The following is a 57,671-nucleotide window of genomic DNA, read 5'->3' as shown; positions in this document are numbered from 1 at the left end:
TATGCAGAGACAGCTATTACTTTGTGTTCAGCATTTGTTTCTTTTAAAGATTCCCTTATTGCTAGATACACATCTGGGTTGTTTATATCCATACAACATATTAATCCAATAGCTATCAAAGGAGTTTTGTAAATACATGGTTGAAAGATAGTTTGTGATGGACAGTTTCGCCCGTCTGATTCAACTTTGTCGTAGTGAAATAATGCCTTTCCATCTTTTAAAAGCTTCATTCTACTAAATCCATCAACTTCTTCGGCGTATATTTCAATTCCTTTATGAAGCAATGGTCCTTCGTAGTATTCTGGATAGATTCTAATTTCCATGTTCACTTAACAACTTAATAAATACTTCAATAACTGATACCATCAAACATATACCGTCTCTTCGACGTATATTTCAGATGAATTATTTGGAAGCTATATTGAAAGCTTTATAACGTCAACATTTTGGTTGGTTTGGCATAAGATTCATTTTTATTACTTTTATTGTTAGCAAATACGCCTTAAACAGAAAGCTGTAAACTGGAGCTTTAACTGTAATATTCTTCTAGTTTTTAGCTTTACTTATATGGTTATTTTTATTGTCTTCGAAGGGACTTTGACTTTTAGGAAGAGAGTATTTTTTATTTATCATCTTTTAAAAAATTTAACTTAGAATGTTACTTAACAATCTTTGCAATGCGCTTATTGGGGCTACGGTAAATTTTTCGAGTTCAATTTTTTTAGGTTTGCCGTTTGTTTGTTTTAGTTTTTTATTTAAAATTTGTAAGTCTTCAGTGGTTAATACTAGGCTGGCTTCGTTAGGTTGATGGTGGTTACCCAGTTTATATATTTTACCGTTTTTGGATATTTCTATGTGCGAGCCCAAAAGTAACGATGTAGGGTTTTGTTGGGTGAAGTAGGCCAACCGTTGAATGCTGTTACTGTATGCTTGCCAATCTTTTATGTAAATTTTTCCGGGATAGAGTGTATCGCCGGTTAAAAGCCATTGGGTATTTTTATCGTAAATGGCGATGGATTCTTTATGGTGGCCGGGTGTTGGTATTATTGTGAGTTCGCGATTACCTAAATTGAAGGTTGAGGTGTCGTTAGGCCAGTTTGATAAATTAAAGTAGTTTTTGAATTCTTCGTTGTTTGGGGTAATTACGTGAAAACGCGAGTCGGACGCAAATTGCTTATCACCGGATATATGATCTAAATGGCCGTGAGAGTGAGCAACAATTACAGGCAATTCAGCAATTTTAGGCTGATTGATTATTTGTTGGATGGTGCTATACAGCGGAATTTTCGCCGCATCGGATGTAGTACCGGTATCTACAAGCAATATGGATTGCTCACCAATCAACACATAAATAAACGGTGCCTCGTAGCTTAAACATTTGTTTTCACGCAAAATATAGGTAGATGGGTTGTACTCAAGTACTTCAATTGCTGGGTCTGTATTTGTTTTGCATTTCTCGGAACCGTGTATCCAACCATAATTTTGAAGTAAATCATCGGCGTAACAAAACTTGGTAACAATTAACCCCAATACCAACACCAGTGCAGAAAAATAATAACCCGCCCTTTTGGCCTTCATAAAACGCCCCACGTTAGTAAAAAATTAACTATTGGAACCTCTGATTAACTCATCCATGATTTAATCAGAGGACAGAAATTGAAAATACGATTTCCAATTTCTTCACAATTTCAATCACTTATAGCTCTTGAAATTGGCGACACATCCTTGTGTCGCCGGAAACTCTAGGTTAATCAGAGTTTCCTATTGAATACTTGAATGGCTATTTAGACTAAAGAAAGGTTTAAAACGTTTATGGGAGCCGATGGCTAATTAACTTATAGGATCAGCCAATCTATTTAGGAAAATTTCAATCACTTACCGTTCATGAAATTGGCGACACATCCTAGTGTCGCGAGAAACTCTAGGTTAATCAGAGTTTTATTTAGTTAAGCATAAAAAAACCCAGCATTGCTGGGTTTAGTTTTTAAAGCTTTATAATTATTGTTAATTAATTGCGTACCGTAATTTCGTAGACGGTTGTTGTGCCGCTAAGTTCGTGACCAACCACGAGTAGAGCTTCTCCGGTTGGGCTTCTGTCGGCGGGAACAAATTCCATGCCTTCTGGGCGTTCGTCACCAGGGTTGTTAATCAGCTGAATAAATTGCGGGGCAAATGCGCTGGTAATGTCGTATAGATAAATATCGCTAGAACGTTCTGCGCCGATAAATGCGTAGGTTCTGCCGTTAATTACACCAATGTCTACGGCTTCTGGTTCGGCACCTTTGGAGTCGCTTCGGCTGTCGTTGTTATTAAAGCCTAAGCCGTTTCTACCGGCGGCTAATTTGCCTAGGTCGTCGCCGCTGTCGAATACAATGCCTAGCTCTGGGTTCCAAATAGAGAATGAACGAGCGCCAAAGGTATGAATGGTGTCGATATCGCCGTCACCGTCGTCGTCGCCATCTTGGTTGGTGATTTCTAGTCGACCAAGTAATGCTCGGTCGCCCGCATTTTCAAATTCGGGATGATTTGGATCTAGCTCTAGGTCTTGGCCGTCCACTAGATCTTCAACACGAATTTCTTCTGAGAAAGTATCGTAATCGCGCGCATCACCTTCGTTGGCGGTAACGACAAAATCAAAACCGTTTGAGGAATACGCAGCAATGGCGTCTGGCTGATAAATACCAACAATATTGTAGTTTTGGAAATTAACCGCATCGTCGCGATCGCTAGCGTCTAATTGATTACCGCGAATGGAGAAATCTTTAGTACCCAGTGAATGAATACTAGAAATACTGTTGTCGGTAAGATCAATAACGGCAATGGCGTTGTTTTCTTGCAAGCCAACGTAAGCAGTTTGCGAATCACTGGCTACGGCGATGTACTCGGGTTCTAGATCTTGTGCTACCGAGGCATTCGGGCCAAAGATGCGAATATTTTCATCGAATTCTGCTCTGCGTGCGCCGCCTTCATTAAATGCGGTGAAATCTAGCAACGTCGCCGAAGTTGCAGGTACGCCGTTGGTGATATTAATAATGGCAACGGTGCCGATGGGATCGTTGCTGTAATCGTCGCTAGGTTCACCTTCACCGGCAGAGAGTACTTTGCTGCCGTCGGGTGTAAAGGTCACCATGTCGGGTAATGCGCCCACTTGCACCGCGTTTATAAAGCTTACTGCCTCACCAGAAACATCGTAAAAAGCAATAAAACCTAGGTCTTGAGTGTTGTCGGCCTCAATGGCTACGGCCAATAAATTACCAAACACAGACACACTGTTAGCATTGCCAATGGCAGCTGGTGCTAGGTCGCCAACTAAATCGAGCGTTTCAATAAGCGTTAATTCGCCGTTATTAAGACCCGAGGCATCTAAGACATCAACACTTTGCGCCACAGCATTGACCACAAAAACTCGCTCACCGGCGGAGTCAAAGGTAACAATTTCGGCGGCGCCGTCTGGATCGGCCTCTACGGTCGTAAAGGTTGCAATGGCTTCCATGCGCACGGTTTGCGAAACCACAGAATCGGCATTCATAGCATCGCGCGACATAACCAGTAATTGGGTTTGTTCGCCGGTAATACCAAAATCGTTATCGTTAATTAATAAAATGGTATCGTCATCCAGTAATGCGATGCCTTCTAATTTTGTGGGTGCGATTAGGTTTTCTGGTAGGTCTGTTAAGGTGTTAAACGCTAAGGCTTTTGCTACCGGTGTTGCGTTAAAGCTTACCAAATCGAAAACATTTTCTAACACACGCGGATCAGCAGACTCATTAGCCGTAACCGTTGCACTGCTTAAATCGGTGCCTAAAATATTTTCGGCAGTCGCAAGATTAATTTCGTACAGTTTGGTGGTTGCCGTGCCGCGTTCTAAAACCAATAATTGATCGGTGTCTAACGCAGTCATTTCAGAAATACGCACCGCAGTAAAATTATTGGTGATATCGCCACCTAACTGCGCGTTACCAAACGTTTGTGGGCGATCGAGCACATAAATGTATTCACCCACAGCGGCACCCAAGGTGCCATCGCTGTTTAATGCGTATTTCATTAAACGTACGTGGCGAGAGTTACGATAAATATCCGCCGTGGTATTTGCCAACGGGCTTTGCATGATAAAATACAAAAAGTCTTCGTTGGGCGATACGGCAATGGATTCGATACCACGATTTAATTGACGAAAGCGATACACATCGGGAAGACCGCCAGTAACAGGATAATTTGCACTGGCTAAATCGGCGGCAACGCTTTGTGGTACAACGCGCTCTAGAATGGTTCCGTCGCTGGCAACATGAACCAATGAAGGACCGTACTCGTCAGAAATCCAAAAAGTGCCATCCGATAATTTTACTAATGATTCTGGATCAAGACCGTTATTGTCGAAGGCAATTTGATTAGCGTCGTTATCAAAACTTAATTCGGTTGTGGCGGCTTGTAAATTATTGGTGATACCCGAAATTACATTGCCGTCTTGATCACGTAATTCAATTTCTTGAATGATTTCGGCACTAACGCCACTTTCACCGTTGACTAAACGCCACTGGGTGATTTTAGGCGTGTAATTAGGTTGCGGAAAAATCTTGTCGCTGTCGTTATCAATTCCACAAAATTCTGCAATGCCTAAAATGTCTTCGGCGTCGTCACAGCCAATGTTTGGGCCGCGATCGGTAATGGTGTAAAACACTGCCGCAGATTCACCGCGCATATGGAATGCACCGCTACCAAAACCCGTGGTTAATTCTAAAGCTGCTACATCGGCAACGCTGGCCGAAGAAAACATGGCAGTACCTAAAGCGCCTTGGGGAATATCCACTAATGTGGCGCCGGGTGCGCGTAAGCTTGCCAATAAAGTCGTGGTTTCTTCGCTATCAGCTGGGTTACACACAAAAGAAGTGTCGGTGATTTCTGAGTCGTCTAATTCGCCATTCGCGTTAGCATCTAAGCCGCTGTCAATTTGCACACCGCCAAAACTGCAATTAATATCGCCGGGTAATAATTGTGTTTGACTTATAAGGCTGTTTCGCCCGTTGTCACCATTATTACCGTCGTCGCCATCACAGGCGGCGAGTGTTAGGGTTGCTGTTGCAACGGTAAAGGCTAAAAATTTTTTGCTAAAGGTCATTTTGAATCCTACCGAATCATTTTATACACCAAGTTCGGGCTATATAATGATCACGGGATATGACTCAGCGGTGACATAATTGTTACAATTATGCGTAATATTAGTGACAACTGAATACAAATATGACCACACCGACAGATTCTGCGGATTTAATCGACGTGCTACACCAAGTCGCCGAACATTATGAACAATTAAAATCGGCTAAATCGGCGTTTTTATCGATTTTTTTAAGCGATGCCAATAAAACCCTACCCCATTGGCTACCCATTACCGGAGAAAATATCCATTCGCAAGAAAAGCCGTTAATTGCCCAGTTTTTAACAAGTTTAGAAAATCAAAATTACGCCGATCTTATTGGTCAAATTATAAAATGCAGAAATAATTCTGGAATATTACCTCAAAAAAACACAGTAACCGTTGGCGATGGCAAAGATACAAACGAGTTTGAGTTTAACAACACTCCGGCGGGTATTATTTGCGTCAACCCAGAGACAATTTTCGCCGCAAACCAATTTAATACCGCAAAAGATGCATTTAGAGAAAGTATTAATGTTGTGAAAACCCTTTCGGGGTTAAAAAAAACCAAGGTTGGGCGAATAATTTCGCAGGTATTGGTGAGCAATGATTTATCGAAAGAAAAAATTGGCGAGCGTTTAGCAGATTTTTTATCACCGCACTTAGACTTAATTGCCTGTTATCGAAAAATTCAGATATTACCCAAACAGTTAAATTCTTTAAGCTGGACGTGGATGACGCAGCACCGAGAAATTACTCGCGTTCACTTAGACGACGCTATAAAAATGGCGTTAAAACTGGAAGACGATTACACCCGTGATGCGGTTTTAAACCAACTGTATAAAGAAGACCCAAACAAGCCCTTGGCGTATATTAAACCGATAAAACCGCAATTAAGAGCAAATATTGCGTGGCGAGAAAAACAACAAAATGAAGCGCTAGAAGATAAAAAGGAACACGATAAGAAAAAGCACAAACCATCCGTTAAACGGAAAACCATCGTAACATCGTCAATTTTGCTGTGCCAAGATACACGATTACCCAGATTAAAATGGCCGAAAGATAATTTGCCCAGCCATCGTTTAGAAAGAAGCGATAAGAAAATTGAAGATCATCCAATCATTCATGCCTTGCAGCTTTATCGTTATAAACCCTATGTGGAAGATTTAGAAAGTTCTGAGTGATGTCTACCATAAAAGCCTCTGATCAACTCATCGATGATATATTCAGAGGATAGAAATTGACAATGTGATTGCCAACTTCTTCATAATTTCAATCACTTACCGCTCTTGAAATTGGCGACACATTCTTGTTCCACAGGAAACTCTAGATTAATCCGAGTTTCCAATACTTAATCAGAACTTTAATCCATCCATTAACCCGTTATTCGACCGTATTTACGGGTTTTTTCGACATAGGTTTTTCAGGCGCACGATGACTAACGTCGTAACGGCCTTTATTCTTTTTAAACGGCATCCATAACATTCCCGGTAACCAAGCCACTTGCTTGGCATCGCGAGCATAGCTTACCCCTATTTCCATATCTAAATGGCCTAATTGAGGTTGCGCTTTGTAGGTACCAAAAATTCGATCCCAAACCGAAAGGCTAAAGCCAAAATTACTGTTGGCTTCGTTAATGATGGTTGAATGATGAACGCGGTGCATATCGGGCGTGACCAATATTGCGCGAATGATTTTATCAACACCTAAAGGTAGGCGAACATTGCCATGGTTAAACATAGCGCAAGCGTTTAACACAATTTCAAAAATAACTACGGCAACCACGGGCGGGCCAATTAAGAAAATTGCACCAGCTTTAATACCCATAGAAATAATAATTTCAATGGGATGAAAACGTGTACCGGTGGTAACGTCGTAATCGAGATCGGCGTGATGCACTTGGTGCAAGCGCCACAATAACGGTACCGCATGGAACATAACGTGCTGTAAATAAATGACTAAATCCAGCAAAACAACCGCTAAGAGCACAGACCAAAGCAGTGGCAGCTCAAAGTGATTTAATAAGCCCGCATTTTGTTGATCTGCCAAGGCGGCAAGACCAACCGCTGCGGCGGGAAATAATATTCTTAATAAAAAGGTATCTAAAAATACAATTCCTAAATTGTTAAACCAACGTACAGGTTTGGCAACAGAAGGTTTTCGGGCGGGTTTAAACCATTCCCATAAACCCATAATGGTTAATATTCCAAGAAAAAAACTCAGCCGAATTGTTGATTCGTGATTCATAATAAATTCGGACCAAGCCATAAATTCCTCGGAATATTTTTAACATTGTGACTGTTTTGAACGTTGTTACTGGGTTTTGAATATCGCTACTGGGTATTGAACACTCAAAGCCTTATCTAGGCATCTCTGATTAACTCATCCGTGATTTAATTGGAGAGCAGAAATTGACCATAATATTTGCAATTTCTTCATTATTTCTATCGCTTACCGTTGGTGAAATCGGAGACACATCCGTGTGTCGCTGGAATCTTTAGGTTAATCAGAGTTGCCTCTATTTTTTAATAATTTCGCTCACGTCACGCATGGTCACCCACTCTTCAGCGGCCGTTGGATGAACACCAATGGTACTGTCAAAATGCGCTTTGGTTGCGCCAGCTTTAATGGCAACGCCAATAAGCTGCACCATTTCACCAGCCTCTGGGCCAACCATGTGTGCGCCAACAATTTTATCGGTTTTAGTATCCACCAATAATTTCATTAAAATACGTTCTTTGGTTTCACCCAGTGATAACTTCATGGGTTTGAAGGTAGAACGGTACACTGCAATTTCGTCGTATTTTTCAGCGGCTTGTTCTTGGGTTAAACCCACGGTACCAACGTTTGGCTGAGAGAACACAGCGGTTGGAATATCGTCGTAACTGATTTGACGCTTGCCGTTACCGTACAAGGCATCCACCAACACCATGGCCTCACCCAACGCAACCGGTGTTAATGCAACACGGTCAATCACATCACCTAACGCATAAATTGACGGTTCGTGGGTTTGGAAATCGTCATTAACAATGATTGCGCCGTTATCAGCCAATTGAATTTGAGTGTTTTCAAGGCCTAAATTAGCAGTCTTGGGTTTTCTACCAGTGGCGTACATCACCAAATCGGTGGTAGTGGTTGAACCGTCGGCAAAGGTAACCAACAGCTCACCGTTATCTTGTTTTTCGAGTTTGGCGATATCGGAGTTAAAGCGTAAGTTCATACCCTTAACTTTTACTTGTTCGGCTAAGAACTCGCGAACTTCGCTATCAAAACCGCGTAAAAATAATGGGCCGCGATAGACAAGATCTGTTTTTGCACCTAAACCGTTGAATATTCCGGCAAATTCAATGGCGATATAACCACCGCCCACAACAATGACGCGTTTAGGAAATTCTTCTAAATAAAAGGCTTCGTTAGAGCTGATGGCTAATTCAGAACCCGGAAATTCTGGGACAAACGGCCAACCACCTACGGCGACTAAAATTCGCTCTGCCGTGTATTGTTGATCACCCACAGCCACCGTGTGTGGGTCTACGATGGTTGCACGACCGTTGACAAGCTCAACGCCCGCTTTCTCTAGCATGGTTTTATAAATGCCGTTTAGACGCAGGATTTCTTTGGTTTTATTGTCGCGAAGAGTTGGCCAATCAAAGGTGGGATTTTCAACGCTCCAACCAAAAGAATTGCCAACGTGAAAGTCTTCACTGAAGTGTGAGCCGTAAACGAACAATTTTTTAGGAACACAACCTACGTTAACGCAGGTGCCACCCAGAAACATATCTTCAGCAACCGCGACCTTAACCCCCTTGGCTGCGGCCATTCTACCGGCACGCACACCACCGGAGCCTGCGCCGATTACAAAAAGATCAAAATCATAGGTGCTCATAGGTTTCTCCTGAACAAAATTAAATCAAAATCAGAATAAAAGACATTTACCGGCCCACGTTACTGCCGAGTAAGGTCTATGACAACAGCCAGAAATATCATTCCAAATATTTTCCATCTTTAAACGCTGCTTAACGACTCAGTTGAACACGGGAAACTGACTGAGACAAAAAATATATTTCCATTGTCATAATAGATTCAATTTGGACAGGATTTGAAGGTGATTAACCCAGTTCATGCAACAAGTATTTAAGAAAAGCCGAAACTACCAAATGGTAGATTAGTCTGCAAGATAGGAATTACCAGAAATTGACGTACATCCAAAGAAAAGAATAAACCCAAGCAGCGCCTGGGCTTACAAAAGAGAACTTAAGGAAAGGTCAGTCTGAAGCCGTGGCTCCAACCGGATAACTGCGTAGAACTCAGTTTCCAAGAGAGCTGCTCACAGGCAAGCGTGACCAGATAAAAGCCCAAGCCATCGGTTTTGGGTAATGCTTCAGATTGAGACTCGATCCACTTGGCCAATTCGGCTGGCATGCCGGGGCCCTGATCCAATATTTCTAGATAAGATTTGGTGACCACGACCAAAATTTCACCCTCGGTATGACTTAAAGCATTGCGTAATAAATTGCGGATTAGCAGTTTTGCCAAGACGGCGTCGGTAGCGAACGAGAACTGATTGACCCGAAATTGCGTGTTGATTCGACGACCATCCTCGGCATTAACATAGCCTATTTCGTCGATTATTCCTTCGATAAAGGCGTCTAAAATGACCGTTGTCGCCGGCGTAGAGGCTCTGGTTCTGCGCGATAACGTCAGCAGAGTCTCAACATTTTCTTGCATTTCTCCTGTGGCTTGGCGTATGCGATTAAAGGTTTTTTTATTGGCCGAGCCCAAATCGTCGCGTTGTTCTATTACCTGTAGCGCGCCAGAAATCACGGCAATGGGGGTTTTAAGCTCGTGACCGGCCATGCTGATCATGGTTCTTTCTCTGGAAATTAACGACGCAATTTCTGAAATAAACCAATTAAATGCGTGGGCGATTTCTTGAAGCTCATCGTCTGAGAAGTCGGTATCGATGGGCACCAAACTATCTTCAGGCATGGAGCGGCGAATTTGTAAGGTGAGCTTACGCAATGGATCGACCAATCGACGATTCGCTAGGACCGCCAAAATGAAATTCAGAACCAACGCAAAACCACACAAAACGCACAGCATAATTAAAAATAAAAACTCACGCTGCTCGTAGTAGCTTACGTCTTTGGCTATGTAATAAATTCCATCTTTTACCAGGTATACGTTGATATTATAAACCTTACCTTCCCAGTCTTTTTCGCCATTAAAAGGAATCGGCAAATCTTGAAACAATACCGGTACCGATAAAGGATCGTATCGGTCTTGGTAAAAAGCAGTTAAAGATTCTGTTTGCCAAAAACGATTTTTTTGCAAAAAGTCGCCATTTTCAAAAATCTCCAACAATTCTTGCGAATCGCCTTGCACAATCTGATCTTCCATGTCTTCAAAGACAAACCACGTAAATACCACAACGGTAAATAATGAGATCAAACTATTAATAAAGAAGGTGCGAAAAATTCGCTTTCCAAGCGATCCGTTCATCGTTAGCTTTCTAATTCTGGATTCAATAAATAGCCTTTTCCATGCATTGATTGCACAAGGCTCGTGCCAATACTGACCTTTAATACTTTTCGTAATGCCGATACGTGACTGCGTAAGGTGTGAGGATCGACAAAGTCATCGCCCCATATAGTCTCAATAATTGTCTGATGAGATACATAGTTTGGATAAGCTCTAATTAATATCTCAAATAAATTAGCGCCTATACCGGTTAATACCACAGATCGACCATCGGCACAGCTGACTCTTAAGGTACCTGGGTCAAACGTAACATCACCTGCTGTTAAGTTGTTATTATCCGCAAATTTACGGCGCGTTAACGCTTGTAGCCTTAAATCTAATTCGCGCATATTAAAGGGTTTTGTTAAATAATCATCAACCCCACTTTCAAAACCAATTTCTTTATCTTCAATGGCATCTTTTGCCGTTAAAAAAATAATCGGGGTTTGGCTGTTTAAATCATTTCTTAAACGGCGACAAATTTCAAATCCGTCGATTCCGGGCAACATAACATCCAAAACAATGACATCGTACTGATGAGTTACCGCCAAATGCAAACCTGTCAAACCATCTCGTGCAAAATCGAGCGTGTAATTCTTATTGCCAAAAAATTCATACAGATTTTCTGCAAGGGCGATATTGTCTTCAACAATTAATAGTCGAATATTGTGGCTTTTCTGACTCAAATCTTATTCACCGTTATACAGATCATTTTTATTACTGTTCGCAGAAACATTAATTGCTAGCCGTGAGCTTTGTGATAAATCGAACAAAGAATATCTTCTATCGGTAAAAATGGGTGACAATTGCCATCTTTCGGTTAGCTTCTCTCGTTTTACCCATTTTTTAGGCGCCGCTAAAAATACATTTTGGTCTTGTGTTTGATTAAATAAAGCATCAATCTGATTCTCGTTAATTGACTTGACCTTCCCTGCCGTATAAAAACGCGCAGAAAACGGCAGCTCCCCAACATAATACAAAATAGCGTCGCTATCATTGCTCTCTTGCATGGCTGAGACATAACTTATCAGATTTTTCTCCGTTTTTTGTCGATTCACCCAATCATTATCCTGAGAGATGATTGTGGCCGCAACACCCACTATGGGTAATAAACTAGCAAATACGAATCCCCACTGTGTATATTTTTTGTTTACCTCAATCCACTTAGTAATAGATAACGCAAGAAGAATGGCAAACGCAGGCAATGCGGGTTGTACGTAGGTCCAGAGGATATTTCCGGCCATGGTAAAAAAGACCAAGGGCCATAACATCCACATTATCAATAAACCGCCGTTGTTATCATTGAAAGATAATTTTAATGACGTTAAACCTTCTTTTTTTAGGTTTGCGACTAGCAGAATCATAGCCACCAAACCCCAAGGAAAACTCGCCCATACGGCGAAAAACCAAATGGTTCCATGAGGATAACGATGAGCACTACCGTACAAATCGCCACCCCAACCTGGGTCTAAAAACCGTAAAAAGTGCTCACCAACAATAAAATATTGAATAAATCCTGGAGTTTTCAGCTCAGCGGCAATATACCACGGCAGAGTCAACACCAGTGTTAACAGCGTTCCGCTCAACCAAGGAAAGAGCTTTATTCTGTTTTTAAGATCAAACACTAACCACACAAAAATAGGTGCACCCAGTAGTATTACTGCGATTGGACCCTTGGCAAGTAAACCAATAACAATAGCTAAGAATAAGCCATAACTCCACAGTGTTTGCAATGTTGATTTAGTGCGTGAAGAAACTTCAATAACCGACGCCAGTGCCAGTGTGGTTGCCAAAGTTAAAAACGGATCGGTTAAAACAGCGCCCGCCAAGACGTAACTTAAGGCACAGGTACTGTAAATCAACACACTCCATAAACCGGTTTGTTGATTGCTTAATCGCTTACTAACACGATAAATCAGTACCAGCACAATTAACGTAACTAATAAGGAGGGAAATCTCACGGCAAATTCATTTTCACCAAAAAGATTTATCGAAAGCGCCTGACACCAAAACGACAACGGCGGTTTTCCCCAAAAAGGCACGTCGTAATTAAACCATGGCGTGATCCAATCACCGGTTTCTGCCATTATTCTGGCTATTTCGGCGTAGCGAGGTTCGGTAGTTTCTATTAACGGCAGAGAATAAATGGCTAAAAGACGAGAAAGTAGCGCAAAACCTAGAAGAGCAAAAATATAGTGAGTAGATTTAGTCATTCTGCGCTACCTTCATCGATGTAAATTGCACACCGGATTGAATGTAGTCTTCACCCGCCGTTATTTTTTGAATTAAATAATTAGGTCGTTGTTTACTTTCAATATAGGTCTTACCCACATATTCGCCCAATATTCCTATGGTTAAAAGTTGGATGCCACCAAGAAAAGTAATCACCGCAATAATAGAAGGAAAGCCCTGAACAGAATCACCTAACATCAAGGCTTTTAAAACGATCCATACACCGTAAACCGCGCCCAGCAACGCAGCAGAAAAACCAATAAATGAGGCCCAATGTAGAGGTGATGTTGAAAAAGACGTTATGCCTTCAATGGCTAAACGAAATAATTTCAAATAATCCCACTTGGTAACACCTTGCGCACGAGGATCGCGATCATAAAGCAGTATTTCTGTTTTTAATCCAATCCAGGCATAGAGCCCTTTCATGTAGCGATTACGCTCAGGTAAAGTTTTAAGCGCTTCAACAGCTTTTCGATCCAATAACCGAAAGTCACCAACATCTTCTGGTATGGTGCAATGACTTAATTTATTTAAAAATCGATAATACAAAGAGGAAGTTAATTTTTTTAACCAGGTTTCGCCGTCTCTTGTGCGCCTTTTCATTAATACAACATTGGCACCCTTCTCCCACACAGCCAACATTTCTGGAATTTTTTCTGGCGGGTCTTGTAAATCGGCATCAATAATAATTGTGGCATCGCCTTTAACATGATCCAGACCTGCCGTCATTGCCGCTTCTTTACCGAAATTTCGACTTAAACGCAGAATTTTTAACTGAGGAATGTATCGGGCTTTTCGCTCTAAAAAATGCGCACCGCCGTCTTCGCTTCCGTCATCGACAAAAATTAACTCGTATTGATATTGAGTTGTTTCTAATACATTAACGAGACGAGAAAGACACAGTTCCAAAACAGGAGACTCGTTATAAAAGGGAATAATGATTGATATTAATTGCGATTTTTTTCGATTCGAACTGGGTAAATGAGGAGCGAAGAAACTATTCATACGGTATCCATTACACATAAAGCTCTAAAAACAACAGATCCGCAGTCAAGCGGAACAGCCATACGAAACCATGATGAACAGTGTAAAAAAAAGAACCTCAAACTAGGGTCTTACGAACCTCAAGAAAACCTCAAATATCGAAATTAATGCACTCGAATTTAAACCGGAGCAGTGGCACTGATTTAATTTTAAGTTGTCGATATTGGGAATAAAGAATGAACAGTACAAATTTAGACGGTAGTCAAAGACTGAAAAGACGCTGATAAATTATTTAATAATTTCAGTTATTTTAACTGTCGAAACAAAAAATTGACGATCAATTTTGATTTCACGAGAAATTCTTATGAAGGAGCTCGTATGAAGAAAAACCTTCAACAATAATATTGAGAGATTTATTATTGTAATAATTTAGTAGCAAGAACGATTAATCACGAAACAATTATTCTAGTTAATTAATAAAATTAACTATAGCAACCTCTGGTTGACTGATCTGTGAGTTAATCAGAAATCAAAAATGCGCTCTTCAACATTATCACAAGTTTAATTACTTACATTTTTTGAAATGTGCACGCATTTTTTATTTTGCACATTCTTGCCTTGCTGATACCTTGAATTAATCGCTGTCTTTTAGATTAGATAGGTGAAGTATAGTCGTCACTAATATTAGACGCTATTAATAAATAACTGGACGTATTAAACACTGATCTGCACTCGCCCGCTGCGTCGGCGATCGGAACCACTTCGAGTACAGAAGACGCTATCGCCCTGATCTTTCCGGCGGTCTCTACCGCTTCGGCGCTCTAAACGAACACGCTCTTCAGATAAATGTACAGAAATAAGTTCGGAAGATTTGGTATCGACCGGACGAATTTTTCCAGTCTCATCTATGCGGATGATTTCACGAACCGAGGGAGCTTGTCTGCGGATTTCCATATCACTATCTCATTCAAAATTTTGACAGATTTAAACTGATTGAGAAATTCTACCAAAATAAGAACAGATCTTGGAATATCAGATCATTACAGGTAAGGAATATTCTGATCACAAAAACTTAAAATTTATGCTCTCATAGTAAAGAAATAAATACCGACACCGAGCAAATATAAGAATTTATTAATATTAGAGAAATAAAATCTGGCCAACTGATTAGACAAGTTACCTAAAAGTTCAGAAGTATAAATATTATTTCCAAGCGAGCTTATCGTGCAGACAAACAACTTCGCCAATAATAATTAACGTTGGAGGGTGAATATCTGTAGACGCAAGTAGATTATTAACTTCACCCAAGGTTGAAATATGAACTTTTTGATCCGGTGTTGTGCCCTTTTCAACAATGGCTATGGGCGTACTTGCATTGCGGCCAAATTTAATCAGCTGATTTGAAATTTCATCCAAACCAACCAAACCCATGTAAAAAACCAAGGTTTGCTGATCAAGTGCTAATTCTTTCCAATTCAGGTTAACTTGGCCACTTTTTAAATGTCCGGTAATAAATCGTACCGATTGGGAATAATCGCGATGTGTCAGCGGAATACCAGAATAAGCGGCACAACCGGATGCCGCGGTAATTCCCGGAACCACCTCAAACTGAACATGATTCTTGGCTAATAATTCTAATTCTTCACCACCACGGCCAAAAATAAATGGATCACCGCCCTTTAAACGTACCGTAATTTTACCCGCGTTTGCGTAATCAACGAGTAGTTGGCTTATGGTGTCTTGGGCCAAAGAATGATTGGCGCGAGCCTTACCAACATAAACTTTTTCGGCCTTATCTGGAATTAACGCGAGAATTTCTGGTGAAACGAGACGATCATAAAGAACAACTTCCGCGGCACGAATTACTTTGTAAGCTTTTAATGTGAGTAATTCAGGATCACCGGGACCAGCACCCACTAAAAATACTTGGGTGGATTTATTCAGCGGATGATTCAGTAGATCGTTCAAACGAAGGTCTCGAATTTTAATCTTAGATACGTTAGGCATTGGCATTAATGAATACCGACAAGCCAACGGTAAGAACCTCTGATCAACTCTTCCAGAATTTAATCAGAGGTCAAAAAATTGAAATTACGATTTTTCATTTTTCACAATTTCAATCGCTTAATATTGTTACATCGGCAACACATCCTTGTGTTGCAAAAAACTCGGATTAATCAGAGTTTTTTATCATTAAATACTAGGTTTCGAATACTAGGCTTCAATAATGGTTTTACCGCCCATGTAGGGTTGCAGTACTTTTGGAATTTCAATCGCACCGGTTTCAGTTTGGTAGTTTTCCATTACCGCAATTAATGCACGGCCTGCCGCCAAACCAGAACCATTAAGTGTATGCAGAAACTCCGGTTTGCCGGTTTCTTTGTTTCTGTATCGAGCTTTCATGCGGCGCGCTTGGAAATCTCTTACATTGCTGCAAGAAGAAATTTCGCGATATTTTTGTTGTGAAGGCAACCACACTTCAATGTCGTAGGTACGCGCCGCCGAGAAACCGATATCGCCACCACACAAGATTACCGTACGGTAGGGTAATTCCAATTTTTGCAAGATGGTTTCTGCGTTTGCCACTAATGATTCGAGCTCTTGTTCTGAATCTTCAGGTTTAACGATTTTAACCATTTCGACTTTTTCAAACTGATGCTGACGGATCATGCCGCGAGTATCACGACCGTAGGCGCCCGCTTCACTGCGAAAACAGGGTGAGTGACAGACAAACTTTAACGGTAAGCTAGCTTCATCAACGATTTCATCGCGGACCATGTTGGTTAATGGTACTTCCGCGGTTGGAATCATATAAAACTCACGCTCATCGGTAAGTTTAAATAGATCTTCTTCAAACTTGGGCAGCTGACCCGTGCCAAATAACGAATCACGATTGACCATAAATGGTACGTATGCTTCTTGGTAGCCATGTTCTTCAATATGAGTGTTAATCATAAATTGAATTAAAGCGCGATGCAGACGTGCAATGTCGCCTTTCATTACGGCAAAACGAGAACCCGTGAGCTTGGCCGCACATTCCATATCCATCTGGCTTAAAGAAGTGCCTAAATCGAGGTGATCTTTTGGTTCAAAGTCGAATGTTTTAGGCACACCCCAACGACGAATTTCAACGTTGTCGTCTTCGCTCTTGCCTTCTGGTACTTCTGCATCAGGAATGTTGGGAATGGAAAATAGAATTTCGTCGAGTTTAGCTTGAATATCGTTAAGCTCTAGCTCTGCCGCAGCATGGTCTGCCTTTAGCTGATCAACGGCTGCAAGCAATGGCGCTATATCTTCACCGGCAGCTTTTGCCTTGCCGATTGATTTCGCTCTGGCGTTACGTTCTTGCTGGAGCGATTCCGTTTTAACCTGAATTTCGCGACGCTCGGCTTCGAGCTTTTTAACCAATTCAACATCAAGGTTAAAATTGCGTTTTTTTAGTTTTTCCGCAACCTCTTCGGGGTTGGTTCTTACGTATTTTGCATCAAGCATAAAAGTTGTGTTCGACTTATAAATTGAATGTTGTATCTCTGGTAATAAACGTTGGTTTAAACCAGAGCATGAGCAATTAAATAGGTTTCGGCGTTACGATTAACGGATCGATCATCCCAACCAACGACTAGAAACATGCAAGCCACACGCTGCCGCTGTTAAACAGCCGAGCATTGTAAAGACCGTATTAGCGATCGCCAAGAGTGTGTAGCCTCGCAAGTACAATTGCACCGATTCGATTGAGAAGGTCGAAAAAGTCGTTAAAGCGCCCAAAAAACCAGTGATGAGAATAATCCGCCACTGATGAGACCAAAGTTGTTTTTCAACGATCAGGGTGTAAAGCACACCAATCAAAAAGCAGCCGACAATGTTTACGGCAAAGGTAGCCCAAGGAAATTTATCGGGTTGAACGGGTAACAAATAGGTAGAGACACCAAATCGCACACTCGCCCCCAAAGCACCACCTAAGGCCACTGCAAACCACTGCCACATAACAATCTCGGTAACTTATCGTTTAATTACAAGGGCGCTAGTTTACCTGTTTCTATAGCGTTTGCGGGAACTTGCTGCGTCTTGCGTGCGTAAAAACTTGAGTTTTTCGCTGATTTTTTGTTCAAGACCACGGTCGGTTGGATGATAAAACTCAGAATCGGCAAGTTCTTCGGGGAAATAATTCTCACCGGCAGCGTATGCGCCGGGCTCATCGTGGGCGTAGCGATACTCTTCGCCGTAACCCAGATTTTTCATTAATTTGGTCGGTGCGTTTCGTAAATGGATGGGCACATCATAGCTGGGCTGACAGGCAATCGCGGCTCGACATTCATTAAAGGCTTTGTAAACCGCATTACTTTTTGGTGCGCAAGCCATGTAAACCACCGATTGCGCAATGGCTAACTCGCCTTCTGGACTGCCAAGTCGCTCTTGCGTCATCCAAGCGTTTAACGCGATTTCCAACGCACGCGGGTCAGCGTTGCCAATATCTTCCGTTGCCATGCGCACAACTCTGCGCGCGATATACAGCGGATCGCAACCGCCGTCGAGCATTCTTAGGCACCAATACAAAGCGGCATCGGGCGAACTGCCTCGAACGGATTTATGCAACGCGGAAATTTGTTCATAAAAGAGATCACCGCCCTTGTCGAAATGACGAACATCGCTGCTTACCACTTCGGCCATAATATCAACGTCAATGGTAGAGGTATCTTGCGCTAATAAATCGACGCTCATCTCTAGCAAATTAAGAGATTTTCTTGCATCGCCGGAGGCCGTATGAAGCAATAAGGCTAGGGCTTCATCACTAATCGTGAGATGTAACTCACCCAAGCCACGTTCGGAATCGGTTAGCGCTGCCTTTACCAATGAGAGCAAATCAGTCTCTTCTAACTGTTTTAGTTTATAAACCCGGCATCGTGACAAGAGTGCATTATTGATTTCAAACGAAGGGTTTTCGGTGGTAGCGCCTATAAAGCAAATGGTGCCGTCTTCTACATGAGGTAAAAAGGCATCTTGCTGAGATTTATTAAAACGATGCACTTCGTCAACAAAAACCACGGTACGACGACCGGTTTGAGCGAGATGCTGCTTGGCAATATCCACACTGGCTCGAATTTCTTTAACACCTGCGAGAACCGCGGAAATTGTCTCAAATCGAGCTTTGGTTAACTCCGCAATGGTGCGTGCCAAGGAGGTTTTGCCAACACCCGGCGGGCCCCAAAATATCATGGAGTGCAGCCGATCAGACTCGATAGCTTGTCTTAGAGGCCGCCCTTTAGCCAATAAATGTTGCTGCCCAACATATTCATCAAAATTTCTTGGCCGCATACGTGCTGCCAAAGGTTGATGAGATGTGCTTTCAGGAAACAAAGAATTATTCATACATTAACGCGGCAATACGTTAGTTATCGTAAAACACATCGGCATTTTCGGGCACGGTAAATTCAAAACTGGTCGGTTCTTTACTGCTTAATGGTTGAGTGTTTTTAAAAACAAACTCGGTGCGTGTATTTCCCGATTCAACAACTGACATTGACTCAATGTTATTAGCGCCAAATCTTAACTCGACTCTCAAAATTTGCCCGGCGGTTTTCGGCATTAACACAAAGGTTTGCTCACCATTTGAGGAAGGCTTGGTATTTAAGCGAACGTCAAATTCGTTTTCTAACACAGAATAGTCGCCGCTAATAATGCGAATCGGTAACTGATCGGCCTGTGCTGAAAAAGGCTTAATGGTTACCTGCTCTAGATCAGGATCGTACAACCAAATGGTTTCACCATTGCTGACCAAAACCTGCGGGAATGGCTCTAACGTGTCCCAGCGAAACTTACCCGGTTGCTTTAACGCATAGTTACCTGAAGAGTCTTGAATGAGCTGACCGGTTTGATCATACAACGATTGCTCGAATTTTCCCTTTGAGTTCGCAAGAGGCGTCAATAGAGCTTTCAAGCTGCTGATGAGATTTTGGTCAACATCGACAGTTGCAACGTTCGCTTCTTGTACGACCGTTAAATTTTGAGCTACTTGGGGATTTTGAGCAACTTGCGACTCTTGAGCCACAACAGTTGCGCCACTTGTTAACAACGTAAACGTCGCAACAAGCCATGTTTTTGTGTGTTTCATTAATTATCTTACCTAAATAGATAACGGTGCGTGGTTACGTTATCCATAGACCGTGCATTTGGCGAAATTACTTTTATTGAAGTAATAAAGCTCTATTGTCTGGGTGGTGGAGGCGCTAAAACCCGTCGACTGCCATTGGTTTCCGGCTCACTGACAACACCAGAAGCCTCCATGGTCTCAATAAGACGAGCGGCACGATTGTAGCCGATGCGCAGCTTACGTTGAACGGAAGAGATAGAAGCTTTTCTCGTTTGGGTAACAAACTCCAGCGCTTCATCGTACAGAGGGTCAGACTCATCGGCAGCGCCATCTTCGCCTTCGGTAGACAGCCCCGGCACTGGAATTGAGTTAGTGCTTTCATCAACAATTTCATCGAGATAGTTAGGCTCACCACGGCGCTTCCAATCTTCTACCACATTATGAACTTCGTGATCATCAACGAAGGCACCGTGGACACGCACAGGAACACCGCTGCCCGGCGGCAAATACAGCATGTCACCATGACCTAATAACTGCTCTGCCCCACCCTGATCAAGAATGGTTCGAGAGTCGATTTTAGAAGACACTTGGAAGGCCATTCGTGTTGGAACGTTGGCCTTAATCAAACCTGTAATAACGTCGACAGACGGCCGTTGAGTTGCCAGAATTAAATGAATTCCCGCCGCACGAGCTTTTTGAGCGATTCGTGCAATCAACTGCTCCACTTTTTTACCGACGATCATCATCATGTCGGCAAATTCGTCGATCACAACAACAATAAACGGCAAGGTTTCTAGATCTGGGGCTGTTGCTTGCTCGGCACCCGCTTCGTAATTCTCTTCAGGAACAAACAAAGGGTCTTTGATAGGCTCACCGGCTTTGATGGCATCTTCAATCTTGCGGTTAAAACCAGCGAGGTTGCGCACCCCCATGGTTGCCATCAACTTATAACGGCGTTCCATTTCACCAACGCACCAACGCAAACCGTTTGCGGCATCGTTCATATCGGTAATTACGGGAGTTAATAGATGAGGAATACCTTCGTAAACCGAGAGCTCCAGCATTTTAGGATCGACCAAAATAAGCCGAACCTGCTCGGGAGTTGATTTGAACAGCAAGCTCAGCAGCATTGCATTCACACCCACCGACTTACCAGAACCTGTCGTACCAGCAACCAACAGATGCGGCATTTTAGCAAGATCGGCAATCACCGGTTCGCCCGCGATATCGTGACCCAACGCCAGAGTAAGAGCCGATTTGGATTTGTCGTATTCTTCTGAAGCAAGAACTTCGCTCAAGCGCACCATTTGACGATGCTCATTAGGAATTTCGATACCAACTACGGATTTTCCGGGAATGACTTCAACTACACGAACGCTGATTACCGCCAACGAGCGCGCAAGATCTTTCGCTAAGTTGGTAATTCGGCTTGCTTTAACTCCAGCAGCCGGTTGCAATTCAAATCGAGTAACCACCGGCCCGGGCATAACAGCTACAACTTCGGCTGAGATACCGAAATCTTGCAGTTTAAGCTCAAGCATGCGACTCATGGCTTCTAGGGATTCCTGAGAGAAGCCACGTCTGTCCTTTTCGTTGGCGGGATCAAGCAAGTTTATAGGTGGCAGCTCGCCTTCCACTGGTGCATCAAAGAGTTTGGTTTGTTTTTCTTTTTCTACACGCTCGCTCCGTTTAACCGGCTTTGTTGGCATAGAAATCTCAACGGGTTCACTTTTTTGCAAGAGCAGTTCTTTTTGTTTACGGCTTTGCAAACGTTCAAAAGCAGCCTCACGGGCTATAACCAACTCTTGTTTGTCTTTTTTCTTTCTATCACGGCGTGTTTTGATCGATTGAATCAAAGACAACACGCCCGCACCGATTCTATCCATAAGACGAATCCATGAAAGATCGGTAAAAATGGTGATACCAAATAAAAATAGCGCTAACAAAATCACCATACCACCGGTGAAACTGAAAGCACTTTCGATGGATTCGGCTACAGCAGCGCCTAAAATGCCACCGTTTGAGAAAGGTAAATTGCTGGCTTCCAGACCAAACTTCAGAGATACCAAAGCCGTACCTGAAATCATTACCAGCACAAAGCCAATAAATCTCAGCGCAAATAACAATCCATCAAAGTTTAAACCGTCGGTATTGCGAGTAATGAAGACTTTAACGGCCCTTAACGCAATAAGAATTGGGAAAAGAAATGCGGTATAACCAAAAATTGAGAACAGCACATCAGCAACCCAAGCCCCGATGGCACCGGCGGCATTAACCACGGCACCGCCTGCACCCGTGCTGGACCATCCTGGATCAGTATTCTTGTAGGTCGCCAAGGCAAGCAACAAAAAGAGGCTTAAAGCCACGCATGCGATCAAAATTCCCTCTTTTATCAACCGCGAGAGAACCTCTCCAGATTTGGATGCTGTCATTGGCTGTGCGTCTGTTTCGGAACTCAATATCCTAATTCCCTGTTAAATCAATAAAAATCGGCATGAAATGTGATTTGCTAGATGAGTATTCTTAACATGGTGGTTAAAGTTAATCAAAAACAATTAAGCAAGAAAGTTTGATTGTTAACACTTATGTCATTTATTAAGCAAGATTATTTTGCTGATTAATCTCGATTAACTTATTATTTTGTCAATCAACTGACCGTGTTTGATAGTAAAAGCTATAAAGACGGGTAGAATATATTGACCAGACGGTTTTTCTTGTGTTTTTGAAATAACTCAACCTACTTTCTGACAGTTGCTATAGTTTGGATTTATTAAGAAAGTCGCATTTTTGATTGAACAAACAAATTGCTTTTAGAGTATATACAGTGCCCATAAATTAGCTTTTTTTAGGTTCTAATGTTGATATCTGTATTTAAACTAATTTCTTGATAAACCGAATAACTTGTTGATCTATATATTATATCTCATTGTATAGATTTTTAGATAATCAACGTTTAACAATCGAAACTCAGTCTAACTTTTTCTGATTACGATTAATTTTTAAGCAAAAAATATTTGCTTAACCTGAAAACAGATCGTTGAAACGTCAGTTGTTGTCTAACTAAGACCTCTGACTGATTTAAATTCGGCACTCATTTCAGGGTGCCAAAGCTACTAAATTTGCTGAACTAGGATAGATTATGAGCGAAGTAAAACACCACAAGCTGATTATTTTAGGTTCCGGTCCTGCTGGTTATACCGCAGCCATTTACGCTGCTCGAGCAAACCTTAATCCCGTGGTGATTACTGGTATGCAGCAAGGCGGACAGTTAACCACCACCACCGAAGTTGAAAACTGGCCAGGTGGTCGCCACGACTTGCAAGGTCCAGATTTAATGATGGAAATGCAAGCCCACGCCGAGCGATTCAATACAGAAATGATCTTTGATCATATTGAAGAAGCAAACCTAATGGTTCGCCCATTTGTGTTAAAAGGCTCAGATACATACACCTGTGATGCATTAATCATCTGTACTGGTGCATCTGCTCAGTATCTCGGTCTTCCTTCCGAAGAGGCTTTTGCTGGCCGTGGCGTTAGTGCCTGCGCAACCTGTGACGGATTCTTCTATCGTGATCAAAAAGTTGCGGTGATCGGCGGTGGTAACACAGCTGTGGAAGAAGCCTTGTATCTATCAAACATCTGTAAAGAAGTTACTTTGATTCACCGTCGTGACTCACTTCGTTCAGAGAAAATTTTGCAAGACAAAATTTACGCAAAAGCTAAGTCTGGCAATATTAAGTTTGAGTGGAACTCAACCTTAGAAGAAGTGCTTGGTGATGAGAAAGGCGTTACTGGTTTGCGTCTAAAGAGCACTACCGGCTCATCTACTAAAGATATCGAAGTATCTGGTGTATTCATCGCCATTGGCCACAAACCAAATACCGATATTTTCCGCGGCCAACTTGAAATGACCAACGGCTACCTTAACGTTAAGAGCGGCACCGAAGGATTTGCAACCAGCACCAGCATTCCTGGCGTATTTGCCGCCGGTGACGTTGCTGACCAAGTTTATCGTCAAGCTATTACCTCTGCTGGCGCCGGCTGTCAGGCCGCACTAGACGTTGAGAAATACCTAGACGATCTTTAACTCTTAAAATTATGTAGTAGGAAACTCTGATTAACCTAGAGTTTCTCGCGACACAAGGATGTGTCGCCAATTTCAAGAACGGTAAGTGATTGAAATTGTGAAGACATTGGAAATCACATTTTCAATGTCTGCCCTCTGATTAAATCATGGATGAGTTAATCAGAGGTTCCTAAAGTAGTTCCACACTACCGAACTCAAGCAAGGCGAGGTTTAAATCTCGCCCTGCTTAAGCTTTGTACCGAACAATTCTCTCTCTCCTACCTTGGTTCAATAGCCTCTCATCTTAAAAATTGTTCTTTTCGGTACTAAACATACTGAAAATCCACGAATAAGAACTTAATCTATAAAGAAAATAGTCCTGTAATAATTGTTTTAGCTTACAGTATGTCTTTTATTCTTTTTGGTTTGCTTACGTTAAATGATCAATATTCCTTGGCTCGATGAAGATTCCCCGTTTCCAAATACATCCAAAGCGTTAAGAAACCCTAATGGGTTATTAGCAGCTGGCGGGGAATTATCGGCGGAAAAAGTTTTAGAAGCTTATTGCCGAGGAATTTTTCCATGGTTTAGTGAAGACGAGCCGGTGCTCTGGTGGAGCCCTGATCCACGTTGTGTGGTATTTCCAAAACAGGTGCATGAATCCAAGAGCATGAAGAAATTAGCTCGCAAAGGTGATTATCACGTATCTTTCAACCAAAATTTTGACGAGGTTATTTACCTGTGTGGAGAAACTCGCAGGCAGTTTGAAGGAACTTGGATTACCGACGAATTAAGAGAGGCGTATTGCGCACTTCACAGGCTTGGTTTTGGCAAAAGTGTAGAAGTTTGGCGTGACAATAAACTGGTTGGAGGGCTTTATGGGCTAGCTATTAATAAAGTATTTTACGGCGAGTCTATGTTCAGTTTGGAGCCAAATACTTCTAAGCTCGGTTTTATAACTCTTGCCAAGCGATTAGCTGAGTTAGATTACCAACTTATCGATTGCCAGGTTCGTTCAAATCACCTGCTTTCACTGGGCGCAACCGAGATAAGAAGAGCGGAATTCGAGAGCATACTTAATGCGAATCATGACTTTTCTCAACCACCAAAACCCGGTAGTCTAAACTAATGTATAAACGTTAGGTTGGGTATTATTAAGTAACGTATCTTATTGGGTGACGAATCTGGCTAACTTAAAACTGTTCACTACACATCCTCATAAGTGCAGCTATTTACAAGATGAAATAGCAACGACCGTATTTGTTGATCCAGATGCGGAAATTAACCGAGAAATATACAGTCGGCTCTCGGAAATTGGATTTAGACGCAGCGGCCAACACCTATATCGACCACAATGTGCGTTTTGTTCTGCGTGTATACCGGTTCGTATACCCGTCAAAGAATTCACACCAAATCGCCAACAAAAGCGCTGCCTTAAATTAAACTCCGATATCACTTTTAAAGTAGTCAATTCGATTGATGCTAAAAAGCATTACCAACTTTACGAGAAATACATCAACGAACGTCATGCCGATGGAGATATGTATCCTCCAAGTCGAGCACAATACAGCACGTTTCTCACCTCGGAATGGGGATTGACTCGATTTATAGAGTTTTATCTAGAAAGCACACTAATAGCGGTTGCTGTTATTGATGAATTAGAGACTGGAATTTCTGCGGTCTATACCTTTTTTGATCCGGAGTTACAGTCAAGAAGCTTAGGAACCTTCGCAATATTGACTCAAATTCAACTTGCTGAAGAGCTTGGGCTACATGCAGTGTATTTAGGTTATTGGATTAAAAATTGTACCAAAATGACCTATAAATCTAAGTTTAAGCCGTTGGAATCTTACATTGATGGCCGCTGGATTCGCGATTACTGAGATTAAAAATTACACACCCAATTAACTCAGTAATTTGCTGTTATTTAACATTCAGTAAATGCAGTTTTATCTGAGCGAGCCATTAATGTCACCCTTCTATCATGGTTACAAAACAATCAAACCAAATTATTTATTACCTAGAATTTATATAACGGCATTGCGCTGCGAGGAATTCGATAAAATTTTATTGATGTAAAAATATATTTTTACATCAATTGTTGGTTTTTATGGATAAAGATTTGACTTAACCTAGGAATAAGGCACAATTCACGCCTATTTAACGACCGGCTGCTACGAGAGCGGTTTGCGTCATTCTGTATATACAATGAGGAATAGTTTTAATGGCGAAAGAAGACAACATTGAAATGGAAGGTGAAGTAGTAGACACGCTCCCAAACACTACCTTTCGAGTCAAGTTGGAAAATGGCCATATGGTGATTGCACACATTTCGGGAAAAATGCGCAAAAACTACATTCGTATCCTTACTGGCGATAAAGTAAAAGTAGAATTGACTCCATACGATCTGAGCAAAGCAAGAATCACCTACCGAGCCAGATAATCAGCTGTCCTTCTCTTCTGTAAATACCCTCGTATTCACATACTATCAAGAAGTCGCACATACAATGTGCAGCTCAACATCAAAAAAGCTAATACTTTATAATGTTGAACTGCACGTACAGAGTTGGTGTTAAACCAACTCTGGTGCTTCCACCGCAATATGAATGTCGTCGTTTTCGATTGAAATATCCACCGAACCTCCGGTAGACAAATCGCCAAATAACACCATTTCGGCCAATGGTTTTTTCAGCTTTTCTTTGATCAAACGAGCCATAGGTCTTGCACCTAATTTTTCGTCATAACCATGAACTGCCAACCATTCACGAGCATCTTCGTCTACGTTAAGAACCACATGCTTTTCATCAAGCTGCGCTTGGAGCTCAACCAAAAACTTATCAACCACCGTTTTGATAACCTCAAGAGTAAGCGCGCCAAATTGAATAATGGCATCTAATCGGTTACGGAACTCAGGAGTAAACAGCTTCTTGATTGCTTCCATACCGTCGGTTGAGTGATCTTGTTTTGAGAATCCAATAGAAGCACGGCTCATATCTTCTGCGCCAGCATTGGTTGTCATGATCAACACAACATTACGGAAATCAGCTTTACGGCCATTGTTATCCGTTAAAGTACCGTGATCCATTACCTGAAGCAGTAAATTGAATACTTCTGGATGCGCCTTCTCAATCTCATCAAGAAGAACAACACAATGCGGATGCTTGGTAACCGCTTCGGTTAACAAACCACCTTGGTCGAAGCCCACATAACCTGGAGGAGCACCAATTAAACGCGAAACGGTGTGTCGTTCCATATACTCAGACATATCGAATCGAAGCAGCTCAATACCCATTGCAGACGCTAATTGACGACATAGCTCCGTTTTACCAACCCCCGTTGGACCAGCAAATAGGAAAGAACCTACTGGCTTATCCGGTGAGTTCAAACCCGCACGTGACAACTTGATAGCGGTCGATAACGCTTCAATAGCGTCATTTTGCCCAAACACGGTAAGCTTGAGTTGCTCATCCAGTTTTTGAAGAAGTTCTTTGTCGCTCGATGAAACACTTTTGGGTGGAATTCGAGCAATTTTAGCAACGATTTTTTCAATATCGGCGGTACCAATCTGACGACGTCTTTTGTTGAGCGGTTGCAATTGCTGATAAGCACCAGCCTCATCAATAACATCAATGGCTTTATCGGGCATAAAGCGATCGGTGATGTACTTAGAGGCAAGTTCCGAGGCAGCTCGCAGCGCGGCATCGGTATATTTAAGGCTGTGATGTTCTTCGAATCGCGTTTTAAGGCCTTTCAAAATTTGATAGGTGTCTTCAACGCTTGGTTCGTTAACATCGATTTTTTGAAAACGTCTTGATAATGCACGGTCTTTATCAAAAATACCGCGATACTCTTGGAACGTCGTCGAGCCGATACAACGGATATCACCCGAAGTAAGTAAAGGTTTCAGTAGATTTGATGCATCCATAACGCCGCCAGAAGCTGCCCCAGCGCCAATAATGGTGTGAATCTCGTCGATGAATAAAATCGCCTTTTCTTTCTTTTTAAGCTGCGCAAGCAAGCCTTTGAAGCGTTTCTCGAAATCGCCGCGATATTTAGTACCCGCGAGTAAAGATCCCATATCTAGGGAATAAACAACGCTCTCAAGCAATACGTCGGGAACATCGCCATCAACAATGCGTTTTGCTAAGCCTTCGGCGATGGCGGTTTTACCCACGCCGGATTCACCCACTAACAATGGGTTATTTTTGCGACGACGAACGAGAACTTGCGCTACACGCTCAACTTCATCATCACGACCAACCAATGGATCGATACGCCCTTGAAGCGCTTCTTCGTTTAGATTTGTGGCGTAGGAATCGAGAGGACTGCTCGCCGAGGATTCACCAGACGCTATAGACTCTTCATCTATGGATTCTTGGTTGCTATCGAGATTGTGCTCGCTTTGGCCACCCACTTTAGAGATGCCATGAGTGATAAAGTTGACCACATCAATACGGGCGATATTTTGCTGTTTTAGATAATAAACGGCTTGGCTTTCTTGTTCGCTGAATATAGCGACAAGAACATTGGCTCCAGTAACCTCTTTGCGGCCTGAAGATTGAACATGAAAAACGGCACGCTGTAGAACACGTTGAAAACCTAACGTTGGCTGTGTTTCACGCTCGGTATCATCTTCAGGGATAAGGGGTGTTGTAGAATCGACAAACTCGATTAACTCCTTGCGTAAATTGTTGAGATCTGCACCACAAGCTTTCAGTACGGAAGCTGCGGCCTCGTTATCAATCAACGCTAACAATAAATGCTCAACAGTCATGAATTCATGACGTTTTGTTCGAGCACCTTTGAAAGCTTGATTCAGTGTAACTTCTAAGTCCTTGCTTAACATTTTTTCGACCTCAACTGATACACCTAAAAATTATTCATCGTCTTCAGCGGCAGCAATCTCACACAATAACGGATGTTGGTTTTCCCGAGCGTACTGGTTTACCTGCGCAGCTTTCGTTTCGGCAATATCTTTTGTAAAGACACCGCATACTGCGCTTCCGTTCGTATGAACCTTGAGCATGATTTGTGTCGCTTGCTCACGATGCATTGAAAAAAATGTCTCTAACACTTCTACGACGAACTCCATGGGAGTGTAATCATCGTTGAGCATGATTACTTTATACATAGAAGGACGCTTAAGTTGCGGCTTTTGTTCCGCAACGGCCAAGCCTTCATCTCGGCCTCCTGCTACATCATCGCTGTCACTACTGTTTAATGTTAGTCGATGATAATCCATATTACCCCAAACCTTTTTGCACGGATTCAAAGAGTTCTGCTCCCCGATTCTAACTACAAGATAAGTGAAGTCTCAATTAGGATCAACCAATTGGACTTGACAATTTATTAAATTTCATATGAGTATATCCATGCGCTTTATTATCAAAAGCGCATTATCCAATATCTCCGCACAAAGCATTTTTATAATAAAAATATTGGGCCTAATAAAAAAATAACAATTTTAAGTTCATGCATCAGCTCATGGCTTATACCCATAAAATAGGAAATCTGCTATGCAATCAGGTACCGTCAAGTGGTTCAATAATGCCAAAGGTTATGGATTTATCCTTCCAGACAACGGTGGTGACGAACTATTCGCTCACTATTCTGCAATTACAATGGATGGTTATAAAACCTTAAAAGCCGGCCAACAAGTCAACTTTGATGTTGTTAAAGGCGATAAAGGTATGCATGCCGTCGGTATTGAACCCAAATCGTTTAAAATTAGTTCTAACGAGTCTGAAAGTCCCCCTATGGCTTTATTAAACTAAACACCATTCACCAACAACTGACAAAACCATTCAACTTGTCTACAACTGTGAGCGACACGTTCTCAGAGCGCTATTGCGTCACAAAAATTTAATGAGTGGATCAAGTAGTACCGCTCATTAAACTTTCAAATTACCTACTCTTCAAATTGTAAAAAACTCATATCACACAAGTTTTTACATTTCTCGGTCATAGTAATACCTGCCATTTTTTTACCGCCAAACCTGAGAAAAAGCCTCTTAGCAGATACAATGTAGCAGTTACAATGCCACTATAAATGTCTTAGCTCTAGGCCAGCGAATGCCCAATATAATTTTGTTTAATAAACCCTATGGGGTTTTGAGTCAGTTTACCGACAAAGAAAACCGCCCTACGTTAAGTAACTACATTTCAGAAAAAGATTTTTATCCAGCCGGTCGTCTCGATTTTGACTCGGAAGGTTTACTTCTGTTAACCAACGATGGCGCGTTACAGAATCAAATTGCCAACCCCAAATTTAAACTGCCAAAAACCTATTGGGTGCAGGTTGAAGGCATTCCTGATGAGATTGCATTGACTAAATTAAGACGAGGGGTAACGCTCAATGACGGAAAAACAAAACCGGCAAAAGCTCGGCTCTATAAGCCCGAAAACGTATGGCCAAGAGACCCGCCCATTCGCCAAAGAAATAACGACACAACCTCTTGGATTGAACTCACCATTACAGAAGGCCGAAATCGGCAAGTTCGCCGAATGACCGCTGCCGTAGGCCATCCAACGTTACGTTTAATTCGTGCTCGAATTGGCACTTGGGCGCTCAATGACATCGCGGTTGGTCAAATTCGCAAAGAAAATGTGTTTTTGCCTCGGGCATAATTAATCTTCAACTCTACTGCATTTATCCATAAATATCCGTTATGAACTCCAGAGAATTTAACCCTCACGTCACGGTCGCCACCGTTGTCTCGCAGCAAAATCAATTTCTGATTGTTGAAGAACAGATTAACGGCGAAACCCGATTTAACCAACCCGCCGGACATTTAGAAGCCAATGAGAGCCTGATTGCCGCAGCCAAGCGCGAGACGCTCGAAGAAACTGGCTGGGAGGTTGACATAACCGGCTTTTTGGGTGTTTGCATATTTAAAGCCAGTAACGGTGTGACCTACGTTAGAAACACTTTTTGCGCAACGCCAATTCACAAACGCGAGCCTTTTACATTGGATACAGGTATCATCGCCGCACACTGGATGACACTGAACGAAATCCAACAAAAACAGGAAATGTTGCGTAGCCCAATGATTATAGAATCTATTGAAAACTACCTTAAAGGCAACATATTCCCGGCAACACTCGTGACTTATCTAAGCGCTGTTTAATTCACCAAACAACTATCATATTTGGCTCAATGGATACCCTTACAACCGCATCTAACTCCCAAGCAAACAAAGTAATCGTCGGCATGTCTGGCGGTGTAGACTCCTCCGTAGCGGCGTTACTTCTTCAACAACAGGGCTACCAGGTTGAAGGTTTGTTTATGAAGAATTGGGATGAGGACGACGGTACCGAGTATTGTACTGCAAAGGCGGATTTGGCCGATGCCGAAAAAGTCTGCGACAAGCTAGGCATTCCTTTACATACCGCAAATTTTGCCGCCGAATATTGGGACAATGTTTTTGAGCATTTTCTGGCCGAATACCAAGCAGGCCGCACGCCTAATCCCGATATTCTTTGTAACCGCGAAATTAAATTCAAAGTCTTTTTAGAATACGCACAAGCACTAGGTGCTTCACTAATCGCGACCGGTCATTACGTTCGCCGCAAAGACATTGATGGCCATACTTACCTGTTAAAAGGACTGGATAACAATAAAGACCAAAGTTATTTCGTTCACGCGGTAGGTGAAGACGAGTTCGCCACCAGCTTGTTTCCCATAGGCGAAATGGAAAAGCCCGATGTTCGCGCCCTCGCTGAAAAGCACGATTTGGTTACCCACAACAAAAAAGACAGCACCGGCATCTGCTTTATTGGCGAACGCCGTTTCAAGGATTTCTTAGAACAATATTTGCCCGCTCAGCCAGGAGAAATTATTGACGATCATGGCAATATTCTTGGCGAGCACGCAGGTCTGATGTATCACACGCTAGGACAGCGACAAGGCTTAGGAATCGGCGGAGTTAAAGGTGCTCCAGAACAACCTTGGTATGTTGCCGAAAAAGATCTCAACAACAATCAGTTGGTCGTTGTGCAGGGTAAAAATCACCCACTGTTGTTTAAAGACTCTCTTAAAGCTTCGCAAATTTGTTGGATAAACAAGAACTTCCCTGAAACCAAGGAGTTTCGAGCCCAGGTTAAGACTCGATATCGCCAACCCGATCAAATGGCAACCGTTACAATTAATGCATCTAACAACGACGGTAACGAAACGTTAACAATACATTTTGACGAACCCCAAAGAGCGATCACTCCAGGCCAATCGGTGGTTTTTTATCATGGGGAAATTTGTCTGGGCGGAGCCGTAATTGAAGCCGGTTATAACCGTTAAATGTTAATCGAATTGCAGTCACCTAAAACACGCTTCACATGTTGCAAAAATTCTGCAGCGACTGTGGGGTTGGTGTAATTATTTATCGAAGAGTCAATGGCAGATATCGAATCACAAACTATTGCTTTAGCCGCGACCCTTCAATCTGTCGCGATGGTAGAACAGCTGGCAAAACACGGCACAACCACAGCAGGCAATGCGCGCGTTTTAATAAACAGCATATTCAAAACCTCCCCTAAAAGCACAATCGATGTGTATAACCAGGTTCAAGATTTAGAGCTCGGTCTAAACATGTTGGTGCAAATGCTCGAAAAACTGAACACCCCCAACTATTCCGATAGCATGCGCTATACGTTGAGTTTGCTCCATTTGCAGAAAAAACTGGCCGGGAATAATGCCATGCTCAGCGTTATCGCCCAGAGAATCGAGAGGTGTAGAGCTCAGCTAGAACATTTTGATGTTATGCATGACAACATCCTAGCCAATCTAGCCGATATCTATGCAGATACACTCAGTACTTTTGCATTTCGAATTCAAATTCGAGGTTCTTACGATTATCTTCAACAGGCTCGTATTGCAAACCACATCCGTGCCCTGCTACTGGCAGGCGTCAGATCAGTAACGCTCTGGCGACAAGTTGGCGGCTCCCGTATAAATCTGATACTCAACCGAAGCAAAATTATCACTGCGGCCGATCTACTGCACCAATCTGTGCGAAACGAAAAATGACCAAAGTTTCCCACAAATACTAAAATTTCGGGTATTATCGCGCGCTTTTTCGGTGGTTATGGCTAATATTTGAGGAATATCAGTCATTAATCGGTTCACTTTTACATCCACAGCAACGGTTTAAACTATGGAGCTTTCTCAACTCACAGCAGTTACCCCTATCGACGGACGTTACGGTTCGAAGACTCAATCTTTACGAGACGTTTTCAGTGAATATGGGCTGATCAAATGTAGAGTTGAAGTAGAAATTCGCTGGCTGCAAAAGCTCGCTGCGCACCCACAAATTACTGAGGTGCCGGAGTTCTCAGAGAACACTCAAGCGCTACTTAACAATATAGTTGCAAACTTTAGCGAACAAGACGCGCAAGAAATCAAAACCATCGAGCGCACCACCAATCACGATGTAAAAGCTGTTGAATACTTTATAAAGAACCAATTCAAGGGTAATGCTGAATTAGAAGCTATCAGCGAATTTGTTCACTTTGCTTGTACCTCTGAAGACATCAACAACCTTTCACACGGTTTGATGCTAAAGCAAGGCCGTGAAGCTTTAATGGGTTATACGGCTAAAATCATTGCTACCCTCAAGTCTCTTGCCATTGAATTTGCCAACGACCCAATGCTTTCTCGCACTCATGGGCAAACGGCTTCGCCTACTACGGTAGGTAAAGAAATCGCCAATGTTGTTTACCGACTCAATCGTCAGGTGAAGCAGATAGAAAGTGTTGAACTTTTAGGCAAAATCAACGGCGCGGTAGGCAACTATAATGCGCACCTTAGCGCTTATCCGGATATCGATTGGGCAGACAATGCCTCAAGCTTCATTACCGATTTAGGACTTACTTGGAATCCGTACACAACTCAGATCGAACCTCACGATTATATTGCTGAGTTATTTGATGCAATCGGCCGATTTAACACCATTTTGATTGATTTCAATCGCGATATTTGGGGCTACATTTCACTAGGCTACTTCAAACAAAAGACCATTGCCGGCGAGATTGGCTCGTCAACCATGCCGCATAAGGTTAATCCGATTGATTTCGAAAACTCGGAAGGAAACCTTGGCATCGCCAATGCCTTATTTGCTCATCTAGGCAGCAAATTGCCGATTTCACGCTGGCAGAGAGATTTGACCGACTCCACCGTATTACGAAATATGGGCGTCGGTTTTGGCTATAGCTTTATTGCCTACGAATCCGTTTTGAAAGGTTTAGGAAAACTCGAAATCAATCGCGCGCGATTGGATCAAGATCTCGAATCCAGCTGGGAAGTACTCGCCGAACCAATTCAAACGGTGATGCGTCGTTATCAAGTCGAAAACGCCTACGAAAAACTTAAAGAATTGACTCGCGGCCAAGATATCAGCAAAGACAGCATCAGAGCTTTCATTGATACCCTTGAAATACCAGAGCAAGCGAAAACCGAGCTTAAAGCACTAACACCACAAACTTACGTTGGTAGTGCAGCCGAACAAGCCAAAAACATTTAACAACTTACATCAACCTAGGAAGCTAAGCTCGCTATGACTTCGAGTAACGAAATTTTGAAGAACCTGGGCGAGCTTAGTATTGATGAGTTCCTAAAACATCACTGGCAGAGAAAATACTTATTTGTCTCTGAATGCTTTAAAGACTCTCTGCCGGAATTTCCTGCGGACGAACTAGCCGGATTGTCCCTTGAGGAAGACGTCGAATCTCGCTTGATTATCGAATCAAAACAAAACTCCAATCCCGAAAACCAATGGACCTTAAAACACGGCCCATTTTTAGAATCAGACTTTACAACCCTACCTGAATCACATTGGACACTGCTTGTTCAAGCCGTAGACTTTTGGGCTCCCGAATACACAGAATTTTTATCGCGCTTTCGCTTTTTACCCAATTGGCGAATTGACGACATTATGATCAGCTACGCCACAGACCAAGGTGGTGTAGGTCCGCATTTCGATTACTACGACGTTTTTCTCATTCAATTAGAAGGAGAAAGACTGTGGCGAATTGGTCAACAATGCGACGACAGTACAGAGAAAGTGGAAGGCTCACCTCTCAATCAAATTAGACACTTTAAGACCGAAGCTGAATTTTTAGCAAAACCCGGTGACCTCCTCTATATTCCCGCCGGTAAAGCCCATTGGGGAATTGCCCAAGGCGAATGCACGACAATATCTGTAGGGTTTCGAGCACCGAGCTATAGCGAAATTCTTTCGCACTTCAGTGGCGAACTCTGCAACACACTACCCAGCAATTATCGTTATTCCGACTCTCGGAAAAATACCGAGCAACTGAATAATTGCGGCGAGATTTCTGTTGCGACGATTGAAAATATACAACAGCAACTCGTATCGATTATCTCCAACCCGGAGGCGCTGGCATCTTGGTTTGGACGATACATGACTGAAAGCAAGTACGAAGACTTATGCCCTTGGTCCCAGTCCACGCCGTCGTGCGAACTGAATGCAAATACCGTTAAGAGGCTAGTAAAAGAAAAAGCCTTTGAATTTTGCCCCGGAATTCGAACAGCTTACTTCCCGAAATCCCAAGAAACCGCCCTTTTATTCATTGATGGCAGAGAATTTCTTTGTCATATTGAACTTGCAAAGGCGCTTTCAAGTAATTTGCAATTCTCATCCGGCTCACTGCAAAAAATAGCCGAAATGGGAGATACTCAACAGCAAATTAATACCTATGCCTTACTTGAGCTGCTGATCGAAAAAGAGTTACTTCTCGTACAGTCGTAATCGTACTCCTCTAATTACGATCTACGGTTAACTTACACCAAATTGCCAACATAACTATGAACAGCTTTCTTTCGAAGAATGATATTTCTGTAGAAATCACGAATTGGGAAAAATCTGAATCTGAATTGTGCGCGATTCGGCGTGAAGTTTTTATCGAAGAGCAAGGTGTATCTGAGCAAGACGAACTTGATGGCAAAGATCATCTATACACCCAGGTGATTGTTCGCTCAAAAAACCACATTGAAGCCATTGGTTGCGCTCGGATTTCCCCAGAAGGAAAAATTGGTCGCGTTGCCATTGTCAAAAACTTCCGTGGATTAGGCGTCGGCCAAAAACTCATGGAGTTTTGCACCCAAGCAGTTTTGGAAAAGGGTCAAACACCCAAACTCGATGCACAAACAAGCGCAATTGGCTTTTACGAATCATTGGGATACGCCTGTGAAGGCGAAGTGTTTATGGATGCGAATATTCCCCATAAACACATGAAATTTGCGTTAGCGAGCTTCTTTGTCACTCAAGCAAACACCAATGAATCCTCTGAGACAAATTACTCTCCAGAACCTCAACCACTAAGACGCGCGCTAAAGTCAACCCAAGACTGCGAAGCCTCCCTGTTAAATTGTCTTGAGCAATCCCGCGCAGAGCTAATGATCACCTGCTCGACAGCCTTATTACGCCTTGTGTCGTCACACCAATTTCTTGAAGCGTTGAAAACAAAACTGCTTACTAACACCGACTCAGAAGTAAAAATCGTAATCGGTTCTTACGATTCAGGAGCTACACTGATACGAAGCCTTATTGATCTTTCGCGACGACTACCAAGCAAGTTGAAGCTCAAATGCTTAAATACCGATCAAAACGATTTCTCGGCGCTCATCATTACAAATGCGCAGAATTCGGTGGAAATTCATTTGGATGGTGAACAGCTCACCGGCATTCAAACTCGATTGAGTAATGCTAAAAAAGAGCTGCTAAGAGAAGAATTCTATCGCATTTGGGATGCGCGATCGTTCGCTCATCCAGACTTTAAAGAGTTGAACCTCTAACAATTAACGATCATCCACTTGATAATCGACACCAACTACATTGCCATTATAAACGAGATCTACCGACTCTAACGCAGCGCAAGCCCCCATTACAGGTCGTCCGTCCCGCAGCCGAAACTCAAAACCATGCAATGGGCATCGAATGTTGCCGTTTTCTAGAGTTCCATAGGTTAAAGGTACGTTTTGATGCGGGCAGTTATTTTTGAATCCGTAGATCTTGCCATCATACTGAATCAGTAAAACATCAAGATTATCAATTTTATGTGCGGCCATGTAGCCATCGTATAAGCGATGCAGCTTTTCTAATGGTTTAAACACAAGTACGCTCCGAAAGACTGACCACAAAATGGCTGAACACGCTAGAATCGCTCGCTGAATGATTCGAAGGGTGAAAAACGCCCAATACTAAATACTAGCAAACATTGTCATTAGCCTGAGCCTAACTATAATGCCAGCTTTTTTATTTCGAGCGAGTCAAAGTTGCTAACGACTGTAGAAATACCATATAGCCCTTCCGTAGAGCTTCTATTTGACCAAATTCAAACACTTCCAGGGGCAGTTTGGCTTGACAGTGGCTGGCCGCATTTTTCAAACGAGCGCTACGACATTCTCTCAGCGACACCGGTGTTCTCCGTCTCGCCAGATAACAACAACCAGGAGAAGTCCCCTTTCGAACATTTGCGCCAAGAGTTTTTGAAGATATCAACCATATCTTGTGAAGCCATCCAATTACCATTTACCCACGGCTTTATGGGCTATTTCAGTTACGAAGCAGGAATTGAACAACTCTCCGTAACAAACCATAAACCTTCGGTTTTAGGAATTCCTAAATACTTTTGGGCTTATTTTAATTACTCGTTTGTCTTCGATCACTACGAAAAGAAGGCATTTTTTTCGAAATTGGATTCGCTAGATGCGGGTATAGAAGACTCCATACGAAAATGCATCTCACAATATACCCAGAAACTGGCCAATAAGGTCGATGAAAAGATTAGTTCAACTGGCTTGCACTATGAAGACTATCCCTTTGAATTAGACGGTTTTGAAGCCCTCTGGAATTATGGCCAGTATCTCAACGCGTTTACGCAAGTAAAAAATCATATTACCGACGGAGATATATACCAAGCTAACCTTACACAAACTTTTACATCTAAGTTTAGAGGAAATTCTTATTGGGCTTATCGCAAATTACGAGAAATAATGCCCGCGCCTTACAGCTGCTACGGCAAGTTTGCAGGCGTAGAAATTTTAAGCTTTTCTCCAGAGACATTTCTAAAAAAAACCGGTGATTTTTATCTGACTAAACCCATTAAAGGCACGAGACCTCGGAGCACCGACCCGGATATCGACCTTCAAAATGCTCAAGAATTAAAATCGAGCGCCAAAGATCAAGCTGAAAACTTAATGATTGTAGACTTACTGCGCAACGATCTTTCAAAGAATGCTATTCGCAATTCTGTGATTGTGAATGAACTCTATTCGCTAAAAAGTTACGCCAATGTTCACCATTTAGAAAGTCTTATCAGCGCCCATATTACCAATGCACACGGGCTAGAAGTTTTCAAAGATTGCTTCCCTGGTGGATCAATCACCGGAGCACCCAAGAAAAGGGCCTGTGAAATAATTGCCGAATTAGAAGCAGCACCCAGAGAGCTTTATTGTGGCTCAATTGGCTACTTAAGCGCTTCCGGTGATTTTGATACCAATATTGCAATTCGAACCATTACCGGTTTTAACCAGACAATGTCTATCGCTGGAGGCGGCGGAATTGTCGCCGATTCGACGCCAGGTGCGGAATATTCGGAGTCGCTTACGAAAATTCAGCGTTTAATTGATGGATTAAACGACTTTATGCACAATACCAATAAATCTTAAAGAGAACATAAACGGCTTAACGATATTAAATAGGTTTGATATGAAAATAGTCATGGTAAAGAAGATCTTAGCTGACGGCTCACCTTGTAAAAAATGCGGTGAGGTTTTGGAAAAGCTCGAAAAAAGTGAATTAACTCATTTAATTGATGAAATAATCGTAGCCGATGAGCGCGACCCAGAAAGCGCGGGAATGCAGCTCGCTAAAGAACTGGATGTCGCAAGAGCGCCTTTTTTTGTGGTTTATAAAGACGGCAGTGAGCCGGAAGTGCATACAATTTATATTAAATTTGCAAAAGAAGTATTGGAGCCAATGAAGTCTTAAACTATTAATTTAGAAATGAAGTTGCTGAGAAACAATCAGCGCTCGGGGACTTAGACAATTATTGGAAAATTAAGAAGTAATCGCTAAAACTGACAAGGAGTGAAGTCCGTTTCACTCTTTTTTAGAAAGGCTAGTTGCTTATAAAAACTTCTCGATACATTAAATGTACGGAAGCTCTATATGCTCAAACAATTCATCAAGCTCAGCTTTTGACTGACGATTAAACGCCTCTTCAACTATATTTTTAGTCAAATGTGGCGCAAATAACTCGATAAATTCAAACATAAATCCACGCAAGAAGGTTCCACGACGGAATCCAAGCTTGGTAGTACTTGGCTGAAAGAGGTGTCGAGCATCAATGCAAACCAAGTCTGAATCTAATTCTGGATCATAAGCCATCGAAGCGATGATACCGATACCAAGACCTAAACGGACATAAGTTTTGATAACGTCTGCATCAGCAGCGGTGAATACAACTTTCGGTGCTAATCCGCGATCAATAAACGCTTCATCCAACTTAGAACGACCGGTGAAACCGAACACGTAGGTAACGATTGGATGTTTCGCCACATCTTCAAGCGTTAAATTAGAAACTTGAGTCAGTGGATGATCTTTGGGTACTACAATGCCACGGTTCCATTGATAACAAGGCATCATGACCAAATCACTAAACAGCTCTAATGCTTCAGTCGCGATGGCAAAATCAACGGTGCCATCAGCGGCCATCTCTGAAATTTGCATGGGCGTACCCTGATGCATATGCAGAGAGACCTCAGGATATTGATGAATAAAGTTACCAATAACCTTAGGTAGAGCATAACGCGCCTGAGTATGAGTTGTTGCTATAGAAAGACTTCCTTTCCTTTCGTTACTAAACTCTTGTGCAACTTGCTTAATCCCCTCAACTTTTCGGAGGATTTCCCCAGCCGTTTTTAAAATAGCTTCACCGGCAGGAGTTATGCGAGTTAAATGTTTACCGCTACGAGAAAAGACTTCGACGCCCAACTCATCCTCTAACAACCTGATTTGCTTACTAATTCCAGGTTGAGATGTATACAAGCTTTGCGCCGTTGCAGATACATTGAGATCATGATGAGCGACCTCCCAGATATATCTTAACTGCTGCAGTTTCATAAGCCCTCCCAAATGGCGGATTGATCTGCGTAAAGTTATGATTATAAAAATATAAACAAATATTCTTTTCCAGAATAGTTATTAACCTATATATTTGCCACCCCTGACAGAATTTTTACACAAATACTTCACATTCCTTCTAATTAGCTCAAAAAATGGAAATATTTCAATTCATATTAGCCGGCGCAGCGGTCGGATTAGCGATAGGCATAACCGGCGTTGGTGGTGGCTCTATTATGACACCATTATTGTTGCTTTTTGGATTTCCATTCAATGTTGCAATCGGTACAGACCTTTTATACGCGTCGATAACAAAAGCCAGTGGAGCTTGGGCACACAAACGCCAAGGCACTGTTAATTGGAAATTGGTGTTCTTATTGGCATCGGGCAGTATTCCTGCCTCAATCGCAACAACTTTCTTGCTTGATACCATATTCTCTAACGCATCTGAATACGAGCATCTTTTAACAACTAGCTTAGGAATTATGCTGATACTGACTTCAGCGGTACTTCTATTTAAAGGAAAACTCACAAACCAAGCTCAAACCAATACAGAGTATCAACGCTGGACCACCAAACACTCCACAACAGTTACAGTAATTGCCGGATTCCTACTCGGAGTATTTGTAACCTTATCATCAGTAGGTGCTGGGGCTTTTTGTGCCGCATTATTACTTGTGCTGTACCCACGTCTCAGTGCTGTTAAAGTTGTCGGAACTGATATTGCGCATGCTGTACCTCTAACTTTTATTGCAGGCCTAGGACATCTGGTATTTCTGGGCAACGTAGATTTTTATCTTTTGGGTTGCTTATTGATCGGATCAATCCCAGCCATACACTTGGGTACTAAAATCGGTGCGAAGCTTCCCAACAAAATTCTCCAACCTGTATTAGCGTCTATTTTACTGGGGCTTGGTATTAAGTTCGCCTTTTTCTAGCCTCTAAATAAAAACTTAATACTAAAGTCATTTCAGCAACAAAACTAAGTTAGGAGGGATTTTATTTATTACCCTCCTAATTTCAATTAGTTTTGGACTTTATGTTTAAAATAATATTTTTTTAGATCAGGCCGAAATTTTAAAAGCAGTCTCGCCAACGGGTTTTGTTATTTAAACTGCTCAGTCAGTAAATAAATACGCTTTAACAGTAATTTTTACCAGCAGTAAAATTTTTTAAATTTACTCGATAAAATTGTACGAACATAAGCATTAAGCGAATATTTTTCTTTTTCAACGAAACCACATTTCGATAAATGACGCTGCTATTTATACAAAATGAAAATCATTCCTAAAAGGAAACAATCCGTAGACGCCACCGGTATGAATAAAGACAATATCTTTAACGCCTTGATAACGTCCAGAATTAATATCATTTACTAAACCGTAAAATGCTTTCCCCGTATATACCGGATCTAAAACAATTCCCTCTAGCCGACAGATTTCTTTAATAAATGTATAAAGCTCGGGATAACCTTTTGCGTAACCTGGACCAATATAATCGTCAATTGTTTTGATTGTAACTGTGTTAACTGACACACCAAGATCATAAAGCGCATTGCACTGTTCGATATCTTTTCGTGCTTTTTTATTAAAATAATTGGCGTCATCACAAACGGCATATCCAATTGTCTGCGCTTCTACACCAAGTAAATGAGAGCCTAAACTTAAACCTGATTGGGTACCACCTGACCCAGTAGCGCAGACGATATACTCAGGATTAATACCGTGAAGCTCGAAATCGGCTTTTAGCTCTTTAACACACTCAACATAACCCCATATACCGACACCATCACTAGCTCCGGTTGGTATCGAATAAGAATGCTTTCCTTGAGTTTTTAACGTATTTTTTATTTCTACGAAAATATTCTCCAGATTTGAAAAGTACTCTTGTGGGCTGTAGAGGTGAATCTTGGCTCCGGCCAAATTATCAAGAAAATAATTGCCATCAATCTCTAAGGAATTTTCTTTTCTTAAAACCAAGTGAGCTTCCAAGCCTAATTGAGCACAAACAAGAGCTGTTGCTCGACAATGGTTAGACTGAATACCACCACAAGTTATTAACGCGCTAGATCCCTCCTTTAGCGCTCTAGCAACGATGTATTCGAGCTTCCTAACTTTATTTCCAGTTAAAAAACTTCCCGTAAAATCGTCCCTTTTCAACCAAATATTTGGACCACCGATTTTTTTGCTCAGTTTTTCGAGAAAGACCAACGGAGTTGGTGTATTGGCTAAATTTATTTTTTCTGGGAATTGATCGAACATGGAAAGATATCCATTATCTGATTTGAAAGAGTAATAAGCGTGATAGAAAGAAGGGAGCGGACTCCATGAGAATCCGCTAAAAACTAAGGAAATTAACCAGAAACTTTCTTGATTGTACCCTTAGGCAATACTGCGTGAACAAAGGCTCTTTGAAAGCGAAGTTGAACATTGTCTGCGGCTTCGACGGTAATATACTCCTCGTCTACCTTGACAATTTTAGCTAACAGGCCGCTACCCATAACAACCTCATCACCTTTACTTAAAGAAGAGATAAGATCTTTATGTTCTTTTTGACGTTTACGTTGAGGGCGGATGATGAATAAATACATCAACAAAAACATTCCGCCAAACATGGCCAAAGTTATAAATTGATTCGGCTCACCAGGTGCGGTTTGTGACTGCGCGAAGGCTGAAGGAAAGAAAAAGCTCATTAAAACGACTCACTAAATCTACATTATTAAAATGGAGCAGTAATGTAACTTTTCCTGAAAACCAAGGCAAATTGAAATACGGTATGGTTAATAAATAGGCTATAGAAGTGGGAACAACTCATGCTCTGAAACAGCCCGTCTTCTAACAATCACTAAAAGATAAGCTGCCAGACATCAGAAGTTTTATATGCAACTAGGCATAATCTCTGAATAACTTACGAAATGTACTCGGAGACAATCCAGTCCAACGCTTAAACGCGTTTGTAAAACTGGTACGATCAGAGAAATCTAATGCGGTAGATATGCTGTCAATACTCGCATTCTGCTCAATTAGGAAATCGATTGAGTAATGGAATCGAACCTTGTCTCGCAACTCGGCAAAGCTTATTTCTTGCTGCTGGAGACGACGTTGCAGAGTCCGTTTTGAAAGGCCAAGCTCTCCGGCAACATCACCAATCCCTAAAGGAGATTTACCAACTCGGGTTTTCAGAACTTCAACTACTTTACCTGCAACACCGTAGGCCTCAGGTAAACGTGCTTCAAGAAGATAGTCGTCAAAATGTTTAACTCCGGGAGTGGAAAAACTGTCTTCTTCAGACTTTTGCTCACGAAGTGAAGTTTGTTCTTCAATCATTTTGGCTACTCCTTTTGCCATCAAGCTAATGGATTCTAGATCTTCGATGTTGTATTTTCGGGATTTTTGTGTGGAGAAAAAACAAATCATCCCAAAGAATTCACCGTGAACAATAAGATTCTCGGTAATTAACTTTTGAACACTGCTTCCATTATAAGACACCTTGTGAGCGGCATTTGTGACAAATCTATCACTTTGAATGGGGCATGAACCTTCTGAATCGAGAACTGCAGAGATAAATGGGTCGTTAACTTGCATTAACTGCCCTTCGAACAAATTGGTGATGTCAGATTCACAGGCGATGATTCGGACAACCCCACCGATTCTTTGACCAATGAAACCGTTCTCACACTCAAACATTCTTGCACCGGCTTCAATATACGAACGCAGTAATGAACGTAGCGTTGAGGGTGGAAGCGTTAATAATTCAACAAAGCACCGCAACCGGTCTACAAAACTAGAAAAGTTATAGCGATCTAAGTCAACAAGAAGATCTGGAGAACTCAGTTCGATACCAGTATTTTTCAAAGGTACCCTCTCCCACCACGTTTAACTGCTAAGCACTGAAGCATTATAGACTGAAAAATAAACACATTTATTCTCTATTAGAAAAGTATGTGAGCAAGAGCAATCGCTATAAATTTTGTTGTATTTGACCCAAAAGCTAGACACAACCTTAATTAGATTCATGCTAATGATTATATCAATTCTAATTAAGGTCAATTTATTAGGATGAATATATCAAAAAGAGATAGTTATTAGCAGAGTGTTATTATAATTCATTTTATGAATATTAGATTTTTACAAATAGCTGCAACTTCAAACAGTTGATGCAAAATTAGGCGCCAACGCTTAAAACTAGAACCCATAAGATCATTTTTTATTGTGAAATAGATAATTTAACCATAGCTGTTTTTGATGTTTTTGCAGGACAAATGCATTTTAAAAATTGCATAACATTGAGGATAAAACCTCTAAATAATACCCGGTATTTGGGTATAAATTTATTTCGTTATTAATTAGAAAATCAGGATTAACAGGAATTTAAAAAGATTACTAAAAGTGGGTAATACCAATTTAGAAAATTATATTTGCTACAAAATTCACAAAATAAAATGGAGAAAACAGCGGAAGGGAGAACAAAAATTCTATTTAATGCTGATACTTACTCAAAAATAAGAACCAGCATCCTCAATGACTTTCAACAATAGATAAATAGCTATTGAAGTTGAGACAACACCTCTAACAGTACTTCGTGGTGGTTATTTGTTTTGAATTTATCCAATACTTTTACCAAACGACCTTCACTATCGATAATAAACGTAGTACGAACAATACCCATAAATTCTTTACCCATAAAATTTTTGAGCTGCCATACGCCATATTTTTCTGCAATCTGATGATCTTCATCGGCCAACAAATCAAAATTTAACGATTGCTTATCGGCAAATTTTTCCAATCGCGAAACAGGATCAGGGCTTAAGCCAAGCACCACAACATCTCGCGCTGCAAGTTCGGCTTGAATATCTCTAAGTCCACAAGCTTGGGTGGTACATCCCGGCGTTGATGCCTTTGGATAAAAATAAACCACAACCCATTTTTCGCCACGAAATTGTTTTAAAGAAACCTCTTCGCCTCGTTGATTCTGTAAGCTAAATACTGGGGCCAAATTACCGATTTTAGGATATGTCATCTTATTCTCTTTGTTCAAATTTCAATTCGATAACTCAATCGTAACAAACAAAAAAGGCCCAGCAAATGCTGAGCCTTTTTGAGAAGCTAATTAAGATAACTATTAAGGAAGTAAGTGAGCTACTGCATCACGCTCTTCTTTAAGTTCATCTTCAGTCGCTTTCATTTTCGCGACAGAGAACTCATTAAGTTCAACGCCTTGAACAATAGTCCAATCGCCATCTTTACATACACAAGGGAATGAGTAGATCAAACCTTTGTCGATGCCATAGCTACCATCGCTATAAACGCCCATAGAAACCCAATCGCCTTCTACAGAACCAAGAGCCCAATCGCGCATATGGAAAATTGCAGCGTTTGCAGCAGATGCAGCAGAAGAAGCACCACGAGCATCAATAATTGCTGCACCGCGTTTTTGTACGGTTGGGATAAAGTCGGCTTCATACCATGCTTGGTCGATCAAAGACATTGCATCGGTGCCGTCAACGGTGGTTTGGTGAATGTCTGGGTACTGAGTTGAAGAGTGGTTGCCCCAGATTACCAAGTTTTTAACATCGTTGATGGATTTGCCAGTTTTTTGAGCAAGCTGAGTTAGAGCACGGTTGTGATCTAGGCGCGTCATTGCGGTGAACTGACGCGGGTTAAGGTCTGGCGCATTACGTTGAGCAATTAAAGCGTTAGTGTTTGCTGGGTTACCAACAACAAGAACTTTAACGCCACGTGAAGCGTTGTCGTTTAACGCTTTGCCTTGAGCAGAGAAAATAGCAGCGTTTGCTTCAAGAAGATCTTTACGCTCCATACCTGGACCACGAGGACGAGCACCCACTAACAAAGCAAAATCTGCATCTTTAAATGCAACATTGGCATCGTCAGTGCATACCATACCGGCAAGTAATGGGAATGCACAGTCATCAAGCTCCATTGCAACGCCTTTAAGAGCGCCTAACGCTGGAGTAATTTCCAACATTTGTAAAATCACAGGTTGATCTGGACCAAGCATTTCCCCAGCTGCAATTCTAAATAAAAGTGAATAACTAATTTGGCCCGCTGCGCCGGTTACGGCAACACGTACTGGTGATTTCACTGTATTTCTCCATTCATGTTTTGAAGTTGACAACCGCTTGCGGCTGTTGAAGAGGTGCGCCAATTATAGGTATTTGGCGGTAATTTTCACCTGTAAAAGATTGGGCTTTATTCAATTTTGTTAGAATTGAACAAAATTTCACCCAAACCGATACTTTTCCTGCAATTTATCACATAGTTTCGGACTATATTGCTACTAAAGTCTAGAATAGGTATCGACCAATCTTTGGTATAAAACCTCCGAAAATACGCCATTAACGCACTCTTCTTGTTTTAATTCTTCCAAAATATCCTGTAGCCATTCATTATCTTCACGGCCTTTCCAAGTTTTTTGGTAACTGCCATCTTGGTATCCATTATCTTGGCGAAAACGATTCAATACGTTCTTACCAACATAGGTTCTATAGAGTTCAGCAAAATCGAGTTCTGCTAAATTCAGTAATTGAAGAAATAAACCAAAATTAAACGTTTTTTCAACCAAAACCTGCCCTGTAAATTTCTCAAGTAGAGTCTTAAAATCAGAGTCGATCGATTGGATAGTAGAAGCGTTCTGAAATTCATTCACAACATAGTCTGCTGCGGAATTTGTATCCGAATGTGATTCAAGCACCATGCTTAAACCAAAATGCCAGATATCAATCAGCTCTAACTGAACCTGCTTGATATCTGGAGTCTGTTTTTTCCACCATTTCCACCCGTAATGATCCAGCAATTCGGCACACTCCACCCAAACTGCACGGTACCATTCAAAACGTTGGTTACGCCAATCCTCATGAACTTTTGTATTGATCTGATTTTGTAAGTTGAGCATTTCTGCCACTTGGGTTTTATTCATGAACAGCAGGACCTAATAATTAAAGAAAATTTAACTTAAGGAACCTCTGATTAACTCATCAATGATTTAATCAGAGGTTCCTTAACGATTTACTAATAAACCTAAGAGCAAATTAAATATGAAATCGGACTGATCATAATGTCATCATAATTCCACAATTTGCTCATTAAAATGTAATAACTCAGTTTTAGAGTATTTCCAGCTTAGGGAAGAAACTGATGAAACTATTGCAAAACATTCATGCTTTTGATGTAGCAACCTTCGAACGTTGCCATAATTTTAAATATTACCGAAGCATTTCTAAAGCAAGTCGATGGGTTTCTAAATCCGCCGATGGCCAGCTTTATGCAATCGCGGCTATGTTTATGGCAGTCTATGGTTATGTCAACTTTTTACCAAAGGTATTTGCAGCCTTTGCTATAGAACGCTCGACCTACTACTTTTTGAAGAATCGATTCAAACGTAATCGCCCACCACAAGCCCTACCCAACTTTCAATCCCTTGTAATTCCATCAGACCAATTTAGCTTTCCTTCGGGGCACACGTCAGCAGCCTTTATGATGGCCCTTCTTTTAGGAAGCCTTTTTCCTGCCGTTTATTATCTGCTACTTTGCTGGGCCAGTACCGTTGGATTATCAAGAGTCATGCTCGGTGTGCATTTCCCAACAGATATTGTCGCTGGCGCATCACTAGGAAGTGCGTGCTCGCTACTTGTTCTTAACGCGTTTTAATGTAAATTTCCGCCAAAGTTTATCAATTGAAACTCTTTGGCCAGCTGGTTCTCGATTAACATTCAAAGAATGAATCGAAAACAACCACAGCGATAAAGTTCTCTTAAGTACAATATAAGGTTTATTGATGAAGATTCTCTACGGTGTGCAAGGCACCGGTAATGGGCACATCACCCGCGCCAGAGCGCTATCAGCAGCTTTTTCGAGTTTTCCAAACATTGAAGTAGATTATCTGTTCAGCGGACGTGATCGAAATAAATATTTCGATATGCAACCCTTCAATAATTGGCAATGTTTGGATGGTCTAACATTTGTTCATAAATCTGGAAAAATAGACCCTATTGCCACTGTTAAAAAAAATCGTATCCGTCAGTTAGTAAGAGATATTAAAACAATAAATCTTGACGACTATGATCTAATTCTAACGGATTTTGAGCCTATAACTGCATGGTCAGGCAAGCGTAACAACAAAACTGTTATTGGCGTCGGTCATCAATATGCATTTGATTTTAATATTCCCAAAAAAGGCGAAAACCTCTTCACCAAGGGAATTATGCGTAATTTTGCGCCCGCAAAAATTGGTTTAGGCCTCCATTGGCATCACTTTGGTTACCCGATTTTGCCCCCCATTGCAGACATTCCAAACTCAGATACACCCGTAGCCGAGAATAAAGTTTTGGTATATCTAGGTTTTGAAGATCAACAAAAAGTAATCGATACTCTCAGGCCTATTTCTGACTATGAGTTTTATTTTTACGGCGAATTTGACTCCATAATTGATGATGAAAACCTTCATTTAAGGCCACTGAGCCGAGAGGGATTTAAGTCCGATTTAAAGTCAGCTAATGCCGTAATTTGTAATGCTGGATTTGAATTAGTGAGTGAAGCGCTTGAGCTCGGTAAAAAAGTACTGGTTAAACCATTACACGGGCAAATGGAGCAGCTTTCTAACGCAGAAGCCTTAAAAGTTTTGGGCTTAGGAGGTGTTATGGAAAAGCTCAATACCGATGTAATCAGTAAGTGGTTAAGCAATCAACCTAATTTACAAATTAAATATCCAAACGTTGCGGCTAAAATCGTTGAGTGGATTTCTGAAGGTGAATGGACAGTAGAAACCAGAGCCACTCTGGCAAAATCTTTATGGGAGAGTGTTCAGTCACCTGATTTAGCGAACTTTGCCACTAGGTATTCATTGCAATTTTAGATTCGATACAATTATTTATTAGATTTTCTTAATACGTATTTGTTGGCTCAGGTTGTCTCGATTAAGCAGCCTTTGAGAAAAGACGTTTAAAATTTTCAGACGTTATCGAAGACAACTCTTCAAACGAAACACCTCTAAGTCCAGCGATGTACTCTGCCACCTCTTTTACATACTTAGGCTCGTTCTTTTTACCACGGTATGGAATTGGTGCTAGATAAGGAGAGTCGGTTTCAACCAACAAACGATCGAGGGGAATTTTTTTTACGACATCGCGTAAATCGTCAGCATTTTTGAAGGTAACAATCCCAGAAATCGAGATGTAATAATTCAGATCAATGGCTTTTGAAGCCATATCCCAAGTCTCTGTAAAACAATGCAATACGCCAGCACTCTCGAGATTACCATGAGCTTTAATTAAGTTAAGAGTATCTTCTTGCGCGCAACGCGTGTGTACCACAACAGGGATATTTTCTTGACCAGCAGCTTGCAGGTGAATAGCAAAGCTTTCCTGTTGTAGCGCTTTGGTTTCTGTGTCGTAGTAGTAATCTAAACCCGTTTCGCCAACAGCAACCACCTTGGGATGACGAGTCCACTGGATCAAATCTTCTACTGAAGCAACACCTGACTGCACGTCTAATGGATGAACACCGGTGGACGCCCAAATACTGTCGTATTGCTCTGCAATCGCTAAAACATCTGCTCTGTTTTGCAAGCTGATCGAAATGCACAGCATTTCAGTAATGCCGCGATCAATGGCAGCGGCAATGGCTTTCGATAAATCGCCGCCGTAAGGGGCTAGATTTAATCGATCAAGATGGCAGTGGGAATCAATTAACATGAGCTAAAACTATGAGGATAATTAAAAGTTTGAAAATAAGGCATTGCTTATTCAAAAAATAGCAACGATCTTATTATCTAAAAGAACAAGATCTGAAACAAATTAATTTATTAAAAGAAGGGAGTAACAGCAGTAACAAACTCAAACAGATCTCTAAACAGATTACATTGTGTGAGTCATTCGATCAGACTCTAAAGCGCCGGCTAAATAGGTTTCTATTTTTCGGTTAGCGGCGTCGTCTTGGTCATTAAACTGAACACCAATTCCTGCTGCACGATTGCCTTGTGCACCTTTTGGCGTAATCCAGATGACTTTTCCAGCCACAGGTATTTTTTCGGGTTCATCCATTAAATTCAATAACATAAACACTTCATCACCCAAATTAAAGGGTTTTGGTGTTGGAATGAATAAGCCACCATTTTGTACGTAGGGCATGTACGCCGCGTAAAGAACTGCTTTATCTTTGATGGTTAGAGACAATATCCCGTTACGCGCACCACTACCCATATATATCTGCCAAGTTGTTGAATTCGAATCAATAAGCACTGAATGTAAACAAGCGCTTAAGAATATTAGATATTGTTAAAATGATCAAAATCTAATGTCAATCTTTTGAACTGGTATTGCTTTGCTCAACTATAGATCAATTTCTAACGGATAGGAAATTGACTCCGTCATTTGAACACTTATCGATTAACACCACATTGAGCATAAGAATAAAAAATCTCTTCAAGCGCCAATTGTTTATTAGGATTAGCCCCATTAGTAATTTGGTGAGAGAGACCTATAACAATGTCCCTCAAGCCATACATTTTTTGAAGCGACCATGTAAGACGAGGATCAACTTCATTCCCACCCAAAAAAACAGATCTGACTTTAGAGTCGAGATTATTAAGAAGACAGGTTAATACCGATTGCAAATCTTGCTTTTGTAATTGTGCTGCGGCTAGGAGCGGTGAAATCGCGCCGTCATATACCTGTGAAACCAAACTGACCATCTTTTTATGTTCGTCCAGTATCGTAACATCACAATATTCTAACGCTCGTAAAGGGGCGCCACCGGAAAATTCGAGCAACTCTAGAGCATTTAAATCAGTCATTGTTTCTAGCCAGCCAACACTTTCTTGTTCTGTCGGCATAGGCATGGACAATAATTGCGTTCGACTGCGAATAGTTGCAAGAACACCACTAAGTTGATGACTAAATAACAATAAATGAGAGTTAGATGTTGGTTCTTCTAATGTTTTGAGTAATGCATTGGCTGAGTTTAAATTTAAATTTTCTACCGGGCCAAGTATGGCGATTTTCTTGCCAAGCTGTTGAGCGGTTTTAGAGAAGAATTCATTTAATTCCCGTACTTGCTCGATTTTTATTGCCTTACCTTTTTCTTCAGGCATAACAAACTTTAAATCGGGGTGAGTCTGCGCCGCGTTTAACTGGCAACCCTTGCAAACACCGCACACACTTCCATTTTCAGAGTTGGTACACAAAAGGCGGTGCGCCAATGCAGTCACCAAGGCTTGTTTACCAATACCAGCTGGACCTGCAACCAGAATTGCGTGAACCAACTTATCGGATGCCATGCTCTTTTCCAGTTTTTGCCAGACGGCTTGATGCCATGGGTAGGGATAAGTTAACAATGATTCTGTTTCAGATTGAGCACTCATATTCACACAAAAACTTAAAAATACACGTGGATGCTTGTCGGATCGGTTAAAACCTATCAGTATTCGCCCGCCATTTAACGCGATAGCGTCATTAATTTCAAAAAACTTACGATTGCTCCCATGCCGCCAATAGAAATTGTTTTCCAAGATCCACACTTACTGGTGGTTAATAAACCAGCAAACTTGCTGACAGTACCTGGAAAAGGACCGGAAAAACAAGACTGTTTGATCAATAGAATGTTGAAAACTCACCCGAACAGCCGAGTTGTTCACCGACTTGATATGGCAACATCGGGTCTAGTTATATTGCCACAAAATCAAACGTCCTTAAGCAAGCTGGCTAGATCGTTTCAAGATCGAGAGATTCACAAAGAATACATTGCGGTGGTTGAAGGTTGTGTCGAATTAGAGCATGGATTTGTAGAGCAACCGCTTATCTGCGACTGGCCTAACCGACCCAAACAAATGATTCACAGTGACGGCAAACACGCCCTGACTGAATACCATCGATTAGAACAAAATAAAACCAAAAACCAAAGCCGACTGCTGCTAAAACCAGTAACGGGTCGCTCCCATCAATTGAGAGTGCACACAGAATTTTTAGGCCATCCTATTTTAGGCGACAGTCTTTATGGAACGGAATCCAGTAGAGCGCAAAGTGATAGATTGCTGCTGCATGCACAGCGCATTCAATTTAAACATCCGGTATATCCCGGTTGGATTACCCTTACCTGCCGTGCGCCGTTTTAAAGTTCGACTCCCTGTACCTTTTGAATTTATTTACAACGCTTCAAAAGCCGCCTCTGTTTTATCGAACGGTTTTATTTAACATGACTCACAGAAACCCAAGCAGCATTAAAAGCTTTTTGCTTTAGCGTGTAGTCTTGCCAAATAGGGTAAAAAGAGCGGTTTGGTTAATTGAATAATGGTAAATCCAACTAAGAGACCGCCGAGGTTTGCCAGTATGTCGAACCAATCGAAAGTCCGCCACGGCAAGACAAATTGAATGATCTCTACACCAACTGAGAAGATCCAAATTAAGCAGACGACCTTCCAAAACTCGCGCAACAAACCATACGCTAAAAATGCCGAAAAAACCGAAACACAATAACCAGCCGCGTGCATAAATAGATCGTTAATACTGGCGAGAGGCGTTCCTGCAACGTTAATCACACCAATGTATAGGTAGAATGCAATTAATACGAAAAATTGAGACCTTAGAAAAACAGCCAACAATATTTATACCCTCAAATCACTGACGGTTTTTTATCGAAAAGACAAGTTTGCAGGCAAGCTTTTACCGATTCTTGAACTTCTGGGAGCGATCGACCTGCATCGATAATTCGATAATACGATTCACTGACGGAGCGCTTCAAATACATGTCGCGCACACGCTCAAAGAACGCCATCTCTTGATTTTCGAAACGATCCAATGCGCCTCTTCCTCGAGCTCTTTCTGCACCAATGTTCACATCCAAATCAAACAACAAGGTTAAATCGGGCCGAAGCTCTCGCTGAACGAGTGATTCTAATGTTTGAATTCCATGAATAGACAGTCCTCTACCTGCCCCCTGATATGCGTAGGTAGCGTCGGTAAAGCGATCACACAACACCCATTGACCTTTTTCCAGTGCCGGTAGAATTACTCGGTTGAGATGTTGAGCTCTTGCGGCGAAAACCAGTAACAGCTCGGTCATTTCATCAACAGACTCTTCACGATTAGCAAGGAGCAATCCCCGAATTTCTTCGGCTAAAGGTGTGCCACCTGGCTCACGAGTCAGTATTAAATCGATGCCTTGCTCCGCTAAATAGCCTTTAGCAAATTGGATATTGGTTGATTTACCACCACCCTCACCGCCTTCGAAAGTGATGAATTTACCGCGCTTTGGCTGGAGTTCGGACATAAATGACTCAGTCACAAGTTTAAATACTCACTGTGATGAAGGACTGGATTGATAATTCTGGGCACGTTTTTCAATTTGATAGCGGCGCACGGCATCGTTATGCTCTTCTAATGTTTTAGAGAAATAATGACTGCCGTCGCCTTTCGCTACAAAATACAAATAATCTTCTTCAAGCGGCTGAAAAACGGCGTCTAAAGACTCTTTACCAACCAACGCGATCGGCGTAGGCGGTAAACCGCTAATGACATAGGTATTGTAGTCGGTGGCCTGGCGCAGATGAGTGCGAGTAAGATTACCTTGATAACTTTCACCCAAACCATAGATGACGGTAGGATCGGTCTGTAATCTCATTCCGCGACGTAATCGTTCGATAAAAACACCGGCAATTCTGGGTCGCTCACTTTTGACACCGGTCTCTTTCTCAACAATGGAGGCTAGAATAAGCCCTTCGTATGGCGAAGCCAATGGAAGGTTGTCAGCTCTTTTTTGCCAAGAATCATCCAGCTCGCGAATCATTCGTAGGTGGGCACGTTCTAAAATATCTAAATCGCTATCGCCGGATTGATACGAATAGGTATCGGCAAAAAACCACCCTTCTGGAAAGTTATTGTCTTTGGGCAGCTTAGCCAACAGCTCGGCAGATTTTATCGATGAAAGTGTTTGTACGAGCCTTTCTTGCTTATGGAGCTGTTCAAGTGCTTGGTTAATCGTCCAACCTTCAACCAAGGTGACCTGACGCACAACAACTTGGCCGAGAACCCACTTCTCAAGAAGTTGGTGCCAAGTCTCTGTATTCGAAATTTGGTACTCACCTGACTTAATACGAGTCAATCCCAGTCGAGAGGCATAAAACACTGCCGCCCGTTGCTTCCAACGAGGTTCACCACTAAGAAGTCTTTTGGAAATTTGAGTCAGGTTCTGACCACGTTCGATCACAAAGTCATCGAACGAGAGAGACAATGGGCTGTGAGCCCAAGTAACAAGAGATTGCCAAGCAAAAAAAATCGCACCTGCCCCAGTGATCGAAATCAATAATAGAGTGAGTGCGATTTTTTTAAGCATCTAAACGGTATCCAGAATCTCTGCCAATCAAAGCAAATTAATTGCGTAACATGGCTAAGATACAACGATCAGAGATTCTCGCAAGCATCTGGATCTCAAACTTTTCCAAATACTAAAGTACCGTTGGTTCCACCAAATCCAAAGGAGTTTGATAACGCTACACTGATTTCCGAAGATTGAGCTTCGTGAGGAACCAGATTTAGACCTTGAACTTCAGGCTCTGGATTGTCCAAGTTAATAGTAGGTGGAAGAACCTGATCTTTTAGGGCCAAAACGGTAAAAATGGCTTCAACAGCTCCAGCAGCACCGAGAAGGTGACCCGTCATCGACTTGGTAGAACTTATAGCTAACTTACTTTGGTGATCGCCAAACAAGGACTTCACACCACGAATTTCCGCCAAATCACCGATTGGTGTCGAAGTACCGTGAGCATTGATGTAATCAACCTGCTCAGGATTCATTTTGGCATCTCGGAGAGCGTTCTTCATTGCCAAGGCACCGCCGGCGCCATCTTCTGGAGGAGAAGTAATATGGTACGCATCGCCACTCATACCAAAGCCTAAAAGCTCGGCATAAATGGTCGCACCACGCGCCTTAGCATGTTCGTATTCTTCCAGTACAACAATCCCAGCACCATCACCCAAAACAAAACCATCACGGTTAATATCCCAAGGACGGCTGGCAAGCTCTGGAGCGTCGTTGCGAGTCGATAAGGCTCTAACTGCACTGAAACCAGCTAAACCCACGCGAGTCGTTGCCATTTCAGCACCACCAGCCAACATCACATCACATTCGTCGTGAATGATTGAACGCGCGGCTAAACCAATGGCGTGAGTTCCTGTAGTACAAGCTGTCACTACCGCCAAATTCGGACCTTTAAAACCGTATCGAATCGATAGGTTGCCCGAGATCATATTGGTGATAGAACCTGGAACGAAAAAAGGACTAACTCGCTTAGGACCTTTGTTTTCGATGGTTAATGTGACATTTTCAATGTCTTGAAGGCCACCAATGCCAGAACCAATTACAGCACCCATTCTCGGTGCAAGTTCTTCAGAGACTTCTAAACCAGAGTCTGACATCGCCTGAATGCCAGCTGCCATTCCATACTGAACAAAAGCGTCTATTTTTTTCGCTTCTTTGGGTGTCAAGTATGGATCAAGGTCAAGATTTTTGACCGAACAGCTAAACTGGGTGGTAAATGGAGAGATATCGAAGGTATCGATGGTTCTCGCACCACTCACACCATTTTTAATGTTCGTCCAAGACTCGGCGACGGTGTTGCCGACTGGACTAACCATGCCCAATCCGGTCACAACAACTCTTCTGCGGGTCACGATTGCCTCCCGAAAACAAAAACTCTAGCAAACATAGAAATTCCGAATTGATTTAAACATGTATTGCAATAATAAAGCTTTACCAATTCCGAAAAAATTTATAACGCATATAAAACAAAAGCCGCACTAAGTAGATAGTACGGCTTTAGCAACGATGTAACAATCGAGTAAAAATTACGCCAAGTTAGCGTTAATGTAGTCGATTGCTAATTGTACGGTGGTGATTTTCTCGGCTTCTTCATCAGGAATTTCGGTTTCGAATTCCTCTTCAAGAGCCATTACCAGCTCAACGGTATCAAGAGAATCGGCACCAAGGTCTTCTACGAAAGATGCTTCAGTTTTTACTTCTTCTTCTTTAACACCAAGTTGCTCGGCAACGATTTTCTTAACGCGTTCTTCAATGCTGCTCATAAGGTTTTTTAACTCCTAGTCGGTATAAATTCGGTTGAGCCGCCGTCCGTTTCCTGCGGTTACGACCTGTTATATTGTCGCGGCCAAACACGAGGCCGCATTGTACATGCATAACAATAAATTTGTGAATGCAAGATGTGAAAAAATTCTCGTTATTAAGCGCTAAAGACTAATAAAGTCCTTACGCCATATACATACCGCCGTTTACATGTAAAGTTTCGCCGGTAACGTATGCTGCGCCGTCGCTTACAAGAAAGTCGACCACAGAGGCAATTTCTTCTGGCTCACCCAAACGGGCAAGTGGAATAGCTGCCAACATAGGGGCTTTTTGCTCGTCGGTCAAAGCCCGTGTCATATCAGTATCAATAAATCCTGGGGCAACAGTATTCACCGTAATGCCACGAGAGCCAACTTCTTTTGCCAAAGAACGTGCAAAACCTGCTACGCCCGCTTTTGTAGCTGCATAGTTAGTCTGACCAGCGTTGCCCATCGAACCAACCACCGAAGCAACATTAACAATGCGTCCCCAGCGAGCTTTCATCATTGAACGCAAAACGCCCTTAGAAAGTCGGTACATTGAATTCAAGTTGGTGTTGATAACATCAAACCATTGATCATCGCTCATGCGCATTAACAAATTATCTTTGGTAATACCCGCGTTGTTGATCAATATTAAAGGCGCAGACCAATCTTTGCTTACAGACTCTAAGAACGCCTGTACCGATTCGGCATCACTTACATCAAGCACATAACCCTGACCAGAAATACCTTCTGCTTTTAAGTAGTCTGTGATAGCCGAGGCACCATTTTCACTGGTTGCAGTACCAATAACAGTTGCTCCAGACTTACCCAGCTTCTTGGCGATTGCTGCACCTATACCTCTCGATGCACCCGTTACTATCGCGACCTTACCTTCTAATGACATAAATTCTTCAACCTAATTGCGAGTAAACTTTCAAAACCAGGTATACACCCAGCTTTTAAAATTAAGCGTTGACGGCCTCAACCGCTTCTGAAATTGCATCAGGAGTCTCTGATTGGAAACACTGTATACTTTTATCAATGCGTTTGATCATGCCGCTAAGCACTTTACCAGGACCGCACTCAACGGCCTGTTGAACACCACTTGCCGATAAAGCTTTGACACAATCAACCCAGCGAACCGGTAAATATATCTGCTGAATCATTAAATTTTTGATCGACTCAGGATCACTTTCTTGCGCAGCGGAGACATTGTGAACAACTGGAATCTCTGGCGAATTGAAAGTAACTTGCTTTATCTCTTCAGCCAACTTTGTAGCAGCGGGCTTCATTAATATGGTATGGAAAGGAGCGCTTACGGCCAACGGCATGGCTTTTTTAGCACCAGATGCCTTACACGCCACTATGGCTCGGTCCACCGCTTCTTTATGCCCAGCTAT

General features: G+C 41.9%; 55 protein-coding genes (2 of these 55 running past the window's edge). 19 read left to right on the top strand and 36 right to left on the bottom strand.

Annotated features, from left to right (window positions below; all coding sequences use genetic code 11):
* From ACYQ28_RS02960 to ACYQ28_RS02950, 3 genes are all read right to left on the bottom strand, one after another.
* On the bottom strand, window positions 1-329 hold the 5' portion of the coding sequence (locus ACYQ28_RS02960) for a carbon-nitrogen hydrolase family protein (RefSeq protein WP_460047960.1). It extends 187 nt beyond the left edge of the window; only the first 329 of its 516 coding nucleotides appear in the window; its start codon is at window positions 327-329; its stop codon lies beyond the left edge, outside the window.
* A gap of 316 nt (window positions 330-645) precedes the next feature.
* Window positions 646-1,578, bottom strand: a complete 933-nt coding sequence (locus ACYQ28_RS02955) for an MBL fold metallo-hydrolase (protein WP_460047958.1) — start codon at window positions 1,576-1,578, stop codon at window positions 646-648.
* 430 nt (window positions 1,579-2,008) lie between these two features.
* A complete protein-coding gene (locus ACYQ28_RS02950) occupies window positions 2,009-5,116 on the bottom strand; it encodes a choice-of-anchor I family protein (protein ID WP_460047957.1) in 3,108 nt (1,035 codons plus the stop codon).
* 122 nt (window positions 5,117-5,238) lie between these two features.
* On the opposite strand from ACYQ28_RS02950, the gene ACYQ28_RS02945 reads away from it, so the two are divergent.
* A complete protein-coding gene (locus ACYQ28_RS02945) occupies window positions 5,239-6,315 on the top strand; it encodes a hypothetical protein (protein ID WP_460047956.1) in 1,077 nt (358 codons plus the stop codon).
* Window positions 6,316-6,514: 199 nt separating this feature from the next.
* On the opposite strand, the gene ACYQ28_RS02940 is transcribed toward ACYQ28_RS02945, so the two are convergent.
* The 13 genes from ACYQ28_RS02940 to ACYQ28_RS02880 form a co-directional block, all read right to left on the bottom strand.
* Window positions 6,515-7,399, bottom strand: a complete 885-nt coding sequence (locus ACYQ28_RS02940) for a sterol desaturase family protein (protein ID WP_460047954.1) — start codon at window positions 7,397-7,399, stop codon at window positions 6,515-6,517.
* Between the two features lie 250 nt (window positions 7,400-7,649).
* Window positions 7,650-9,017, bottom strand: a complete 1,368-nt coding sequence (gene gorA, locus ACYQ28_RS02935) for a glutathione-disulfide reductase (RefSeq protein ID WP_460047953.1) — start codon at window positions 9,015-9,017, stop codon at window positions 7,650-7,652.
* A 368-nt stretch (window positions 9,018-9,385) separates the two neighbouring features.
* Window positions 9,386-10,633: a sensor histidine kinase gene (locus tag ACYQ28_RS02930; RefSeq protein WP_460047952.1), complete on the bottom strand. Its 1,248-nt coding sequence runs from the start codon at window positions 10,631-10,633 to the stop codon at window positions 9,386-9,388.
* Window positions 10,634-10,635: 2 nt separating this feature from the next.
* Window positions 10,636-11,337 carry a response regulator transcription factor gene (locus ACYQ28_RS02925; protein WP_460047951.1) on the bottom strand — a complete coding sequence of 234 codons (702 nt, stop codon included), beginning with the start codon at window positions 11,335-11,337 and terminating at the stop codon, window positions 10,636-10,638.
* Between the two features lie 3 nt (window positions 11,338-11,340).
* On the bottom strand, window positions 11,341-12,864 hold the full coding sequence (locus tag ACYQ28_RS02920; RefSeq protein WP_460047950.1) for an ArnT family glycosyltransferase: 1,524 nt from the start codon (window positions 12,862-12,864) through the stop codon (window positions 11,341-11,343).
* Window positions 12,857-13,888, bottom strand: a complete 1,032-nt coding sequence (locus ACYQ28_RS02915) for a glycosyltransferase family 2 protein (protein ID WP_460047949.1) — start codon at window positions 13,886-13,888, stop codon at window positions 12,857-12,859. The genes ACYQ28_RS02920 and ACYQ28_RS02915 overlap by 8 nt, the downstream gene beginning before the upstream one ends.
* A gap of 693 nt (window positions 13,889-14,581) precedes the next feature.
* Window positions 14,582-14,821, bottom strand: a complete 240-nt coding sequence (locus ACYQ28_RS02910; protein WP_460047948.1) for a hypothetical protein — start codon at window positions 14,819-14,821, stop codon at window positions 14,582-14,584.
* Window positions 14,822-15,070: 249 nt separating this feature from the next.
* Window positions 15,071-15,880 carry a uroporphyrinogen-III C-methyltransferase gene (gene cobA, locus ACYQ28_RS02905; RefSeq protein ID WP_460047946.1) on the bottom strand — a complete coding sequence of 270 codons (810 nt, stop codon included), beginning with the start codon at window positions 15,878-15,880 and terminating at the stop codon, window positions 15,071-15,073.
* A 201-nt stretch (window positions 15,881-16,081) separates the two neighbouring features.
* Window positions 16,082-17,359 carry a serine--tRNA ligase gene (gene serS, locus ACYQ28_RS02900; RefSeq protein ID WP_460047944.1) on the bottom strand — a complete coding sequence of 426 codons (1,278 nt, stop codon included), beginning with the start codon at window positions 17,357-17,359 and terminating at the stop codon, window positions 16,082-16,084.
* 111 nt (window positions 17,360-17,470) lie between these two features.
* Window positions 17,471-17,851: a fluoride efflux transporter CrcB gene (crcB, locus tag ACYQ28_RS02895; protein ID WP_460047942.1), complete on the bottom strand. Its 381-nt coding sequence runs from the start codon at window positions 17,849-17,851 to the stop codon at window positions 17,471-17,473.
* A gap of 42 nt (window positions 17,852-17,893) precedes the next feature.
* A complete protein-coding gene (locus ACYQ28_RS02890) occupies window positions 17,894-19,234 on the bottom strand; it encodes a replication-associated recombination protein A (protein ID WP_460047940.1) in 1,341 nt (446 codons plus the stop codon).
* A 19-nt stretch (window positions 19,235-19,253) separates the two neighbouring features.
* Window positions 19,254-19,976 (bottom strand): outer membrane lipoprotein chaperone LolA, encoded by a 723-nt coding sequence (gene lolA / locus ACYQ28_RS02885; RefSeq protein WP_460047938.1) that lies wholly within the window; start codon window positions 19,974-19,976, stop codon window positions 19,254-19,256.
* A 92-nt stretch (window positions 19,977-20,068) separates the two neighbouring features.
* Window positions 20,069-22,387, bottom strand: coding sequence for a DNA translocase FtsK (locus tag ACYQ28_RS02880; RefSeq protein ID WP_460047937.1), 2,319 nt, complete (start codon window positions 22,385-22,387; stop codon window positions 20,069-20,071).
* Between the two features lie 707 nt (window positions 22,388-23,094).
* Between ACYQ28_RS02880 and trxB the strand changes: the two genes are divergently transcribed.
* The 4 genes from trxB (at window position 23,095) to infA (ending at window position 26,464) form a co-directional block, all read left to right on the top strand.
* A complete protein-coding gene (gene trxB / locus ACYQ28_RS02875; protein ID WP_460047935.1) occupies window positions 23,095-24,042 on the top strand; it encodes a thioredoxin-disulfide reductase in 948 nt (315 codons plus the stop codon).
* Window positions 24,043-24,460: 418 nt separating this feature from the next.
* Complete coding sequence (gene aat / locus ACYQ28_RS02870) at window positions 24,461-25,150, top strand: leucyl/phenylalanyl-tRNA--protein transferase (protein ID WP_460047933.1); 690 nt, start codon at window positions 24,461-24,463, stop codon at window positions 25,148-25,150.
* Between the two features lie 46 nt (window positions 25,151-25,196).
* Window positions 25,197-25,904 carry an arginyltransferase gene (locus ACYQ28_RS02865; RefSeq protein WP_460047932.1) on the top strand — a complete coding sequence of 236 codons (708 nt, stop codon included), beginning with the start codon at window positions 25,197-25,199 and terminating at the stop codon, window positions 25,902-25,904.
* 341 nt (window positions 25,905-26,245) lie between these two features.
* Window positions 26,246-26,464: a translation initiation factor IF-1 gene (gene infA, locus ACYQ28_RS02860; RefSeq protein WP_460047931.1), complete on the top strand. Its 219-nt coding sequence runs from the start codon at window positions 26,246-26,248 to the stop codon at window positions 26,462-26,464.
* A gap of 129 nt (window positions 26,465-26,593) precedes the next feature.
* Here infA and clpA read toward each other — a convergent pair whose 3' ends face one another.
* Window positions 26,594-28,867: an ATP-dependent Clp protease ATP-binding subunit ClpA gene (gene clpA, locus ACYQ28_RS02855; RefSeq protein ID WP_460047929.1), complete on the bottom strand. Its 2,274-nt coding sequence runs from the start codon at window positions 28,865-28,867 to the stop codon at window positions 26,594-26,596.
* Between the two features lie 30 nt (window positions 28,868-28,897).
* Window positions 28,898-29,263, bottom strand: coding sequence for an ATP-dependent Clp protease adapter ClpS (gene clpS, locus ACYQ28_RS02850; protein WP_460048119.1), 366 nt, complete (start codon window positions 29,261-29,263; stop codon window positions 28,898-28,900).
* A 274-nt stretch (window positions 29,264-29,537) separates the two neighbouring features.
* Between clpS and cspD the strand changes: the two genes are divergently transcribed.
* The 8 genes from cspD to ACYQ28_RS02810 all read left to right on the top strand — a co-directional run bounded on the left by cspD (window position 29,538) and on the right by ACYQ28_RS02810 (window position 36,829).
* A complete protein-coding gene (gene cspD / locus ACYQ28_RS02845) occupies window positions 29,538-29,795 on the top strand; it encodes a cold shock domain-containing protein CspD (protein ID WP_460047928.1) in 258 nt (85 codons plus the stop codon).
* A gap of 298 nt (window positions 29,796-30,093) precedes the next feature.
* Window positions 30,094-30,648: a pseudouridine synthase gene (locus ACYQ28_RS02840; protein ID WP_460047926.1), complete on the top strand. Its 555-nt coding sequence runs from the start codon at window positions 30,094-30,096 to the stop codon at window positions 30,646-30,648.
* A gap of 41 nt (window positions 30,649-30,689) precedes the next feature.
* Window positions 30,690-31,148 carry an NUDIX hydrolase gene (locus tag ACYQ28_RS02835; protein ID WP_460047925.1) on the top strand — a complete coding sequence of 153 codons (459 nt, stop codon included), beginning with the start codon at window positions 30,690-30,692 and terminating at the stop codon, window positions 31,146-31,148.
* Between the two features lie 29 nt (window positions 31,149-31,177).
* A complete protein-coding gene (gene mnmA / locus ACYQ28_RS02830; RefSeq protein ID WP_460047923.1) occupies window positions 31,178-32,314 on the top strand; it encodes a tRNA 2-thiouridine(34) synthase MnmA in 1,137 nt (378 codons plus the stop codon).
* Between the two features lie 96 nt (window positions 32,315-32,410).
* A complete protein-coding gene (gene hflD / locus ACYQ28_RS02825; protein ID WP_460047922.1) occupies window positions 32,411-33,043 on the top strand; it encodes a high frequency lysogenization protein HflD in 633 nt (210 codons plus the stop codon).
* Window positions 33,044-33,170: 127 nt separating this feature from the next.
* Window positions 33,171-34,535: an adenylosuccinate lyase gene (gene purB / locus ACYQ28_RS02820; RefSeq protein ID WP_460047920.1), complete on the top strand. Its 1,365-nt coding sequence runs from the start codon at window positions 33,171-33,173 to the stop codon at window positions 34,533-34,535.
* Window positions 34,536-34,568: 33 nt separating this feature from the next.
* Complete coding sequence (locus ACYQ28_RS02815; RefSeq protein ID WP_460047919.1) at window positions 34,569-35,783, top strand: JmjC domain-containing protein; 1,215 nt, start codon at window positions 34,569-34,571, stop codon at window positions 35,781-35,783.
* Between the two features lie 56 nt (window positions 35,784-35,839).
* Window positions 35,840-36,829, top strand: a complete 990-nt coding sequence (locus ACYQ28_RS02810) for a GNAT family N-acetyltransferase (protein WP_460047917.1) — start codon at window positions 35,840-35,842, stop codon at window positions 36,827-36,829.
* Window positions 36,830-36,832: 3 nt separating this feature from the next.
* Here the strand turns inward: ACYQ28_RS02810 and ACYQ28_RS02805 are convergent, their stop codons facing one another.
* Window positions 36,833-37,147 carry a Rieske (2Fe-2S) protein gene (locus ACYQ28_RS02805; protein ID WP_460047916.1) on the bottom strand — a complete coding sequence of 105 codons (315 nt, stop codon included), beginning with the start codon at window positions 37,145-37,147 and terminating at the stop codon, window positions 36,833-36,835.
* Window positions 37,148-37,309: 162 nt separating this feature from the next.
* Here ACYQ28_RS02805 and ACYQ28_RS02800 point away from each other — a divergent pair, with 162 nt between their 5' ends.
* Both ACYQ28_RS02800 and ACYQ28_RS02795 read left to right on the top strand, forming a co-directional pair.
* Window positions 37,310-38,704, top strand: coding sequence for an anthranilate synthase component I family protein (locus ACYQ28_RS02800; RefSeq protein WP_460047914.1), 1,395 nt, complete (start codon window positions 37,310-37,312; stop codon window positions 38,702-38,704).
* A gap of 52 nt (window positions 38,705-38,756) precedes the next feature.
* The gene (locus tag ACYQ28_RS02795) at window positions 38,757-39,026 is read left to right on the top strand and encodes a hypothetical protein (protein WP_460047913.1); all 270 of its coding nucleotides are present in this window, start codon (window positions 38,757-38,759) and stop codon (window positions 39,024-39,026) included.
* Between the two features lie 159 nt (window positions 39,027-39,185).
* On the opposite strand, the gene cysB is transcribed toward ACYQ28_RS02795, so the two are convergent.
* A complete protein-coding gene (cysB, locus tag ACYQ28_RS02790) occupies window positions 39,186-40,160 on the bottom strand; it encodes an HTH-type transcriptional regulator CysB (protein WP_460047912.1) in 975 nt (324 codons plus the stop codon).
* Window positions 40,161-40,315: 155 nt separating this feature from the next.
* Between cysB and ACYQ28_RS02785 the strand changes: the two genes are divergently transcribed.
* On the top strand, window positions 40,316-41,098 hold the full coding sequence (locus ACYQ28_RS02785) for a sulfite exporter TauE/SafE family protein (RefSeq protein ID WP_460047911.1): 783 nt from the start codon (window positions 40,316-40,318) through the stop codon (window positions 41,096-41,098).
* A gap of 327 nt (window positions 41,099-41,425) precedes the next feature.
* Here the strand turns inward: ACYQ28_RS02785 and ACYQ28_RS02780 are convergent, their stop codons facing one another.
* From ACYQ28_RS02780 to ACYQ28_RS02755, 6 genes are all read right to left on the bottom strand, one after another.
* Window positions 41,426-42,421, bottom strand: coding sequence for a D-cysteine desulfhydrase family protein (locus ACYQ28_RS02780; RefSeq protein WP_460047909.1), 996 nt, complete (start codon window positions 42,419-42,421; stop codon window positions 41,426-41,428).
* Window positions 42,422-42,513: 92 nt separating this feature from the next.
* The gene (gene yajC, locus ACYQ28_RS02775) at window positions 42,514-42,852 is read right to left on the bottom strand and encodes a preprotein translocase subunit YajC (RefSeq protein ID WP_460047907.1); all 339 of its coding nucleotides are present in this window, start codon (window positions 42,850-42,852) and stop codon (window positions 42,514-42,516) included.
* 193 nt (window positions 42,853-43,045) lie between these two features.
* Complete coding sequence (locus tag ACYQ28_RS02770; protein ID WP_460047905.1) at window positions 43,046-44,014, bottom strand: helix-turn-helix domain-containing protein; 969 nt, start codon at window positions 44,012-44,014, stop codon at window positions 43,046-43,048.
* A 691-nt stretch (window positions 44,015-44,705) separates the two neighbouring features.
* Window positions 44,706-45,179, bottom strand: a complete 474-nt coding sequence (bcp, locus tag ACYQ28_RS02765) for a thioredoxin-dependent thiol peroxidase (protein ID WP_460047903.1) — start codon at window positions 45,177-45,179, stop codon at window positions 44,706-44,708.
* 102 nt (window positions 45,180-45,281) lie between these two features.
* A complete protein-coding gene (locus tag ACYQ28_RS02760; RefSeq protein WP_460047902.1) occupies window positions 45,282-46,262 on the bottom strand; it encodes a malate dehydrogenase in 981 nt (326 codons plus the stop codon).
* Window positions 46,263-46,457: 195 nt separating this feature from the next.
* Window positions 46,458-47,096: a dUTP diphosphatase gene (locus ACYQ28_RS02755; RefSeq protein WP_460047901.1), complete on the bottom strand. Its 639-nt coding sequence runs from the start codon at window positions 47,094-47,096 to the stop codon at window positions 46,458-46,460.
* Between the two features lie 218 nt (window positions 47,097-47,314).
* Between ACYQ28_RS02755 and ACYQ28_RS02750 the strand changes: the two genes are divergently transcribed.
* Both ACYQ28_RS02750 and ACYQ28_RS02745 read left to right on the top strand, forming a co-directional pair.
* Window positions 47,315-47,827 carry a phosphatase PAP2 family protein gene (locus ACYQ28_RS02750; protein ID WP_460047899.1) on the top strand — a complete coding sequence of 171 codons (513 nt, stop codon included), beginning with the start codon at window positions 47,315-47,317 and terminating at the stop codon, window positions 47,825-47,827.
* A gap of 127 nt (window positions 47,828-47,954) precedes the next feature.
* Window positions 47,955-49,031 carry an MJ1255/VC2487 family glycosyltransferase gene (locus ACYQ28_RS02745; RefSeq protein ID WP_460047898.1) on the top strand — a complete coding sequence of 359 codons (1,077 nt, stop codon included), beginning with the start codon at window positions 47,955-47,957 and terminating at the stop codon, window positions 49,029-49,031.
* 61 nt (window positions 49,032-49,092) lie between these two features.
* Here ACYQ28_RS02745 and ACYQ28_RS02740 read toward each other — a convergent pair whose 3' ends face one another.
* The 3 genes from ACYQ28_RS02740 to holB all read right to left on the bottom strand — a co-directional run bounded on the left by ACYQ28_RS02740 (window position 49,093) and on the right by holB (window position 51,536).
* Window positions 49,093-49,869, bottom strand: coding sequence for a TatD family hydrolase (locus ACYQ28_RS02740; protein ID WP_460047897.1), 777 nt, complete (start codon window positions 49,867-49,869; stop codon window positions 49,093-49,095).
* Window positions 49,870-50,031: 162 nt separating this feature from the next.
* Complete coding sequence (locus ACYQ28_RS02735; RefSeq protein WP_460047896.1) at window positions 50,032-50,376, bottom strand: PilZ domain-containing protein; 345 nt, start codon at window positions 50,374-50,376, stop codon at window positions 50,032-50,034.
* A gap of 179 nt (window positions 50,377-50,555) precedes the next feature.
* Window positions 50,556-51,536, bottom strand: a complete 981-nt coding sequence (gene holB, locus ACYQ28_RS02730) for a DNA polymerase III subunit delta' (protein WP_460047895.1) — start codon at window positions 51,534-51,536, stop codon at window positions 50,556-50,558.
* A 120-nt stretch (window positions 51,537-51,656) separates the two neighbouring features.
* Between holB and ACYQ28_RS02725 the strand changes: the two genes are divergently transcribed.
* Window positions 51,657-52,286, top strand: a complete 630-nt coding sequence (locus ACYQ28_RS02725; protein ID WP_460047894.1) for a pseudouridine synthase — start codon at window positions 51,657-51,659, stop codon at window positions 52,284-52,286.
* Window positions 52,287-52,391: 105 nt separating this feature from the next.
* Here the strand turns inward: ACYQ28_RS02725 and ACYQ28_RS02720 are convergent, their stop codons facing one another.
* The 7 genes from ACYQ28_RS02720 to fabD all read right to left on the bottom strand — a co-directional run.
* Window positions 52,392-52,772, bottom strand: a complete 381-nt coding sequence (locus tag ACYQ28_RS02720) for a VanZ family protein (RefSeq protein WP_460047892.1) — start codon at window positions 52,770-52,772, stop codon at window positions 52,392-52,394.
* 11 nt (window positions 52,773-52,783) lie between these two features.
* A complete protein-coding gene (gene tmk / locus ACYQ28_RS02715) occupies window positions 52,784-53,440 on the bottom strand; it encodes a dTMP kinase (RefSeq protein ID WP_460047891.1) in 657 nt (218 codons plus the stop codon).
* A 27-nt stretch (window positions 53,441-53,467) separates the two neighbouring features.
* Window positions 53,468-54,502 carry an endolytic transglycosylase MltG gene (gene mltG / locus ACYQ28_RS02710; protein WP_460047890.1) on the bottom strand — a complete coding sequence of 345 codons (1,035 nt, stop codon included), beginning with the start codon at window positions 54,500-54,502 and terminating at the stop codon, window positions 53,468-53,470.
* A 95-nt stretch (window positions 54,503-54,597) separates the two neighbouring features.
* Window positions 54,598-55,839 carry a beta-ketoacyl-ACP synthase II gene (gene fabF, locus ACYQ28_RS02705; protein WP_460047889.1) on the bottom strand — a complete coding sequence of 414 codons (1,242 nt, stop codon included), beginning with the start codon at window positions 55,837-55,839 and terminating at the stop codon, window positions 54,598-54,600.
* A 174-nt stretch (window positions 55,840-56,013) separates the two neighbouring features.
* Window positions 56,014-56,250 carry an acyl carrier protein gene (gene acpP, locus ACYQ28_RS02700; protein ID WP_233090530.1) on the bottom strand — a complete coding sequence of 79 codons (237 nt, stop codon included), beginning with the start codon at window positions 56,248-56,250 and terminating at the stop codon, window positions 56,014-56,016.
* A gap of 181 nt (window positions 56,251-56,431) precedes the next feature.
* A complete protein-coding gene (gene fabG, locus ACYQ28_RS02695; RefSeq protein ID WP_460047888.1) occupies window positions 56,432-57,175 on the bottom strand; it encodes a 3-oxoacyl-ACP reductase FabG in 744 nt (247 codons plus the stop codon).
* Window positions 57,176-57,236: 61 nt separating this feature from the next.
* On the bottom strand, window positions 57,237-57,671 hold the 3' portion of the coding sequence (gene fabD / locus ACYQ28_RS02690) for an ACP S-malonyltransferase (protein WP_460047887.1). 510 nt of this gene lie beyond the right edge of the window; 435 of the gene's 945 nt are visible here — the last part of the coding sequence; the start codon falls outside the window, past its right edge; the stop codon is at window positions 57,237-57,239.

This window comes from Sessilibacter sp. MAH1, assembly GCF_054658315.1.
The sequence above is the reverse complement of the archived record's forward strand: the minus strand, read 5'-3'. Positions and strand labels throughout refer to the sequence as shown.

Coding starts and splice junctions, on each gene's coding strand:
- ACYQ28_RS02780 (WP_460047909.1), bottom strand. CDS start 42,421: ATGTTCGATCAATTCCCAGAAAAAATAAATTTAGCCAATACACCAACT.
- mltG (WP_460047890.1), bottom strand. CDS start 54,502: ATGCTTAAAAAAATCGCACTCACTCTATTATTGATTTCGATCACTGGG.
- fabG (WP_460047888.1), bottom strand. CDS start 57,175: ATGTCATTAGAAGGTAAGGTCGCGATAGTAACGGGTGCATCGAGAGGT.
- ACYQ28_RS02750 (WP_460047899.1), top strand. CDS start 47,315: ATGAAACTATTGCAAAACATTCATGCTTTTGATGTAGCAACCTTCGAA.
- hflD (WP_460047922.1), top strand. CDS start 32,411: ATGGCAGATATCGAATCACAAACTATTGCTTTAGCCGCGACCCTTCAA.
- ACYQ28_RS02735 (WP_460047896.1), bottom strand. CDS start 50,376: ATGGGTAGTGGTGCGCGTAACGGGATATTGTCTCTAACCATCAAAGAT.
- trxB (WP_460047935.1), top strand. CDS start 23,095: ATGAGCGAAGTAAAACACCACAAGCTGATTATTTTAGGTTCCGGTCCT.
- infA (WP_460047931.1), top strand. CDS start 26,246: ATGGCGAAAGAAGACAACATTGAAATGGAAGGTGAAGTAGTAGACACG.
- cysB (WP_460047912.1), bottom strand. CDS start 40,160: ATGAAACTGCAGCAGTTAAGATATATCTGGGAGGTCGCTCATCATGAT.
- ACYQ28_RS02795 (WP_460047913.1), top strand. CDS start 38,757: ATGGTAAAGAAGATCTTAGCTGACGGCTCACCTTGTAAAAAATGCGGT.
- ACYQ28_RS02940 (WP_460047954.1), bottom strand. CDS start 7,399: ATGGCTTGGTCCGAATTTATTATGAATCACGAATCAACAATTCGGCTG.
- cobA (WP_460047946.1), bottom strand. CDS start 15,880: ATGCCAATGCCTAACGTATCTAAGATTAAAATTCGAGACCTTCGTTTG.
- ACYQ28_RS02915 (WP_460047949.1), bottom strand. CDS start 13,888: ATGAATAGTTTCTTCGCTCCTCATTTACCCAGTTCGAATCGAAAAAAA.
- ACYQ28_RS02920 (WP_460047950.1), bottom strand. CDS start 12,864: ATGACTAAATCTACTCACTATATTTTTGCTCTTCTAGGTTTTGCGCTA.
- gorA (WP_460047953.1), bottom strand. CDS start 9,017: ATGAGCACCTATGATTTTGATCTTTTTGTAATCGGCGCAGGCTCCGGT.
- ACYQ28_RS02785 (WP_460047911.1), top strand. CDS start 40,316: ATGGAAATATTTCAATTCATATTAGCCGGCGCAGCGGTCGGATTAGCG.
- ACYQ28_RS02910 (WP_460047948.1), bottom strand. CDS start 14,821: ATGGAAATCCGCAGACAAGCTCCCTCGGTTCGTGAAATCATCCGCATA.
- bcp (WP_460047903.1), bottom strand. CDS start 45,179: ATGACATATCCTAAAATCGGTAATTTGGCCCCAGTATTTAGCTTACAG.
- ACYQ28_RS02810 (WP_460047917.1), top strand. CDS start 35,840: ATGAACAGCTTTCTTTCGAAGAATGATATTTCTGTAGAAATCACGAAT.
- cspD (WP_460047928.1), top strand. CDS start 29,538: ATGCAATCAGGTACCGTCAAGTGGTTCAATAATGCCAAAGGTTATGGA.
- ACYQ28_RS02890 (WP_460047940.1), bottom strand. CDS start 19,234: ATGAATAATTCTTTGTTTCCTGAAAGCACATCTCATCAACCTTTGGCA.
- ACYQ28_RS02950 (WP_460047957.1), bottom strand. CDS start 5,116: ATGACCTTTAGCAAAAAATTTTTAGCCTTTACCGTTGCAACAGCAACC.
- clpA (WP_460047929.1), bottom strand. CDS start 28,867: ATGTTAAGCAAGGACTTAGAAGTTACACTGAATCAAGCTTTCAAAGGT.
- aat (WP_460047933.1), top strand. CDS start 24,461: ATGATCAATATTCCTTGGCTCGATGAAGATTCCCCGTTTCCAAATACA.
- ACYQ28_RS02945 (WP_460047956.1), top strand. CDS start 5,239: ATGACCACACCGACAGATTCTGCGGATTTAATCGACGTGCTACACCAA.
- lolA (WP_460047938.1), bottom strand. CDS start 19,976: ATGAAACACACAAAAACATGGCTTGTTGCGACGTTTACGTTGTTAACA.
- ACYQ28_RS02815 (WP_460047919.1), top strand. CDS start 34,569: ATGACTTCGAGTAACGAAATTTTGAAGAACCTGGGCGAGCTTAGTATT.
- ACYQ28_RS02835 (WP_460047925.1), top strand. CDS start 30,690: ATGAACTCCAGAGAATTTAACCCTCACGTCACGGTCGCCACCGTTGTC.
- clpS (WP_460048119.1), bottom strand. CDS start 29,263: ATGGATTATCATCGACTAACATTAAACAGTAGTGACAGCGATGATGTA.
- purB (WP_460047920.1), top strand. CDS start 33,171: ATGGAGCTTTCTCAACTCACAGCAGTTACCCCTATCGACGGACGTTAC.
- crcB (WP_460047942.1), bottom strand. CDS start 17,851: ATGTGGCAGTGGTTTGCAGTGGCCTTAGGTGGTGCTTTGGGGGCGAGT.
- ACYQ28_RS02840 (WP_460047926.1), top strand. CDS start 30,094: ATGCCCAATATAATTTTGTTTAATAAACCCTATGGGGTTTTGAGTCAG.
- yajC (WP_460047907.1), bottom strand. CDS start 42,852: ATGAGCTTTTTCTTTCCTTCAGCCTTCGCGCAGTCACAAACCGCACCT.
- ACYQ28_RS02755 (WP_460047901.1), bottom strand. CDS start 47,096: ATGAATAAAACCCAAGTGGCAGAAATGCTCAACTTACAAAATCAGATC.
- ACYQ28_RS02955 (WP_460047958.1), bottom strand. CDS start 1,578: ATGAAGGCCAAAAGGGCGGGTTATTATTTTTCTGCACTGGTGTTGGTA.
- ACYQ28_RS02740 (WP_460047897.1), bottom strand. CDS start 49,869: ATGTTAATTGATTCCCACTGCCATCTTGATCGATTAAATCTAGCCCCT.
- ACYQ28_RS02930 (WP_460047952.1), bottom strand. CDS start 10,633: ATGAACGGATCGCTTGGAAAGCGAATTTTTCGCACCTTCTTTATTAAT.
- tmk (WP_460047891.1), bottom strand. CDS start 53,440: ATGTCCGAACTCCAGCCAAAGCGCGGTAAATTCATCACTTTCGAAGGC.
- ACYQ28_RS02880 (WP_460047937.1), bottom strand. CDS start 22,387: ATGACAGCATCCAAATCTGGAGAGGTTCTCTCGCGGTTGATAAAAGAG.
- mnmA (WP_460047923.1), top strand. CDS start 31,178: ATGGATACCCTTACAACCGCATCTAACTCCCAAGCAAACAAAGTAATC.
- ACYQ28_RS02725 (WP_460047894.1), top strand. CDS start 51,657: ATGCCGCCAATAGAAATTGTTTTCCAAGATCCACACTTACTGGTGGTT.
- serS (WP_460047944.1), bottom strand. CDS start 17,359: ATGCTTGATGCAAAATACGTAAGAACCAACCCCGAAGAGGTTGCGGAA.
- ACYQ28_RS02745 (WP_460047898.1), top strand. CDS start 47,955: ATGAAGATTCTCTACGGTGTGCAAGGCACCGGTAATGGGCACATCACC.
- holB (WP_460047895.1), bottom strand. CDS start 51,536: ATGAGTGCTCAATCTGAAACAGAATCATTGTTAACTTATCCCTACCCA.
- acpP (WP_233090530.1), bottom strand. CDS start 56,250: ATGAGCAGCATTGAAGAACGCGTTAAGAAAATCGTTGCCGAGCAACTT.